Origin of the sequence: Rhodococcoides trifolii (assembly GCF_014635345.1) — a bacterium.
GTDB classification, from domain to species: domain Bacteria; phylum Actinomycetota; class Actinomycetes; order Mycobacteriales; family Mycobacteriaceae; genus Rhodococcoides; species Rhodococcoides trifolii.
Map to the genome: position 1 here is coordinate 1,246,947 of NZ_BMCU01000001.1, position 55,229 is coordinate 1,302,175.

Genomic DNA, 55,229 nt, shown 5'->3' on the forward strand with positions numbered 1-55,229 from the left:
CAGATAGATCCCGAGAGCAGTCGCGTTGTCCGCTCGGCACCGAGTCCGTTTTTGGCGTTCACACCTTCAACGTACTGGTCAGGAGCTTTGACTGCCCCTAAGCCCACGGACCCAGAGGAGGAAGCGGCAGGTTCGGCGAGCAACCGGCTGACTACAGTTCGATTGATTTTGCACGTATGAGCCAGGAAGCCCTGGACGAGCTCGGTGAACGACTGTTCATGTGTTCAGAAACTTCAAGGACTCGACCCAGTTGCAGATGGTCACCAAGGAGCCGAGAACATCAGGTCCGGTCGTGCCGGTTGGGGAACCAGGCTCGCTCCCCAGGCCTTGTCAATGGCCGAGTCGTTGGCCCCAGCTGGTGGCCAGGTGAAATTCCCCACCCGTATTGATGTTTGTGGTGATCAAGGATCGCGAGAACTTCCGCCACGGGTACAAGTCCGAGACGGTGTCGACGACCTGCGGGCAGATCGAGTGGCAGATCCCTGAGCTGCGGCCTGGTCGTGCTTCCCGAGCCTTGCTCAAACGTCGCCAGCGTATCGACCCAGCGTATACCTGGTGATCTTGGAGGCGGACGGACGCACTATGCGTTTCTTCAACCACCGCGTCGCCTGTTCCCCCCATAATGGGACAAACTTGCGGCCCACTAGACGCTGGCTCTTTTGCGCCTGCAATCACTTTGGGGGCCTGCCTTCGGCAAGTGGGTGAAGATCCACGCCGCGGGACTGGGCTTTGTGGAACAGTAGGGTATGCCGCCGCCTGCTGCGTGCCTGAAGAATGGGAGTACTAGAAATGTTCTCGTCCAACCCGACCGCATTTCAGATAGCGCAGGAACCTGAGGAATATTTGGGACGAGAGATAGCCATAGATTGGTACACCGCTGGAGTACTCTCTAGTGTCGAAACGGTCGAGACCTACGGTCCTCCGCAAATTCGGCTCGTGCTGCGAGATGCATCTTCTGGCCGGTCCGTCGACTTTGAGCTCGACTTGAACCAGGCGGTGAGAGTTCGCGACTAGTTCTCCTGCGCAGACCGATTCTCGTCAAGTCAGATCTCGCCGCCCGAGATGCTTCGAGCATCGGCACCCGACCTAAGGCTGCGGGGTTTCCGGTGACGAAGACGCTGGAGTCGTTCGACGTGGACGCGTCCTCAATACAGCCGGAGGTGTTGCCTACTTGGCCACCTTGGAACTGGTTTGGACACAATCGGATCTGGCGATGATCGGACCGGGCGGAACCGGGACATCGCACACCCTCATAGGCCTCGGGGTCGCCGCGGTCCAAGCCGGGCATAAGATTCGCAAATTCACCGCCGTCGATTTCGTCGAAACCATGTAGCGGGGGCCCGTCGACAGCACCGTGCTGAGGTCATCGAATGGCTGCTGCGGGGCGATCTGATCGTCGACGAGATGGTTTCGCGCCGTTCGACGACACTGGAACTAAACTGCTGTTTCGCCTCGTCGCCGACGCTTTATAACGATGCTCAGTAGCGGGGGCGCCGACATGGCCATTGACAGCGGGCGTCCTCTCGACCTAGTAGAGGTAACCCTCTGAGGATCGTGTCGTCACGGCCATGCAAGTTTCTGAGGCGCATTCGAACACGCGGTGCGAACGTTCCCGTCGATCCACAACCCCTAGAGCATGCCTGTTGATACCAGCTCAGCAGGGTTTGGTGCCATCACAACAGAAGTTGATTGCACGCTGTGTACGACCTGTCCGATGCAGTGTTTCTCGACGGAGCGTTCCGCTCCCCGCGGTTCACTCTAGATTCCACGGACCTGCAGCAGATTAAGATCTTCCGAGTTGCGTTCGACAGGTGCACGCCAATCTCGTTGGTACAAAAGGGCTCAGCACCAGGGGAATCGAGAGTTACCAGTCGAGCCTTAATTCCGTCGATGCGGCTCGCTCGAGTCCCAATTTGTCCTGATCGGAGTCCAGCGCGGCGCCAAGGTGCGCACCAATGGCGCGCAGTCGCGTCTTAGCTTCTCGCGCATCACGTCGTCATCGAGTTACTTCACGCTAGCCGCGTTGTCTACTGCCTTCTCGGCATTTAACCGAAACCAATAAGTCAGGTAAGGCTTTAGCGAGTAGATCAGTCACCACCATGGGCCGGTCATATAAATGAGCACCTGCATTTTGTGGAGCCATTCCATTCTTGGATTGAGCAGAATACGGACTATTTATTTGCCGTTGGTGGGCCTACTTGAGTTGCGCTCACTTCCGATATAAAACGAGTTAATGCTGGGTTCGGTAGTTCACGTCGGATTGTGTCAGTGAGTGTGCTGCGGTGTGCGTCAATAGTGGACAATTGTTCGTGGACGACAAGTAGATCAACGTGGTGTTGGGTACCCAGGTTGTCGTTCGCGACCCGGATCGACTGCGCAAGGACTTCGCAGTCGGCAACTATCTGGGCGACGAGGCCACTGACTGCATGGTTATCAACAATTACCACTGCGCGTGTAGAAGCAACAGATGCCTGGCGGACAGCTCTGTCAAATGGACCTTCTTCCTCGCTCAGCCGTTCCTGATCAATCAGTTCGAGCTGGAACTCGCTGATTCGGTTCTTGTACTGATCGGCTTGTAAGTAGAGGTCCGACACCGTCTGCCACATCATAAGCAGGGCGTCGATCTGCTGCGTTCGGTGTTCGGCGAGCAATTGGGTCTTAACGTGCCGTTCTGCATCCCTACGGGCGAAGTGTGAGGCTGTTAGAGCAACAGAAACTGCTAACAGCGACCCGATTCCGCCGACCCACCCGCCGGCGGCGGCTAGCTGTGACGAGGTGTAGCTTGCCCATAGGACGACATGGTTCAGCATCGCGATGAACACGATAACGAGTAACACGGCAACGACAAGGGCAATGGTGGTGCTCGCTCTGGTCCAGAACTTCGTGTTGGTCCAGAACTCCGTGGTTCTCTCTGACCGAGTGTCGTTCTGATCTGTTGTCACCTGAGCATTCAATCAGCCCGGCCGTAGTCATCCAATCCATGACGCCATCAGCACACTAGTGACCATCACGACTGGACCTTCGCAGCGCAGCCCAACAGCAGCTCTCAAGTCCGACAAAGCCGTGACATCAAGGGTCGAGTAGGGAAGAGGAACTCCCCCCACTTGGGTTGAATCTGTCGGCTCCGGTTAAAAAACGAGCATGTAGTCCGGTCGAAGAGTGAGCACTCATCTGGACGGTTGAGTATTGATCATTGTGGAGGACTGGGCGTTGATTCGTCGGTTGCATGGCTCGGAGGGGATCTCGCAGGCGGAGATCGCTCGCCGGTAGGGGCTCTCGCGCGACACGGTGGCGAAGGCGGTGAAGTCGTTGCGGCCGCTGCAGTACGAGCGCGCGCGGCCGACGGAGTCGCCGGCGTGGTCGCGGGTGGAACCGTCGGTGCGGGCGTTGTTGGCGGCGTATCCACGGTCTATGAGGTTTGTTGGCTCGGTGTCGACGGGGACTGATTGTGGTACCGGCCACCGACTACGCGGCGGCGATCGGTGTCGCTCCACCGATGATGTCGGTGCAGGCGTAGCGGTCCACCGCTGTCGCGATGGTCATGCGGTGCAGCTCGACCACACCGTCCTGCGACAACCGGCTGCCCGTGTAACCACCGGCCATGACGAACGCCACGGGGATGCCGGCGTGGCGGCAAGCGTCGAACACCAGCTGTTCGCGCAACGCAATCAGCGGGTGGGTGATGCCGTCGAGACCACCGATGTCGCACTTCTCGAACGGATCCATCCCTGCGTTGTAAAGGACCAGGTCGACGTCGTTGTTGGCGATCGCGTCGGACAGTTCGGTGGCGCAGGTGGGCAGGTAATCGGCGGCATCGTCGACCATCACCGACCCTTCGTGCCGGTCGAAACTGTCGACGGACACGTCGACGTGGATCACTGACGTGTTGCCACCGATGATGTCGGCGGTTCCGCCGCCGTTGTGGGCGTCGAAGTCCACGATCATCACGTTGCGAGCAGCGCCGGTGGCAAGGACATCGAGAGCGGCGACGGCCAACCCGTTGAACGTGCAGAAGCCGGCTCCGTTGTCGCGGCTTGCGTGGTGCAACCCGGATGACAGTGAGCCGGCGACACCGTCGGACAGAGCGGCGTACGCAGCGTCGATGGCGCCACCGTTGGATGACGCGACCATCGGATAAAGGTCATGGGACCATTGGAACCCGTTGCCCTCAGCGAGCAATCGGTCGTTGCCGTTCTGAACGGCCTGAATGTAAGTCGTCGAGTGTGCAGGGTTCAGTTGCTCGAATGACACGGGTCTCGGCGACACGATCTCGACACTGGCGATGAGGCGCTCGGTGAGCGAATCGGCGATCCACCCGGCCTTACGGGTGGTGTCGAATGCGTGGGTCGCTCCGACGTATTGGGGGGAGTAGAAAACCTTCATAGGTGTACCTCATTCTTAAACTGCCCCGAGCTCGGTTGCGTGCCGGGGCTGAGTAACTTAGACCGCGTGTGCGGTCCTGTTGATTTTTCGAACTCGATCGGGGTGAGCTGACAGATCAGAGCGGCTCGGGTCAGTGCGCTTCACCCAGCGACTCGGACAACGCGACGAGTCGAGCCCGAATGGCGTCAACGCCGTCCTTATCGAGGTCGACCCGGCCGTCCAGTGATTCCAGCGCGGACGAGAAAATCGGGACCAGTGGCGCGTACTTCTTGCTCAGCTTCTCGCGCTTGGCGTCATCGTCCAAATACTGAACGCTGCCGGCGTTGTCGACGAAGTCCGCGTACTTGACCAGGAACACTTTGGGATCGCTGATCACGGTTTCAACATGACCGGCGTAAGCGTCGTTCCTCTCGGATCTCGACAAAGTGGAGTCTGTCGGTGTATTCGTCACCGACGCAACGAGTCTTGCTGTCTCGTCGGAGAAATGTTCTGCAATCAGTCGGAGTGCGACGTCGGTATTAGTCGTTTCCACGCCGGACAAGATCGATACGATCTGCTCCGGCTGATCCTCCACGGTATCGTGCAGTGCCGTCGCACTGAGCACGTCGGTGTCGGCGCACCCCAGCCGGATGAGCCGCAGCACGTTGCGCAGCGGATGCACGATGTACGGGTCGACCGGATAGCCGTCTCGACCGATCCGAGTCTGAGAGAGGTGCGCGGCGGTCGCCAGTTCGAGGGAGGCGCGAAGCTGTACCTCGTCGACGCGTGTGGAGTCGACTTCGTGCAGAATCGCGAATACCAATGCGCCGGAGTCCATGTGCTTCAATTTCGTCGCACGGAAGCTGTCGGCAAGGAGCTGAGTTGTCAAGTGTGATCCAGTCTGTTGTGTCGGTCGGTCGTGGTTCAGAGGGAGCGCGGCAGCTCGTCCGCAAATCGGTAGTTGCAACCGAGATCGTCGGATGTCGTCATACCTGTGTTGTCACGGAACCAAGTGATGCAGGTGTTCGCGATCAGTCGGGTGTCTCGAGTGAACAGGTAGCCGTCGGTGCAGTCGTCGAAATGGTCGTCGTGGTGCCAGGTGTCCAGTTCGAGCCCGTCGGCGGAGTGGTCCGCGAGCATGAGGTAGCCGAGCACTTCGCGTGAACGCCTCACCATGAAGACGCCGTCGTCGAGCACTTGGATCTGTGCGCACACCACGGGTGCGCCTTCCTCCTCTTCGGCTGGTCCGTAATCGCTGGGGCCGAGTTCGATGACAAGCCCGACCGGTTTCCCGTGCATCGATTCGACCAGCCAGGCAGCCATGCCGTCCCAGGGATCGATCTCGAGTCGCGTGTCTGCGTTGCGGAGAGCGACGAGGTGACTGGCGTTCTCTATCCGGGCAGTCCAGGCGGGGACTTCCGATCCGTCTCCGACGATGTTGGCCGTCCCGCTTTCGTCGACCCAGACGCTGTCGAGGAAGAACGGGCGCGTGAGGGTGTGTCCGTCGACCGTGGTGATGTCGGCGCTCCACCCGCTGAGGTCGACATACGGATCGGTGACCACCACGTATCGGTCCACGTCGTTCGACACCAATTGCCAGTCAGGGATCTGCGCGTCGTCGGTTGTCCCAGAATGCGCTGTCGCGATTGATGTCTCGGCGCGATAGATGTCCGCGCGGAGCGATCGGATGCGGGTGATCGACCATGCCTTGCTGACGAAGTGCGCCGCCTTGGCGATCGACTGTGCTCCGTGCTCGGCGGGTCCGCGGGTCTCGACGATCAACTGGGGGCGCTTCGTCGCGGACTGACTCAGCCGTGCGTCTTCCCGGTGGTAGAAGCATCTCAGGAGTGGTCGCGTAGTGCGGCGCTTACCGGACGGTGTCCGCGCCGGCTCGACCTCGATGACAACAGTGGACTGGGCGGCCGGTTCGATCTGGTGGCACCATTCGGGCAGCTCGAAGAGTTCGTCGGCGTCGTGGTCCAGGAACGGTTCCGCGAGCCAGAGGTCCGACCGGCAGATCTCGATGCCGACGATCGCAAATGCGCCTTTCGTGGACCTGACCGTCTCCATGGCGGTCCGCCCGGACTCCCACCAGCCGCTGTGCATCGACTCGAACACGATGCGGGCATTGCCCAGAGGCGACCGGTCGAGGTGGGGGAGATGCGGACCGACCGCATCCAGGAGTGCGGTGCGCTGGCCGTGGGACAGCGTCGACAACCGCTGGTCCACCTCGATGGCGACCGTGAAGCCGGGGTCCCCGGCGGGGATGCCATCGAGTCCGTAAGGGGTTGGTTGCATAGTGCTCTTCTCTGTGGTGTGCGGAGGAAGTGCCGCGGATGTCGGCGAGGAGGTGTCCGTCGTGAGGACCACCTGTACTCGTAGTTGTACACGGGGGTACCGACAATTTCGGTCGGCTGTAGGCGTCAGGAAAGCAGGTCGGTGGAGGTCAACCACGAGACATCGAGACGGAGCGACACGATGTCCTGAGGCGCCCGCCAGACGGGTGACCCGACGGGCTGGCTGGCGTACAGGCCGCGGGCAGATGTACGTACCCGGTCGAACTGGCTGGGCCACTCGATGCGCGCGGCGAGTTCGTCGAGCACGGCACGTCCGCGGTCCAGGGCACGGTCGACGTGGGCGCGGTCAGGGAGTAGTTGAGACTTGCTCGTGTTGCACCGTGGGCAGGCCAGCACGAGATTGGTCAGTCCGTCGATACCAACCCTCGACCAGGGGAGCACGTGGTCGACATGCGCGGCCGGCCCTAGGCGGGTGGCGCAGTAGAAGCACCGATCACCGAATGCCTCCGTCAAGACTTCGCGGGGACGTTGCAGCGCGACCCGGTCCGAGCCGAACAGGTGCCCTTCGAGATCCGGAACCGTCTCGGACAGATACGAATTCATTCTCCGGACGTCGTCGACCCACGCGATCAGAAGCGCAGGCTTGAGGAGCGCGGACAGTCGAGCGAGGGCGAAGCAGACTCCGGGAAACAGGACGATGCAGTTGCCGTGATCTTGGATAGTTCGGGCGCTGGCCTTGTCGCTGAGCCAACTGTCGTCGAACAGGAACGCGGCCGTTGCCGAGCGGCCGGGGACGCGCTGCAGACGGAACAGCGGTTGTTGCGCCAGCACGAGCTTCACAGTCGCAACCGTGCGTCGGTAGGCGTCGGGATCCCGCCGTGCGGCGATGTCCAGCGGTATCTCTCGACCGTGAGACCGTGTCGACGATGCCAAGTCGCGGACCGCGTCGGGGATTTTGGCCACCTTGTTCGAGGACTGTCGGAGGTAGTGACCATCGAAGTCGCGAACCTGCCTCCAGTAGAGCGCGATGACCCGTGCTGAGAGGTCGTCGAGATCGACTGACACTTCGGCGTCGTGGTCTTCCGGAACGTGCTCGACGCAGAACTCCAGAAGCGCGACGAGGACGGCGAGCTTGTACGTGGCCACTCTCGCACCGGTCTCCAGAACCGCAACCAGGTGCTGGCCGAGGGTCAAGGGATCCGATGGCGGTGTGGGCGACACTCCTGCAAACTACTACGCATGGGCAAGCTTGTACGGGACTTGATCCCCGACATCATCTCGGCTTCGGGACGCGTCCCCTCGACGAGGATCCTGGATGCTGAAGAATATCGAAACGCGTTGTTCAACAAACTCTTCGAGGAGGGTCGAGAGCTCCGCGATGCTGCTGACGACGACAAAGCCGAGGAGCTTGCCGACGTCTATGAGGTCGTCAGGGCGCTGGCCACCGATCTTGGTATCACGATGACGAAATTGGACGAGGTGGCATCAGAGAAGCGGGGGAGTCGAGGTGGGTTCGGCGGGAGGGTGTGGCTGGACTGACGCACGTAAGCCGTTCTGAGACAGACGAATGGGTTAGTCGGAGAACGGCTTGCTATAGTGAGGTTGTCATCCAGTCGGATGCAAGCCCCTCCTTCGAATCTTCAGGAGACGTGTGCCCACAAAGAAAATTCTGTACCTAGATCTAGACAACACCATAGTCAACTTTCAGTCCGGTATCGACCGCCTCAGCCCCGCCGACATCGTCGGTTTCGAGAACGACCTCGACGAAGTACCTCACATCTTCTCTCTGATGGATCCGCTCCCCGGCGCCCTCGACGCATATGCCGTTCTCGCCGAGAAGTTCGACACCTACATCCTCTCGACCGCGCCGTGGAAGAACGCTCAAGCGTGGCACGACAAGGTCAAGTGGGTTCAGAAACACCTCGGTCACGAGTCGGGCAGTGCTGCGTACAAGCGGTTGATCCTCTCTCATCACAAGAACCTCAATCGCGGGAACTTTCTCGTCGACGATCGAGGTGCCAATGGCGCGAACAGATTTGAAGGTGAGTGGCTGCAGTTTGGCATCGCCCCCTTCGAGAACTGGGACAAGGTCACCGAGTACTTGTTGCCGCGGGCTTGATCGGACAGAACGTGAACGACATCTCCGATTCCTTGTCGGCAATCGAGCAGGCAATAAGCTCGTCTGATCCGGCAGACCTTGAGGTCGCTGCAGTTTCTGCGAAATGGCTGGACGACCAGATCACTGAGTCGAAGTCGGACCCCGCGCAAATGGCGTTGTGGACGTCGTCCACGGTCGTCGACGGGAACGCCGAGTTCCCATTGCTGAATCGACGCGTGTTCACCTGGCTTCATCGTGGTCTGCCGGACGCCTACGGATTTCCGATCGGGCACGCAGGGCTGATGCACACCTACGGCTATTTGCTGTCCCCAGTTGTCACCGCGTACGGGCTCAAGCGGGAGAGGTGGCTGACCGCTGACCTCGCGGAGGCGTTCGGACTGAAAGCATCTTTCTTCTATCCCACCGCATCGGCGGCCCCACTCATGGAACGTGTCGCGCACGTTGCGTTGCCAACTCTGACTGATCCGTTGGCGACCAGCGGGACGGTCCTCGCGCTCGACGAAGTCGTGGACGAAAGCCGGAAGATGCGAACTGTGTTCGTGTCGAACGCAGGCAGGAATGCGACCGCCGCCGTCTATGGATCGGTCACCGACGGCGTTGTGCAACTAGTGTCGGCGTTTCCGGTCAAGGGATTCTCGGCCGAGTATGTAGTGGAACGGCTTGCTGGGCCGACGCGCTACCGGTACAACTATTCTCCGCCCGGCGCTTTGCCAGGCAGCGAGTTCGACGGCGAGCTCGACATTCTGATCTGCGCTCGGTAACGGCGCTGCCGACCTCGTCGCAGTGTCGGTGGTATCCCGACCAATCGACGTCACGACTCGTCTCGAACCACTTGGTATGGAATCCGAACACAAGAGCTTCTTCGTACTGTGGAACGGCAGCGAAGATGGGTTGGCGGACGAGGCCCGCGACCTATGGATCGAGACCACCGCACGTGGCGATCTGTATCCGGACGATTGGAGCTTCGGCCAGGGGTTCGGTGACCCTCGTTCGGGTGACACCGTCTACCTCCTGCAAACGGGCAAAGTGAAGGGTGTCATTGCGAGTGGCACCCTGACGTCGGACGGGACATGGTCCGGTGGGCATTGGTCTGGATCCGGGACTGCTCATTACGTGTCTGTTGACTGGGACGTCATGCTCGACGACGAACAACGGCTGCCTACCGAAGTGCTGGTCGAGGGACTCCCTGAGTTCAAGTTCCCGGTCTATGGATCTGGACGGAGGATCCATGAGCCGTCGGCGTCGGCCCTTGCCACCATGTGGGACGAACACCTTGCAGACCTCGCTGAAGCCCGCGGCAACCCCTGGCTCGGCGGTCGCTCGTTCGGGTCCAACCGGTCGTCGGGCCCGATCCCGTTACAGCGCAACCATGTACGGACGTACAACGTCGGCGGATTCGCTTCCTACGAGGCCGTGCGTGAGGAAGCCGCGTTGGTCGACGAGTTCGTCGAGCAGCTCAGAGCCGACGGATCCGACGTGACCGGCTACCGCATGCAACCGACTACTGGCTCCCGACCTCTCTTCGCGGACGCATTCGATAAAACGCGCAACGTGCTCTACGAGGCGAAGGCCTCGGCGTCTCGTGAAGCAGTGAGGATGGCCCTGGGCCAGTTGCTCGACTACAGGCGATGGTTCAAGACCGAGCCGGCGCTGGCCATTTTGCTTCCGGAACCCCCGGCGCTCGACCTCGTTGAACTGATGGCCCAGCACAGCATCAGCTGCGTCGCCAAGAACCTCGACGGTACGTTCAGCGAGGTCTCGCCCACTCCGGTCTCCGATGCAGACGCGCTCCTGGTGGCGTGCCGCAGGTTGGGAGACCCGGACCTCTGGATTCGACCGGATCGGTATCCAAACAGTCTGGCATTGACGATAATTGACTCAATCCAGTCGACGGGGTCCCACTATTCGAGCGTGCTCAACGTCGTGAAGCGCTATCGGTCCGAGCGCGGCGATCTGGCGAATACCGACGGCACGAGCGAACTACTTGCGTCGTTCGAGCGGCACGGAGGCGCCGACGGGTGGGCCTCCGAGGTCGGCAATCGAAAGCCGGCATCCACCCGGCAGGGGGCATCTCTAAAGGCGGCTGTCATCGAGCGTGTCGCGACGGCATTACACGATAGCGGAGTGCGGACAGCCCAAGACCTTCGTGAGGTGGGTGCGCTGGATCCTACAAACAATAATCGCAGAGCTGCAATCAAGAAGCTCTGGACCTCGGTCGAAGCTCAATCATCTGGCATCACTTGGGAATACGCGCTGACTTTGGTCGGGGTACCGGGAGTAAAGGCCGACAGAATGGTCATTCGGTTCGTCGCGGAGGCGACCGGGCGGAACGACCTCACCCCTGAATCAACCGCCCGACTCGTGCGGGAAGCGGCGGAGCGGATGGGAGTCAACCCGACGGATCTCGACCACGTGATCTGGAGGTCGGCGTCGGGTCGGCGGGTGCAGGTGGACCAGACGCCTGCGTGAGGGCGCTCATGTCGATAAGCGTGGCGGTGATCGTCGACCCACACACCCTTGACGAACCCGCCGGTTGGCCTCGACCCAGCCCTTTCGTGATCAGAACGCTGCTCGCGTACCCCCGATCTTGTGGTGAGATCGACATGTGGACCACGGCGAGCGAACAAAGAGCAAGAGCACGGCAGCGTGGATGCTGGCCCCGACGTTGGTCGCGTTCGCGTTAGCCGGATGTGGGACGACCGACGGAAATCCGACCGCCGCCGTGGCGACGGTCGCTCCATCCACCGAACAAGCACCGGTGACCGAGCAATCAGTTCCCATCGGCGGGACGCAGGAAGTTGTCGACGGGAGAGTGACCACCCGCGTCACCGTCGACAGCTTGGTTCCCGCTCGGGCGTCGCAGTACGGATTGTCTACATCCGGTCAGCTGCAGCAGGTCACGGTGATTCTCGAAGGCGTCGCGGGCACAACGAATGTCAACCCTCTGTATTTCAGCGCTAGGGCCGCCGACGGCACGTCCTACGACCCCGAACTGGGTGCAGTTGATGGGCAACTAACCACGGGCACCGTGACCGCTGGCGATCTGCTGAAGGGTGTCGTCGCGTTCGACGTGACGGGCCCACCAATTGCCTCCATTCGCTACAACGATGCCCTGGGTGACGAATTGGCAAAATGGACCGGGCGATCCGATGGCGTTCTCGCCCCTTCAGCCCCGACCACTACGGTGCCGAGTGCACCACCTGCCGTGCAGGCGACGGGCGATCTGGGGATAGCGTCCACCCCGATTTCGGTCCCCGCATGTGACGGCACGGGCATCGTCGTGCTCTATTCGGCGGTTGACCCGAATTCGTATGAGCAGGAAGTCGCTGCGCAGCTCCAGGCAAATCCGGGCGCTCAGTACCTACGTACCGACAATTCATGCCCGTCACTCCGACAAGCCACCGCGGAGGGGAACGCGATCTACGCCGTATACCAAGCGGTCGGCCCGTCCGAGTCTCAGGTGTGCGCCGCAGTGACGTCGGCCGGGGGTGGGGCGTATGGAAAGTGGCTCGACACGACAACGGATCCCAGCTACATCATTCCGTGCTGAGCTGGTGTCTGAACGAATGCGTTGAGTTCCACAGAAACCGAATATCGCGCAACAGTTCGCATGCGATGCAGTGACCCTTGAATTGTTCTGCAGGGTACGAGGCGCTAAGGCTTGTCCTGCTTGCTAAAAAATCGTCAGCTGTGGTTCGACTTCCGTGTGGACCACGACCTCGCCCCAGTCACCGACCAGTCGATAGCTGTTCCTTGATTGTGCGAACGTGTCGATGTTGCCAAGGTCGTCGAGCCCGTCGGCGTCGGTCGAGCGCACCGTGCTCCTGCGGATCCACTCGACCCCCGACGGGCTCAGGAAATTTAAACTGGCTGCGGCATAACAATATTGCTCACCACGCCGTGGTGGACGATACGCCGGGTGTGATGGCGTGAGGACGGCATCGAGATCGAACACGAGGTTGCCATCGCCCTCGCGGATCGCGGTGACGTAGCTGTCTTCGAGATACACCCCGGCCAGTCCGGGCAAACTCGTGTAGTCGGTCGTCATGGCATATCCCACTCTATCGGTGTGTGGTTGTCGGGGCTCCGGCGTGAGACGGGATTCCCGAACGGGTCGGTTCGTTGACCGAGGCGTCGCGAATCTCGACATGCGGGTCGGCGCTGCCCGGTGCTCGATCGGAGCCGCGTTTGATCGTCACTCGGACCACGCCGTTCTCGTCCACGAATTTGATGGGGTCGCCAGGGGATTGCATTCGCGTCCAACCTTCCCCGCGGGCAAGGTTCTCCAGCTCGGATGCCCTCGGTGCAACGCCGTTCTCGAACAACTCGGACAGTTGCCGACGCGGTGCTGTCGGGCGAATTCGGTCGACGACGTTGCGTCCGAGGGATTTCAATCGCTCCAGAGTGAGCCTGAGACTACGAAGATCGTCCGTGACTTTGACGCCTCGCTCGATGGTCTTCGCGGCTCGCCACGCCGCGACGGCCTCGGCGACAATGCGGGCAAACTTGGTAATCGTGTGTGCAGACTGGGCTGCGCCTACAGCAGCCGCGGCGCCGAACGTGATGAAGGAGGCGGCCACCGTGATGGCGGCTGTGACACCGAGTTCAACGGCAAGGTCGTTCAAGATACGGCTCATAGCGCCGCGAAACTCTTCGACGTTTCGTCGGTACTCGCCGCACGAGTCCGCCAACTCAGTGCTGGCCATGCGGATCGCGTCGACGCTCGTGGCAAGTTCTTCCAGGTCGTCCAAGATGAGGTCGACTTCAGGCGAAATGGTGTCGCCGAACGAACTGACAGCGGCGATCAGGTCGGCAGTGGCGTCACATAGTTCGGAACTGTCACCTACCTGGAGCCAGGCCTCTGCGGCATTCGCGAGCTTGTTCGTGTCCGAGTCGGGGACGGCCTCGCCAATCTGGGCGACGAGCCCCAGCGTTCCGTCGACAAGCCCGTTGCCGGGACCGCCCGCCGACGGCGGCAGGGGCGAGTCGCACCCAGGAGTCGGCGCTGGGTCGGGCACCATTGACAGCTGAGTAGAGTTGCCCAGCGTCGAATCTGACTCGGCTGCAGCATGATTGAATCCGGCGGTTCTGAGAAGGCCGGCGTAGTTCTCGAGTGCCTTGACGACGTCTTTCGCGGTGGCCGTGATTCCGATTGCGCGTTGGTCGTAGGACGCGGCCCACGCTGCCTCGCCGTCGTCGGAACCCGCCATTCCGCCGCAAACGACAAGGTTTCTGCTCACGGAACCGAAAACTGTGAAGACTGCGACGGCCGCGTCGTTGCAGCTGCTGGCGGCGTCATAGTAGGTCTGAGGGTCGACGTCGAGCTCCGTCACGACACCCACCTGTCGGCATACCTATGCATGTGCTGCCTCCTCACCAACTTGGACGCGTGAAGGCACGGGGCGGTTCCCGTCGATTCCTGCCGGTCAGGTGGGTGACTGGGCTGGGGTTCGTAACAGCCGTCGAGCAGTCGTCGATGTGACCTGCAACAGTCGATCTAGGTACGGAGGCAGCAAGTGCACGTCCTTCGCCGCGTTGCCCCGAAGTTACTGCTCGTTCCGGCGGTCCTCATGCTGGTTGTTGGCTGCGGCGACCGATCCGACACAGTAAGCGCCAGTGCGACGTCCACGACGACTGCACCGGCCACTTCGACAACCACCACAACTACGCAGCTGCCAGTGACGACCACCGAATTGCCGCCTGCTCCCGTCGCGGTCGAACCTGAAATCGATTGCAGCCAGCCAATGGCCGCGCCGACGGACCAGTTCGGTGCGCCCATGTCGAACGGGACGGGTGCCTGCGCCACCGTCGTCGCGTGCGCCGATATCAGCGAGAACTACGAATTCGGGACAACGCATATGTCCGACGGCACGCTGATGTACACGGCTGACTGCAACGACTACAACCAGCAACAGAAGGCCGACCAGCAGGCCCAAGCGCCGGTCGATCCAGGTACCACGGCCGACCGGGGCTACACGTGCACGGACGCGGGATGCGTGTATCCGGACGGGTCATTCGTGCCGGGGTATCAACGCTGCGGCGTGGCGTGTGGCGAGCCCCCGACGTCGGGTGACGTTCAGGGTGGTTGGGTCGACTGCCTGAACACCGGGGCGACGATCGAGGAGTGTCGGGAGAACGGGCCGACGGGGTAGACGCCGTTGAGGCGTATTCCACGCCTGTGTATGCGTCGACATTGGACGGCCACGAATGGCAGGACCAATTGCCGGAAAGGGATTACGATCCCCTCGAAGCCGCGACGCGGCAGCGTCGGCCGTCCGAGGAGCAGTGGTGGCGTGACTTCGGTGTTCGCACAGCGCGCCAGCTACCAACGGCAAGGCATCCGTTTCCTGGGCGGCCCGCTGCCATTGTTGTCGGAACGGAAGGTGTCTGGAGCCTTCGACCAGAAACTGGCCCGCGACCATCTGTTCCTCGGCGACGGTCGTTCGGACTTCGTCGGCACCTGGCGCGGCAGCCGGGTGCAGCTGTACGCGGTCTCGCGCCGGGCCATCGACGCGATCGTGAATCCGAAGATTTCGGGACCGCACATCGACCGCGACACGGCGGCGCGCTACTCGTTCGGTCAGTTGAGTCCGGAGGCGATCACCTTCGCACCGGCGAGCCAGCCGCAGTTTCGAGAGCGCAAGAGGAACCTGATCGTCGCGACCAGTGCCGGCTATGCCGCGGCACCCACGTTGCACGCCATTGATCGACAGTTTGCCGCTACCCGCGGACTGGCCACCCTCGACGTGCGTCCCTCCGTCACCGTCTGCGTGCGTGATGCTGTGGCAGAGGCGATCTGGGGTGACGCGGCCTCTGCGCCTGTCAGATACATCGACAGCGAAGGCTGCGAACAGACACTGCCGTTCGCCGAGGCAATGTACGACAACTTTCTCAGGCTGAGGAAGTACGCGAACACGTACGCGATGCGAGTCGAGCCGAGACTGCAGCGGTTCGCCGTCACTCGGGAGCAGCGCTGGATGCGGTCCAACACGCGCCTCCTGCAGCAGCACATGTCGATGGTGCGTCCCGACAACACCATTGCCGGCCACATCAGGCGGCTGCATGGGATTTCGGGTTTCTCGCCAGACGTCGTCCGGGACGACACCGCGACATCGTTCATCGCCGCGGTCGACACCACGCGCACCGCCATTCTCGCAACCCTGAAACATCTGCTCGACCCGGCGAATGTGAGCTGGAAGGAGCAGGTCGCGGCGGTGAGTCCCGAGTCTGTCGGCGACTCCATGGTCATGCGTGCCTGCGTCCTGGAGGCGATGCGCGTCGACACCCCGGGGTCCGTGTTCAACGGGCGGGTGACCGAAGACTTCACCGTGACACTCGGGAACTCACGGTTCGACCTTCACCGAAACACGCTCGTGATGCCGAACATTCATGCGCTTCATGCTTCGTACGGACCGACCTTCGACCCCGGCCGTCTGCTGAGGGCGCACGCATCGGAGTTGGTGATTCCGTTCGGGAAGGGGCCGCGGTCGTGCCCCGGAAAGTCGTTCGCGACGTCGATGATCGCGATCTACGTCAACGCCTTCCTACGTGCGTACCCGAACGCACAGTTGGATCAGTCGCAGCCGGACAACGGGTTTCCCATCCACACCTCGTCGGAACACGGTCTCTACGTTTCTTTGCACTAGTCTTCCAGCGCGCCGGACGCCTACTGTGTGAACGCGACAGCGTGGCGACCATAGGAGAACTCATGGATTTCGGACAGGTCTTCCGCACCGCGGCGAACGGGGCTAACAAGGTCATGCTCCCGCTTCTCCGGAACAGTCCGCTGGCGGGTGTGCTCAACAAATCGATGGCCGAGGTCACCTATACAGGCCGCAAGTCGGGCAAGCAGATCACACTGGTCGTCAGCTACAAGCGATCCGGAGACACCGTGCGCATCGCAGTCGTTGCTCCGGACGCGAAGAGCTGGTGGCGCAACTTCCTCGGCGACGGCGCACCGATGACGTTGATGTTCGACGGAAAGCCGCACGAAGCCCACGCGATCGCGACGCGCAGCGACAAGGGTGCAGTTCGGGTCGAGGCGAAGCTGCTGACGTAGATCGTCAGGCGGGACCCAAGCGGACGGAGTCGTCGACAAGCAGTCTGCCTTGCACGTCGACCAGTGTCAGCGAACGATTCTCGGTATCGACGCGTCCGCCCTTGGTGACGTATCTGAGGCGGGCGACGACCGTCGACGCATCCCGCGGCGTCACGGACAAAACCTCGACCGACCGAATCGTCGACCAGAACTGCTCGAAGTTCGCCTTGCCCGTCTTGTTCGCATACCGCTGGTCGAACGTTGCCCAGGCCTGCTCGGTGGACCCGGGCAGAAAGCCGTAGAGATTGCGAACCACCTGCTCCGGTGACGGCATCGGCGGGGGAGGAGACGTGGTGGTGGTGACGGTGGTGGTGGTCGTCGTGGTCGTCGGCGGTGCTGTTGTGACCGATGTCTGCGGCGCAGCGATCGGGGCCGCGGTATCGCGATGCGTCACCACGAATGCGAGCGCACCCACCAGGACCGCCACAACACCGAGAGCAACCAGCAACAACACCTGAGCTCGGGTGGGGCGGAAACCGTCCATACCCAGAGCCTATTACCCGGTCAAGTTTCCGGCGGTCGTCCGGTTTTATTAGACCTACGTCGTGCGTGGCAACTCGTCCGCGAACTCGAACGAACACCCGAGCTGATCCAGGGCGTCCTCCCCGCCGTTGTCCCGCAGCCACGCGGCGCACGCACTGGCTACCAAGTGTCGGTCCCGGCTGAAGAGGTAGCCGTCGGTGCAGTCGTCGAACAGCCCGTCGTGATGCCACAGATCGAGGTCGAGGCCGGCGACGGAATGGTCGACGAAGCGCAGCTGTCGCAGAATCCGACGTGAGCGGCGCACCAGGAACACACCATCCTCGAGCACGTGAATCTGCGCGTTGACGAGTTCGAAGTCCTCGATCTCCTCGTCGGGGATGTCGGTGTTGGGTCCGAGGTCGATGATCATGCCGGGTCGCGAGTCGGTCATGGACTCGACCAGCCAGGCGGCCAATCCGTCCCACGGTTCCACCGGAAGTATTTGTCCGCCAGCTGTTTCGAAGCCGTCGAGGAGTGCGGCGGCTTCGATGGTCGCGGTCCACGCGGTGCGCGTCGCCAGTTCGATGTAGCGGAAATCGGCGTCGTTCTGCACAAATGGGGAGGAGTCCGCGGTCCCGTCGATGTGGTTGTAGTGGATGGACCAGCCGGTGAGGTCGGCGTGCGGGTCCGTGATCACGACGTACCAGGTGCACAGGTCGTCGAACGCGAACTGCCAGGACGGTATGGCGTGAGGTTCCATGGTCCTGTTCTACCGTCACACCAGAGGCCGGGCGCAGGGAGCCTGCGATGGAAGCCTCGCCGGTGGCGGGGGCGGGATCTTTGGTTCGTGCGCATCGCAGAACGTGGCGATAGGTGGAGAACGCCCGGTGCCTGCCTTTCGAGAGCCGACTGTCTATTCGATAGCCCTGCAGGGCTATCGAGTTTGGAATTGGCTCTCGAAGAGGGGAGCCGGGGACCTCGGTGCGCTCTAGGAGTGTCAGAACGCCGTAAGTCATCAAATGGTACAAATAGTCTATGGATGACTACGACCCGGCGTTTGAGGATGAATGGAGTGAGGGGTATGACCGCCCTCCGGGCGAGTACACACCACCTGTCGGGGTCATGCGGGTAAACGGATCAACTTCGTTGCACAACGTGATTGGGTTCAGCAACCAGGACTTCTTGGGTTCGTTGCCCCTCGGGACCTCAATCGACGTGGAATGGGTACCTGAGCCGGGAAACCCGGCAGACGCAAACGCAGTCGCGCTTGATATTCAGGGTGTTCGTGTTGGTTATCTCCGCGCAGGGATGGCCCGTGATATGCATAGTCAAGTAGTGGAGGCAAACCGCCAAGGTTTTCGGGTAATATCTTCAGGTCGGCTATACCGAGAACAAAATGACTATATTTTCGGCGGCTCTGACATGCCGGGAGATTCCGATGTCGATCTCGACGAGTCGTCCTATTCTGCGCTAATTCTTGACCTTCAGGGCAGTTGGCCTGAGCACTTATCGGCATGGCTCTCGCTGTCCGATGAAGTTCGCGGCTCTGAGTACTTCGAGACAGAATGGTACGTACTCGACTACCAGTCTAAATATCAGGACGAGCTGTCGGCGCTGTTAGGAGACGCTGACTTCGTAGTTCTTTCAGGCGATCTAAGCCTCGGAACAACTGTCAGGGGAATGTCGGTCGATGTCTATACAGGTGGAATTTATGTCGGTTCTATTTGGCCTCGGAAGCGTTACGGCAACGAAAGGCTAATAGCGTCCGTCCGTTCGGGATCTGCTGTCGGACTAGTTCATGTGAAGCGCTGGAGCGACAACGTGGCCGCACAGGTCAGCGTGTCTAGCGAGTCCGACCGGGGATTCCTCTGGCTCGATCAGCGACTGCGTGCACTTGAAGAGCAGAGGAGATCGTGGGACAGGTATGAGGAGGCAAATAAATTCAAGGGTGAATCTTTTGATGTCTGGGGGCTGCGCATCCTTGAGCTAAAGAATTCCGGACATTACGCTGAGGCTTTGCAGATGCTGATTCCAGTGATGAACGCGGAATTTCAAGCCAACGAGATTATAGATCGAGATACGTCCAGCGAGTTCACGATGCAAGCGGCGATAATGTATCGGAAGTTAAAGGACTATGACAACGAAGTGCGAGTCTTGGAGAGGTTTTTCGAATCGCGTCGAGACTGGGATGGACCTGTTGCGCTGGTCAAGCGGTATAAGCGTGCGTGTACTCTCGCGCGGTCTCGTAAGACCTGATCTGGCTCGAATTCGCTTAGTCCCCGAGGCGAGCTCAGAGGCAGTGCCCGCATTTCAGCGAACCGAATAGGTGTCGGACCACGCGTGACACCCATTTGGGACGAGTCTTGCGATTTCTAAACACCGCATCGGTTCCATGCGCTGCTCACGCCTCAGTCGCCCTCCCCGCCAAGAACTCCTCCGGGTCAATCAAATCCTTCTGTCCCACAATCGAACCCAGGTCCGCGATCCGCTCCACCCCCGTGAGCACCATCTCCTCCTCGACCGTCCCCTCGGCGTACCCGTAGTAGCAGGTCGAGCTGGTGTGATTGTGGTCCTTGTCGATCCGGTTGGCCCGACCCTCGATCTGCCGGATGTCGATCGGCGTCCACCGTGGGTCGTGGATCAGGGTGACACGCGGCGCCAGGGTCGAGGTCGTGCCTTCCGGCAGCAGTAACTCGTTGGTGTGCAGGTTGATCGCGCTCGTGGTGGTGGAGACGATCACCGTCGCGTCGCCCGTCTGGAACCGTCGGATCTCGGCTTCCTGCTCCGGACTGCTCATGCTTCCGTCGACCACTGCCACGGCGAGGCCGTCGTCGCGCAGGGTCTGGGCGAGAGCGGCGACGGACTCGCGGTAGAACATCGACACGAACACCTGATTGGTGGCCTTGACCCACGCCCGCACCTGATCGGCCGAGGCCTCGATGCGCAGGTACGAGCACTTCTGCCGGAAGCGCAGCGTGGCGGACCGCAGACTCGGATTCTTCTGCAGCACCCGGTTCTTGTAGACCGGCAGGCCGACTTCCTTGCGGTAGTCGAGCCACGCGGAGTTGTACAGCCGCTTCTGCGCCGCGGTCAGCTCCTGGCCGAGCGGCTCGCGCGGGGTCGGCGGTGAGGGACGCGAAATCGACCACGGCACACCACCTCCTGACAGCCATCCGTGTACTGCTGCGATGTCGCGGGCTCGTTCGGCGGCGTCAGGCTGCCACCGCCACGTCTTGAGACCCGATGTCGCGGCGCCGGCCTTGATCGCAAAGCCGGACTTTTCCAGGAAGTGTGCCCACTTGACCGTGAGGGCGTAGCCGAGGGAGTCGTCGTCGCCGATGATCTCGGTACCGCGGGACTGCTCGATCGCCCGCGCCATGTACGCGAAGTGCAGCGGCTGATAGCCCGGTGTCGCCGACATCCACACCACCGCCCGCGCCGCCTCCTGATAGCGCCACAGGATTTGCGACTGCTGGGATTCGATGTTCATCAGCGCGTGGCACTCGTCGGCGATGACCACGTCGATGTCGAAGCGCAGCTCACCGAGTGTGATGGTCCGCTTGTTCTGCGTCCGTTTGCGTTTGCCCAGATCGGTGTCCTCGGGAACGGTCAGCAGCTTCTTCGTCGACTGGTAGGTGACGAGGAGCCAGCGCTTGCGATCCGGCGGTTCGATGTCCGCCTCGCTGTCGGCGATAGTTCGGCGCCATCCCGGCAGCGCACCCTTCGGGGCCACCACCAGCACGGTCCCGATCTCGGCAGCGGCCATCTGCCGCACCGCCTCACAGACGGCGAGGGTCTTGCCTAGGCCCGTCGAATCCATCTGCGCGAAATAGGGGAAGCCGTTGTCCAGGGCAGCGAGGTGGCGTCGAACGGATTCGAGTTGGGTCTCGCGCGGCTGCATCGACCGCTCTCTCGTTTCTTCGTCGCGCCACGTCTCGTTCGCGTCGTCCTCGAGCCAGCGCTGCAGGCTATAGGGCATCGACTCGTAGGGCTGCAGATACTCCGGCAGTTCGGTTCCGTAGTACGCGAACACTCGCGGGCCGGGGTACCAGCGCGCCCCGGCCGCGCCGGCCGCCGACCGGTCTTCGAACGGGACGTCGAGCACCCACACGCGCTCGCCGGGGTCGGGAACGCGGAGGTCGGGGGCAGCGGTCTTGGTGGTTCTACGCGGTGCCCGCTTCTTCGTGGCGCCCTTGAACTTGCGGGCAGCGCTGCTCTGACCGGCTCGGACGGTGCGGGTGGTGGGCGTTCGTTTACGCGGAGGCATCGGGGATGAACTTACCGAGGTCCGTTCCCGTGTTCGCCAACCCTCCGATTCAACATGACTATGCGGACTAGTCTGACTAGTCTTATTATTGACTGATGAAGTCGGTAACCAGTACTGAAGCCAAGGCCAAGCTCAATGCCCTCCTGGCACAGGTTGAGAAGACTGGTGTTCCGGTGACCATCACGACCCACGGCCGGGCGGTGGCAGTGCTGTCGCCGATAACACGGCGACCTCGAACCTTCGGCCAGCTCAGGTCGCTACAGATACCGGATTGGTTCGACGAGCCGCTGTCAGAAATCGAGCTGTCGGCGTGGGAGGGTCAGGAGTGACGGCGGTTCTGCTCGATACGAGCGCCCTCCTGTGGCTGGTGGCGGAACCAGAGCGCGTTCGGCCGTCGGTCTTGGATCTGTTGGAGGACCCTGACACCGAACTTGCCGTTTCCGCGATATCGGCATGGGAGATCGCCATCAAGAGCAGGAACGGCCGCGTGAACGCTGGACCACTGCTCCAAGGATGGGACGAACTTCTTGCGAGCATGAATGTCACCGACCTTGCCATCGATTCCGCCGATTCGATTGCGGCAGGCGGAATGACATGGAATCACAAGGATCCATTCGACAGGATGATTGTCGCTCAGGCCGCGCGCAGAGGACTTACCGTGGCGACCAGCGACCGAATCATCATCGAGGCTGAGCTCACGCCAGTGCTCGATACTCGACGGTCTGGATAGCAGATGTCGAGAGCCGCTGTAGTCGAGTCTCTTCGTCACTCCCGGAAGTAGGACCCGCTCGCCAAGTCGTCGAGCAATGCCGGCCCGGATGGATTCCAGCCCAACATCTTCTGGGTGATGGTGCTGGACGAGGACAGGTCCATCGCGAAGAAACTGCCGATGAATCCGAAGTGTTCCTGCGCCTGCTCGGACGGAATCGATGCGGTGGGCAAGCCCAGACCGCGGCCGATGGCATCCGCGATGTCCTTGGTCGGCACGCTCTCTTCGCCGACGGCATGCAACCGCGCACCCGCGGGTGCCGTCTCGAGCCCCAGTCGAATCATCGTCGCGGCGTCGGAGCGGTGCACGGCCGCCCAGCCGGTGGATCCGTCACCGACGTAGCCGGACACGCCCTTCGCTCGCGCCGCGGCCACGATGTACGCAATGAAGCCGTGGTCGCCGTCGCCGTGGGTGGTCGGCGAGAACCGTAAGGCAATCGATTTCACGCCCTTCTCCACGTAGTCGAACGCAAGGTTCTCCGCACCGCCGCGAGGTGCGTCGGGTCCGCTGAACGGCGACGGGTCGTCCTCTGTGCTCGGCCGCCCCTGCGCCAGTCCCGCGACACCGGACGCGAAGAGGAACGGTCGGTCCGAGCCGGCCAGCACGTCGCAGATCGTCTGTACCGCAGCGCGTTCGGCGCGATTGGACTCCGCCGGGTTCGCCCAGTCGTGCTTGTTCGCGAGGTGGATCACCGCGTCGGCACCGGTCGATCCCATACGCAAGCTGTCGAGGTCATCGAGATCACCACGAATCACGCTGGCGCCTTTGGCTTTCAAGGTCTCGGCGGAGGCGTCGGATCGGGCGAGCCCGGTGACGTCGTAGCCGGCGGCCAGCAAGGTGTCGACGGTGGCCGAGCCGATCCAGCCCGATGCTCCGGTGACGAAAACGCTCATGGTGGGTGCTCCTCGGTAGTCATGTCAGTGTCTGACATCAAGGTACGCCTGACGACAGCGTCTGTCATCACTAAGATGGTGAGCATGGTCCGATGGAAGCCCGGCGCAGCCGATCGCCTACGCAGCGCTGCCCTGGAGCTGTTCCACGAGCGGGGGTTCGAGCAGACGACGGCCGCCGACATCGCCGAGGCTGCCGGCGTCACCGAGCGCACGTTTTTCCGTCACTACTCCGACAAACGCGAAGTGCTGTTCGGCGGGCAGGACTCGCTGCGGCAGTTGTTCGTCGACGGAGTGGCTGGGGCGCCGGCGGAGTGGTCGGCTGCCGCGATCGTGGAGCACGTGGTCCAGTCGATCGAGTCCTACTTCGACGCAGACCATCGGTCGAGTTCGCGCGTGCGCCAGGCCGTCATCGACGCGAATCCTGGCCTGCAGGAGCGCGAACTGCTGAAGATGGCCTCGCTGGCCAGGGCGACCGCAGTAGCGTTTGGTGAGCGCGGCGTTCCCGAGCCGCAGGCAACCCTCGCAGCGGAGTCCGGAGTGACAGTGTTCGGAGTTGCATACCGGCAGTGGATCGCCGACGAGGAAGAGAGCTCGTTCGCCGCCATCGTTGGTGAGGTCTTCGGCGAATTGCGGGCGGTGACGAAGGGGTAGTTTTCGAGAGCCTCCCGTCGGATCGAGAGCCCTGCAGGGCTATCGAATGTACGAACGGCTCTCGAGTAGAGCGAAGCCGTCGCGCAGTATGCGGCGCAACCGCTCCGGATGTGTCAGGTCCGACCACACCCAGCGCACCACGTGCAGACCGAGTGCCCTCAGGCGATCTTCCCGAAGCTTCTCCTTCACTAGGGAGCTGCGATTGCCGTACTTGCTCAACCCGTCGAACTCGCCGACCATGTCCTCCCAGTCGAAGTCCGTCCGGCCGATGGCACCACGCCGGTCCATGAAAGCATGCTGTAGTCGCGGAGCGGGTACCTCGGGCCATCGCGTCATCAGCGCCCGACTCCACGATTCGCCGATGCTCTCGGTCAGCGGACTCGCGAAATCGACTGCACGCCTGACCATTGCGAGACCGTGACGTCGGCCCAGTCTCTCGAGCGGTTCGACGAAGTCCGCACCCAGGCGCAGCGCCGACTCCACCGCGCACACTGCTTGATCGAACGTTCCCCGGCATGCGATGTCGAGCGCCGTCCGCGCCGGCGTCGTCACCGGAATGGAATCCACGACCGTGCAATCCTCTGGGGCCAGGGGGAACCGATAGAACTTGCGCCGCGAGGACGTCGTTCCGCCTCCGCGCCCGTCTGCGCTTTCGTGAATGCGCGAACGGTCGGGCCGCAGCAATGCGAGACCGTGCAACGCCGCGGCTGACTCGTGGCTCAGCACACCGCTGATGCCTGCGTCGGCGAAGGCGCGCACCGTGACCGCGTACTGCTCGTGCGCCGCCAACGCGTCCCAGTCGCTGCGGATGACCGTGCAGCCGCGCAGGATCGAGGCGCGTTCGCCTCGCATGCGGGCGGTCCGAAGCTGCTGATCGGTGATCCCGGCAGCGAGCGCAGCGCGACGTGTGAGGTAGTCCACGAGATGGAGTGTGCAGGCAGCGGCTTGTCCGCTCGGCTCGCTGTGTCCAGTTATCCACAGGCGATCAGGCCGTTTCGAGATCGCTCTGCGAGTTGGAGAGCCCTGCAGGGCTATCGAATGTACGAACGGCTCTCGAAAAGCTTTGCCATGCGAATGCGGTGGACGAGCGGGATGACGTACTCACCGCACTCGACGCGTTCGCGGAGAGGTGCGTCGGGCTGCGCAGTGAGATTCGCGGAGCCCGAGACGGGCCTCAGTAGTCGCCCGACGACTGACCGGTGACCCCACTACCGATCCGAGTGAGGTGTACCCGGCGGGAGAGCCTGATGACCGGCCGAAGCATCAGCTCGATGCTGCCGATGAGAAACATCCGCGTTCCAGCGGTGGTGGTCGACTCGCTGAAGAACAAGATGCTGCCGATGATGAACCACACGGCGACGAGGATGTCGTTGCAGATGCTGACCACCTCCCACCGTTGCCGGATCACCAGTTCTTCTCGGCCGATGGTGAAGGTGAGGGGGTTACTCATGCACGATTCCTCCGGTTATGGGCGAGCAGGGACGGTTCGAGCCGATTGTCCATCGCTGACTGCTCACAAACCTCCGAGGGCTGGTAGCAGGGAAAGTCGGTGGACGACCGGCTCGAACTCGGGCACAGTGTCGATCTATGCGTGACTTCAGGTTCGGGGTAAATCTGCTGGGCGTCGAGGGTGACTTCCGCGACCAGGTACGAGCGGTCGAGGCGTCCGGCGCCGACGTGCTGCTCGTTCCGGATCATCTCGGGCTGATCGCGCCGTTCCCCGCCCTCGTCGCGGCCGGTCAAGTGGCGCAACGCATTCAGCTGGGAACCTTCGTGCTCAACGCCGGGTTCTATTCGCCCGCATTGCTCGAACGTGACGCCGGCACCACGAATCGGCTCACGGGAGGCAGGCTGGAGCTCGGGTTGGGGGCGGGCTACGTCGCCGACGAATTCGAGGCGGCAGGCATCGCGTTCCCGTCGGCGGGAAAGCGGGTCGCACATCTGACGGACGTCGTGCAGCACGTGAAGACGAACGCGCCCGACCTGCCGATCATGGTGGCAGGCGTCGGCAACAAAGTGCTGACCCTGGCTGCGCAACACGCAGATATCGTGGCGTTCTCCAACATCCCGAATATCGACACGCTCGCGGAACGCGTGGAATTCGTGAAAGAGGCTGCGGGAGAGCGCATCGATGATCTCGAGCTCAACCTGATCATCTTCGAGCTCGCCATCGATCGTGAGCCGAACCTGAGCACACTGCGTCAGATGCAGCCGGACGCAACGGACGAGCAACTCATGGAATCGATGAACATGATTTCTGGGCCACTCGACGACGTCGTCGCCACACTGACGATGCTTCGGGAACGGTTCGGCGTCACGTATTTCACGGTGATCGAGCCGGATGAGACGGCACTGGCCGACCTGGCCCGCCTCATCACTGCTCTGCGCTCAGAGAGCACCAGCTGAGCCGACGGAATCCTGCACGGCAGCTTCGTACACGATCTCCAACCCATCCTCCTCGTCCCACTGCTCGCCCACCTCGACGAACCCGAAGGTCGCGATCAGGGCGAGCGAGGGCGTGTTGTCGGGGCTGATGGTGGCGCGCACGGTGTGCACGTCCGGGTGGCGCTGCCCGACGCTCAGCAGCGTCTCCACGGACCGTCGTGCGTATCCGCGCCGACGAAATTCGGGATCCACTCGGTACCCGATTTCCACCATGCCCGCCTCGTCGGGAGCGCCGTGGAAGCCGGCCACGCCAACCGGCAGAGCTACCTCGGGGTCGACGATCAACCGCGTGACCCATGCGGCGTCGGCTGGAGTGTGCATGATCTGCCTGCTCCTCAACCGCCAAAGACCACGGCATTCCGTCCCCGCGAGGTAAGGCGACACACGTGAATCCCGATTGCCCGCGGCCAGCGTGTGTATTACGTCTGCCGGGACGACGTCCAGGTGGAGTCCGGAGGGGTGGTGCCAGGGTGCTCTGAACATCGTCACGACTGTGTCAGATGGAGATCCTCCCGATGGAGTCGAGGGCGATGTCCCAGAATTTCGCTACGTCGAGACCTGTTGCCACTCGATGCCGACCGCCGACCGTCTGCGGCCGAAGGTCGACCACCGTGCGGCCGAGTGTGAACTCACCCTCGGTCTCGACACTGATCGGCGCCGAGCGGATCGTGAACACGGACGGGTCGATCAAATAGACCACCGGACACAGATCATGCACCGGTGGCGCGTCGAAGCCTTGGTGGTCTGCGTAGGTCGAGCCGAAGAACTCGAGCAGCTCGTCCGCGAAAGCTGCTACAGGACTGCCTATGTCGATCAATCGTCGCCGAATTTCTGTGGTGGCCAGCGCGAGGTGAGTCACCTCGAGCCCGAACATCGTCACCGTCCACGGCGCAGCGAAAACCTCCTGCGCAGCGTCGGGATCGACCAGGATGTTGAATTCTGCGGACGCCGTGACGTTGCCCTGCTCGATGGCGCCGCCCATGATGGCGACCGATGCGCGCTCTGCGATGGCAGGCTCGAGCCGCAACGCCAGCGCCAGGTTGGTCAGCGGCGCGGTGGCAACCACGGTGACCGAACCTGCGGGCCGACTCATCACCTCGTCGACGATGACCGCAGCTGCAGTTCTGTCGTCGAGCGTCATCGTATTCACGGGCAACGGGGGACCGTCGAGGCCGCTCTCGCCATGGATGTCGGGCGCCGGGCGGTGGGCGCGACGCAACGGGCCGTCGGCGCCTCGCGCGACGATGACATCGGTCATCCCCGCCAGACTGCAGACGGCAAGTGCGTTGGCGGTGACCTTGTCGACCGTCTGATTCCCGCAAACAGTGGTGACGGCGACCAGGTCGATCTCGGGGCTGCCGTGGGCGACGAACAAGGCGATCGCGTCGTCGTGTCCGGGATCGCAATCGAGGATGATCGAGCGCGGCATCGCGGCTGGAGCGGGGCGGGATGCGTTCACCTCACCCACCGACGATCGCCCTGATGATCACGTAGAACAGCGACGGTCCGAGCAGGCAACCGATTCCGGTGTAAAACGTTGCGGTCATCGCGCCGTAGGGAACGAGGCGCTTGTCGGTGGCGGCCAACCCGCCGGCGACTCCCGACGTGGTGCCCATCAGTCCGCCGTAGGCCATTGCCGATTTCGCGTTGTTCAGGCCGATCAAGCGCGCGATGAACGGGGTACCGATCATCACGACAACCGACTTGACCAGACCGGCGGCGACGGACAGCGCAATCACTTCCGAGCTCGCACCCACGGCCGTTCCTGTCACCGGTCCGACGATGTACGTGGCAGCGCCGGCGCCGATGGTCACCAACGATTCAGCGTCCCGGTAGCCGAATGCCGCGGCGATGGCTGCGCCGACGACGAAAGATACCGTCACGCCCAGGATGATGGACAGCACACCGGTGGCGCCGGAACGCTTGATCTCCTTGAGGTCGACGCCGAAGGCCGTGGACACGATGGCGAAGTCGCGCAGCATCGACCCGCCCAGCAGAGCGAGACCGGACAGCACTGCGAAATCGGCAACTCCTTTCTCTCCGCCGGTGACCGTGCCGCCCCAATAGGCCAGTGCCAGGCCGAAAATGATCGCAATTGCGGATCCGTGCAATCTGCCGCGGGTCAGCGTCTTGGACAGGAATCCGGCGAGCAGCGTCAGCGCACCGACCACGACGAAGGCCACCAACAGATCGTTCTTCTCGAAGACCGAGCTGAGCAGTTCCATATCAGGCTTCCTGCTTCTCTTGCTCGGTCAGCGGAGGCAACGGCTCGGACGGTGTGCCGATCTTGGCCAGCACGGGAACCAGAGCGGCACCGGCAACCAAAGCTCCGAGGCCGGCGAGGATTGCCATCGGTCCGCCGCTGACGGCCGCCGCGACGTTCTGAATCGACGCCATGGCGATGACGATCGGGATGTACATCGCGCTCCAGAACAAGATTCCCTGTTCACTTGCTTTGGGGAAGTGGCCCTTCCGGCGCAACCATTCGACGGCGAAGATCAACATGATCATCGCGAAGCCGACTCCGCCAACATTGGCGTCGATGCCGAGCAGGGCGCCGAGGACTTCACCGACAATCGTGCCGGCCAGCATGCACAGCGCAAGCGCCGCAACTCCATAGAGAACCATCATGTACTCCTATGTCTCAGAGGTGAACAGATCGGCGTACTGCTTGCGCAGTTCGGCCTTTTGGACTTTGCCCATGACGTTGCGGGGCAGCGCCTCCACGACACGCACCGCTCGGGGATGTTTGAACCGGGCGAGATCGCCGGTGATGTGATTCATCAGTTCGCTGTCCCGTGGGCTCTCTCCGGGATTCGGAACCACAAGCGCAACAATGGTTTCACCGAAATCCGGATGCGGCACGCCGATGACGGCGGATTCGAGCACCTTGGGGTGGCTGTCGATGAGCTCTTCGATCTCGATGGGGTAGATGTTGTATCCCCCCGAAATCACCATGTCCTTGTCACGACCGACGATGCACAGGTAGCCGTCCTCGTCGAACATGCCCAGATCCCCGGTGATGAAGAAGCCGTCGGAGCGAAACTCCGAGGCCGTCTTCTCGGGCATCTGCCAGTAACCCGCGAAGACGTTGGGGCCGCGTACCTCAATGCTGCCGACCTCGCCGTCCGGCAACGGTTTTGCAGAGTTACGGTCGACGACACGAATCTCCGTGCCCGGCAGGGCCTTGCCGACGGTTCCGGGTTTGCGGGGTCCGCCCTCGTACGGGTTCGTGCTGTTCATTCCCGTTTCGGTCATGCCGTAGCGCTCGAGAATGGAGTGGCCGGTGCGGGCCGAAAAGGCCTTGTGGTCGCTGGCGAGCAGCGGCGCGGACCCCGAGACGAACAGGCGCATCGACGCGCACAGTTCGGGTGTGACCTTCTCGCTATTCGCGAGCCGGGTGTAGAAGGTGGGCACGCCCATCAGGACGGTGGAGCGGGGGAGGAGATCGATGATGGCGTCGGCGTCGAACTTGGGCAGGAAGTGCATCGAGGCGCCGGCCGCGAGTGTCATGTTGGCGGCGACGAACAGTCCGTGGACGTGAAAGATCGGAAGCGCGTGGATCAACCGGTCCTCGGACGTGAACTGCCACGCGTCGATCAAGGCCTCGCAGTTGGCGGCGAGATTGCCGTGCGTGAGCACCGCTCCTTTGGAACGCCCGGTGGTTCCGGAGGTGTAGAGGATGGCGGCAGGATCGGTGGAGGCGGCGTCGAAAACCTGGTCGTCTCGTTCGGTGCCGCTCAGCAGCGATCCGTCGCCCGAGTCCCCGAGGGTTTCCAGTACGAGGCTGTCCTTGTACTCGGCGTAGTCGCTCACCCGATCAGGCGCGCAGACCAAGACGCGCGGCCCCGCGTCGCCGATGAAGTACCGCATTTCCGAACCGGTGTAGGCAGTGTTCAGCGGCAGGAAGACGCCGCCGACCTGCAGCGTCGCCAGGTACAGCGCGATGGCCTCGGGAGATTTCGACACCTGCATCGCGACGCGGTCTCCCGGCGTCACGCCGTCGGCCCGCAGCCGTGCAGCGATCTGCTGCACCAGGTCGGCGGTGTCGCGGTAGCCGAGTGTGCGGCCATCGGGCAGCTCGAAGAGTGGAGCGTCCGGTCGCCGCCGCACCTGAACGTCGAATAGTCGGAAGATGGTGGTGTCGTGAGTCATCAGCGGTGTTCCTTCTCTGCGGGGACGTGTGTCGGCGAGCGATTTCAGGGGACCGTCGACGGCGACCGTGCGCCGCCGCACGAAATCCTCGTGCCTACGTTCGAGTTGGTCGGGCTCGTAGAGGTAATTGACCATGGCCCCGTACGACTGCTGCCAGGCCTTGTCCGAAGGGTTCGCCGGCCAGTTCAGCCGCCACGCAGTCGCACCATTTCCGAGGTGGAAGCGGGCAACGGGATCGATCGGTCGGCCGTCGGCGAGTCGTTCGACGGTCAGATATTTCAGCAGGGCGGGGAACAAGCGGTCGCTCACGCCCGTGTCTAACTCGGCGGCAAGCTCCGCGTCACCGGTCTGCGGATCTTCGAGCCATCGTCGAAATCCGGGAATCGGTGACAGCGTGACGAACTGATGTAGGTGCGGCAGTTGACTTTTCACCTGCTCGATGACCTGCTTGATCAGCGAGCTGCCGAACGACACACCCGCCAGACCATCGAGAGCGTTGTTGATCGAGTAGAGCGCGGCGGTGTCTGCGCTCGAAGGATCAAGGGCTGCAGCAGGTTCCAGTAGTGGACCGATGCGATCGGGCACACCCTGCACCAATGCGACCTCGACGAAGATCAACGGCACGTCACCCGTCGCCGGATGAAAGAACGCGAAGACGCGGCGATCCTCGGGCTCGATTCGACGACGAAGTTCTTCTTCGGTCGTCATCGGGTGGACCGATTCGTAATGCAGTAAGTGCCGGTGCAGTTCGATCGGTGAGTCCCAGGTGACCTCGGTCATCTGCAGGAATCCGCGGTTGAACCAGGACTTCAGGAGATGGTGGAAGTCGTGGTCGAGCGCGCGCAGACCGGGGTTGGTGCGCATCATTCGGCGGAGATCGGACCGCATCTCGACCAGTGCCAGTGTGGCGCCGGGCGCGTGGTTGATGCGGCGGAGCAACTGCTGGCGAGCCGGCTCGACGGCGTCGAAAAGCTCGATGGCCTGGGCGCTCGCATCCGTGTCGGCGCCGCGGACGTCCTCCCAGCGATGGAAGGCGGCCCAAACTCGGTCGGCATCGACGTCGTATGCGGTGGTGACGTGCTGAAAGAAGCGCAGCTTGTCGGCATCGTCGAGCCCCGCGTAGTCGGCCAGTGCCTCGGTGGCAACCGTGCGAATCGACGCCTCACCGACATCGCTCACCAATATTTCGCATGCAGCGAGCAGCGCGTTCAGTGATCGGCCCTGTTCGGATCCCATGCCACGTCCTTCGACGGTCGTATATTTCGATGACGGTGATATATATAACAGGGACGTTAGCGGATAAATGTGAGCTGCACCACCCCCAATATCGGTTAATCTGTGCCGCAGGAGGTGGCCATGATTCGAGTCCCCGAATCTCAGCGGGTGCGCGATGCGCTGGAGAACGCCGTCCTCGACGGCCACTACCGGCCGGGTGAACGCCTCGATCCGACGCAACTCGAAAAAGAGTTCGGCTGCTCACGCACGCCCATCCGCGAGGCGCTGCAGGCGCTCGAGCGGTCGGGTCTGGTGCAAATTCGTCCCAAGCAGGGCACGTACGTCACCGAACTCGGTATCTCGGAAGTGGCCGAGCGATTCGAGGTGATGGCCGAGCTGGAGGGCATGGCTGCGCGACTTGCGGCGGGTCGTATCGAACGCGACGCGCTTGCGGAACTCGAAGTGGCACTACAGGAATGCGAGCAGCACGCGATCAGCGGCGACGCGGATGCGTACTACTACGCGAACGCGCGCTTCCACGGCATCATCAACGATTCGTGTGGCAACGACTACCTGCGTCAACAGGCATTTGCGTTGAAGCGGGTACTGCAGCCCTACCGACGACTGCAGTTGCGCGTACCCGACAGGATGCGGAGGTCGATGGCAGAACACCGGGTCATTGCCGACGCGATCGCCCGCGGAGACGCGGCTGCCGCCGAGACCGCGGCACGCGACCACGTATTGGTTCAGGTGAAGGAGTTCAGCAACCTGGTGCGGACCTGGCGCCAGTTGTCGGCGAGCTGACTCACAGATCCTCGATATCGATCAACCCGTCCTGCAACGCCCGGCACAACAACGACGCCTTCGTCGACGCGGACCGCCCGCAGTACTCGTACTTGTCCCGGATTCGCGCGATGTGCGTACTGAGCGTCGAGGGCGCAATGAACAACCGTCGAGCGGCCTCGTTCTTCGAGTCACACAGCAACCATTCCCGCAGCACAGCGACCTCGCGAGGGCTCAGAGCAGGCTGTTCGAACGGCGGCGAAAGCGGGGGAGCGGTCACCCTCGGAACGCTACTGAGGGCGGCAATGAACGGACAGACGCGACTTTTCGTGACACCAGTTCGGGGGTCACGGTTAAGTGCTGAAAGTATCGACTCCGTTCGCGTCGATGCTGATTCGCCTCGACAGGGAATCCTCGACATAGACGGACGCCACCGTCTCGCGGCCGGGCGGAAGAATCCGCACTCGCACCGCGCCGGACTCAGCCGACGTCAAGACCGTCGCCACCTGCGACCGCACGCGGTCGACCACCGTGGGGTCCGCCTCGTCCAGGCCGCCGTCGTCGATCATGATCACCTCCACACCGCGCCGACGCGCATGCAGCGCAGCCTCGTCGACCAGCGGCGTCGACAGAGCCGGCGCGCGTAGATGATCCCGTAGGTGAGCTTCCAAGAGCTCACACGAGATGCGTTCGTGGACGGTGAGGGGAACGTCGCTGGCAATGCGGGTGAGGAGCGGCCGGGCCAAGCGGTCGAGGCGGTTACGCTGCTCGGTGCGTTCGGCCACGGCTGACGCCAAGGCGGATTGTTCTTCGATCTGCCGTTCCGACCGGGTGCGCAAGGTGAACACTGCCTTTGCTGTGGGCCGAAGGGTGAAGGACAGGATGGTCGCCATCGCCAAGGGGGTGGCGTCGATGACCACCTTGGCGGCCTCGCCGACGAATGTGCTTCCTGTCCACGCCCCCCATGCGCCGTAGATCGCGATCATCGCAAACAGGCTGAGCCACGGCGGAACTCGTCGGCCGCGCACACACATGAAACACAGGACGGTGGTCGACGCCCCGTGCGTCCAGCCCTGCAGGGGCGTGGCCATCGGGACGGGGAGCACCCACAACACCAGTACCGACGCGACGGGACCGATCGACGAAAGTGCGAGAGTTGTGCTGCGCGGCAACGGATCACCGGGCGCAGCGATCAAGGCGATCACCCCGGCGGAGATGAGTGCCACGGCGGCGACGATCGGCCAGACGGAGCTCACGCCGTGAAGATTGCCGAACGCCGACACCGAGATCGCGGCGATGTACACGACGACAACCACCTTGGCCGCCTGGGTGTGCATCCCCAGAAGGGTTCGTACGTCCTGCTCCGGCGTCACCGTCCGGCCGTCCAGGAGACGCTGACTCGGGTGCCGTGATCGGGGCGGGAGACGACGGAGGACGAGCCGCCGGGAAGCTGGCGCAACCGTCCGTGAATGCTCACGGCAATTCCCAGCCGGTGCGGAGGAACGCCCGCCGGATCGAAACCCACGCCGTCGTCGGCGATCTCGATCCGAAGTGACGGACCGTCCGCCAGGTGGACGCGGACAGATCGCGTTGCCGCCGGAGCGGCGTGAACAACGCTGTTGCGCAGCGCTTCCGACGTCGCCGACGCCAGGGTCCGGACGACCCCCGCGGGGAACACAGCATCCGGCACATGGGTGTCGACGTCGACGCGCAGGCCGGGGTCGACGGCGGCCACGACGGCCTGGATCACCGCGACGCTCTGCGCTGCTCCAAGCTGCTGATCGTCGTCGGCCCCAGACTGGAGGTCGTCGATGGCATCGAGGGTTCGGGCGGCCTGCTTCGCCAGCTCCGCCGAGCTCCCCTCCCGAGCGGCGGCCAGCAGCGTCGACATCACACTGTCGTGGGTCAGCTCGTCGAAACGGCGGCGTTCGTCTGCGCGGGCGCGCACGGCACCGGTCTGTGCGGCGTCGGCGAAGGCTTGATTGCGGGTGCGGTCCAGCACGCCGGCCGTGCGGATGGCCATGATTCCGGCGGCGACGGGGACGATGCAGAACGCGAAGGAGAACGCGATCTCGGGGAAGAGGGCGCCGTTGTGATCCGGTGCCCGGACTTCGTGATTGATGGCCGCGGCACCGATCACCACGACACCGAGGGTGAGGAACGCCCATTTCGGTCGCCACGCTGCCGCCGCCGCGAGTCCGGGCAGACCGATGAACTGCGAGAACCACATGCCCTTGTCGTTCTCGATCAACCCACCGTTCCACCCGACAGGCCACAGTGCCAGCGAGACACCGCATCCGATGACGGAACAACCAGCGAGGAAGCGCAACTGCGCCTCGGACGACCGCCATCCCAGCACTCCCATGGCGATGCCAGGACCGAAGAAGGCCGGTAGCGCAACCACATTCCACCAGGGAGCCGTCACCGCGAACGCGCGGTGGATGTCGGGCGCCAGCATGCCGAGGTAGAAGAGGTAACCGATCCCGAGAAAGATGGAGAACTGCTGCGTGATGCGGAGCGCAGCAGAGGAATCGACGTGGTCGAGGGGAGCAATCTGCAGAGGCTCCTCCATCCGACCATGAGAGCACGAGCCCCGACGAGCTGTCTGTCCTACGTTCGAATGACCGTGCGTGCGAGGATGCGGAGATGGAGTCGATGCGCATCGCCGTCGGGCAACCGCTGGTCGGGACGGATCTGACGGCGTCGGTCAGCGCACACGCGGCGCTCGTACTCGCGGCACGAGCCGACGTGATGGTCTTCCCCGAGATGTCGCTGACCGGTTACCGCCTCGACGCCGATCCAGTGAACCTCGACAGATTGAACGAGCTCGTTCTCGCCTGCAGAGCGGTCGTGACGTGCGCGTTGGTGGGAGCTCCGATCGTGCACAACGGACAGCGAGCCATCGCAGTACTGAGAGTCGACTCGGACGGTGTCAGCGTCGCCTACCGAAAGTCGTTCCTCGCCGAGGACGAGAAGGCGCACTTCGAGGCCGGCCCCGGTGCCACGGCCATCGAGATCGACGGGTGGCGATTCGGCTTGGGCGTCTGCAAGGACACCGGAGTCGACGAACACATCGATGCCACAGCAGCTCTGGACGTCGACGTCTATGCGTGTGGCGTGGTCCATCATCGGTCGGAACTCGCGGAGCAACGTCGCCGAGCAACCGACATCGCCTCTCGCTGCGACGCGTACGTCGCTATGGCCAGTTTCGCGGGACCGACCGGCGGAGGGTACGACCGGACCGCGGGCACCTCGTTGATCGTGTCGCCGTACGGCGAGACACTGGCGCAGGCAAGCGAACTCGCCGGCGACTACACCGCGGTCACGATACATCAGTCCTTGTAGTACACCAGCTGGTGTCCGGTGGCGAGGAGAGTGCCTGCGGTACTCCATAATTCGGCTGTCTGGTCGTGGTACCCGCGATGAAACCGTCGTGCGTGGGCGGTGGCCAGGAGAAAATCATCACCCTGAGCGGCGAGGTCCTCGGCGGTCGCGAAGAAGTGGACGGTCAGCGAGATCGTCCCGGCGGACAGGTACTTTCCGCGTCGCTGGAAGACGCGGGGGTAGAACGTGTCACTCAACGACGTCAGCGACGCGAAGTCCAGCGGACGCGGCGGCCTGTCCCTGATCCACACCTGACCAACGGAATCAACGGCTTCGGTCTCCGTGAGTGCACCTGCCAGATACCGCATCTCGTAGTTCGCGGCCCACGCGATCATCGTCGGGAAGTCGATCGGGTCGATACCGTCGGGTCCTGGAACGTCCGGTCGCACGGCCTCGTCGGAATCCCAGGTATCGCGGCGGGTGCCGAACACGGCGGTGGCCGTCGTCGCGATCGTTCCGTTCTGGTGCAATTCGAGGTACCAGTGCTGGTTGCTGCGATTGGTACGCACTGCGCGCGTGGAGATCTCGAAGTCGCCCTCGGCGATGGGGCCGGCGAAGTTCACCGTGACGGTCAACGGGTCGCCGTGACGATCCGGATGCAACTCCACCGCGCGAACGAGCAGTGCGGCGGTCAGTCCGCCGAACGGCCCGACCATGTTGTTGAACGGTGCGGAGGTTCGCCCGCGATACTTGCCGTCTCCCAGGCTTTCCAGCGCGAGAGCGTCGTCGAAGTTGTGGGTCATTTCTTCTTCGTCCCCGGCAGGAAACCGGCGTCGATCACGGCCTTCACGTACGGCCGAACGCTGGTGATGAGCTCGTCCGCGTCGGGCACGTCGTTCCACACGGCCGAGGCCATGATGTCGGTGCGGTCCTCGATGTGCTGATCGAGGGTGACGCCGTCGGCGGTCAAGGCTTCTGCGCCGTCGGTAATACTCAGCAGCCCGCGCGTCGCCAATCGGTCTGCGGCAGAGGCCCATTCGTCGTCGGACCACTCCCGTGTCAACTGGGTGATGCGCTTACCGAGTCCGCCGCGGCGGACCGCGGGATCGAGGTGCTTGGCCTCGTGGAACACGTTGGCCTCGGTCGGGTCGAGTTGGGCGTCGACGAGTGCGGCCAGGTGGCCGTCACCGCGCCACTCCCGCAGCACCGCAATGGAATGCCAGAGTTTCAGGTGGGGTGCGTCCGGGCGTTCCGAGGAATGCCATGCGGCGGCCAGTGGCCGACCCGCGAAGGATGCGGTGTCGCCGATGTCGCGCAGCCGGTCTGCCACCTCCACGAGGTGAGGTTCGTCGACGAGGGGGCCGAGCGCGTCGCCGAGGACGTGATCGAGCGCAGCCCAGCGGCGGTCTGCGATGGTGTCGAGACCGGCTTCGAGTGCTTTGGGCCAGGAGCGTTCGACCAGCTTGTGGTTGAAGTTGAAGAACGCCGCAGCCACGACGCTGGGGCTGCACGCACCCATCGGTGCCGCCCGCGAGCCGACGTACCAGGCGTGTCCGTCGAGTCCGGTGTCCGTCCCCGCCTGCGTGAGGTCGGGGTTGAAGTACGCGGTGATGTGGTACCGCTCGAACGTCTTATAGGCAGCGCGTGCGAGCTCCGGCGAGGTGGTCATGAGTACTGAACGTACCCATGACCATTCCGGGGTCAGCTGACGGTCAGGTACGGCGTCCACGCGGTGAAGGAATGTCCCATGGATGTGCAGGTCAGGGAATTGTTGAAGCCGACCTGGCAGTTGGCTCCGCCGTAGGTGATCGATCCTTCGAGTTGCTTGCTGCCGCCGTGGCCGCGCGGTCCGCCGATGCCGAACGTCGGGTGGGCGGGAAACCACGGGACGTCGATCGCGATGTCGTAGACCTTGGGGGAGGTCGGGATCTGGGTGAGGAACAGGCCGTCCGGGATGTCGCAGGCCACGACGCCGTTGGGGGTCATGGAGCAATTGAGAGCGCCGGACGAGAAGTAGACGGTGTTGCCCTGTAGATAGGCGTCGGGCGCGACTACCGGGGTGGTGGGGTAAGAGCCGTTACGGAGCCTTTCGAATCAGCTCGAGCCGAACTGTTCCGTCGATGACATCGAGAGAACATCGTTGAATCCATGACTACCAGCACTATTCGCACGTCCGTCGTTCCGTTCGTCCTCGACGCCAGAGGAACCGGTGTCGCGCAGCATCTCTCCGCCGAGGGCGACGCGGGACACGAGTTCGACACCGACGCCTACCCTGCGTTCGGCGGCAAGGACGAGGCGCCGAGCCCGCTGTTCTACGCACTCGGGGCGTTGACGTCGTGCAACCAGGTGACGGCCGCCCTCGTGGCCAAGGACCTTGGAATTACCCTCGGCGAGTTCATCTTTCGAATTCAGGGCGATCTCGACACCGCGGTTCTGGTGAACGGCGACGAGGGCAACTCCAACTTCGACAAGGTTGCGGTGGCGGCGACGGTGCAGACCGATGCGGACCAGGCGACGTTCGAGACGTTCGTGTCCGAGGTCGAGCGCCGGTGCCCGGTGACGCAGCTGTTCGTACGCAGCGGGCTCGAGTTCGTCAACGAGTGGACCAACGCGGAGCTCACCCGATAACGCTGGTACCCGCAACCAGCGCCTTCGCGATGATGGTCCGCATGATGTCGTTCGTGCCTTCGGCAATCGCCATGAGCGGGGCGTCGCGGTAGAGGCGCTCGACGACGAACTCGGTCGAGTAGCCGTATCCACCGTGGATCCGCATCGCCTCCAGGCTTGCGGTGATGGCGGCCTCGGACGCGAAGTACTTCGCCATCCCCGCCTCGACGTCGACGCGCTTGCCCGAATCAGCCTGCGCCGCTGCCCAATATGTCATCAGGCGCGCTGCCTGCAGCTGCGTGGCCATGTCCGCGATCTTGAGCTGAATGGCCTGAAACTCGGCGATGGGTTGGCCGAATGCAGTCCGCTGCCTCGCGTACTCGAGCGCAGCGTCGTAGGCGGCTTGCGCAATGCCCACGCTGCGGCCCGCAATGTTCAGGCGCCCGATCACGAGTCCCGAGAGTGCGTGCTGCAGGCCGTGTCCCTCGTCGCCGCCCAGGACTGCGTCGGCGGGGACCCGCACGTTGTCGAACGTGATCTCGCAGGACTCGGTGCCCTTGTAGCCGAGCTTGCCCATGTCGCTTCGAACATCGAAACCGTCTGCGGTGGTGTCGATCAGCAGCACGGACATGCCCTTGTGTGCGGGCGTGGTGGTCCCGGTTTTGACCAGCGTAGGAAGCACATTCGCGTGCCGGGCATTGGTGATCCACGTCTTCGCACCGTTGACGACGTAGTGGTCACCGTCGCGCCGGGCGGTGGTGGCGATGCCCTGCAGGTCGGTGCCCGCGCCGGGTTCGGTGAGAGCGATGCCGGTGCGCCACTCACCTGTTGCCAGCTTCGGGAGGTAGGTCGTCTTCTGCTCGTCGGTCCCGTGTGTGGAAATCATCCAGCACGACAGATTGTGGCTGCCGAGAATGCCGGCGATGCCCATCCACCCGCGCGCGAGTTCCTCGTAGACCAGCGTGAAGGACACCATGTCCAGGTCGAGACCGCCGTACAACTCGGGCGTCGTGATTCCGAACAGGCCCATGGCCTTCATGTGGTCGACGATCTCGGTGGGATAGCGGTCCGTCTTCTCCCACTCGTTGGCGACGGGGACGATCTCCTTTTCGACAAAGGTGCGCAGCGCTTTACGAAAGGCGAGCTGCTCTTCGTCGTAGGTGAAGTCCATAGGATCCTCGTCTCGTCATCTTCGTCGAGGATACGACCGGGACGCTCGGCAGGACATGCTTCTCAGAAGAGCCGCGCCACCTGAGCGGACAGTTGGAAACCGAAACCGCCGTCGTTCGTACACGTCATACCGTCCTCGCGAGAGACGCAGGTGTACGTGTTCATCGAGATGGACTCGTTGTACTGCAACACTTTCGGTGTTTGTGAATAGAACACGCCCTGATTGAAGCATGCCGGTTCGATGGTCGACTGCTTCATGAAATAGCCCTTGGTGAGCTGGTCGACGGTGAACGTCGGGTTGGTGCAGCTTGCACCGGGAGGCACCGGAGCGTCGGCGGCTTGGCAGCCGGACCCGTATTCGAGGGACGAGATCCTGCACGCGATGTTGCCTGACGGTGAGGTCCAGGAGATGCCGTTCCCGTCGTCGAAGGTGGCCGGGTCGACGGCGGTGATCGGTGCATCGGGCGCAGACGCGGTCTCGGTGACGGTCTCGGTCGCCGGCGCAGCTGAACTGGTCCTGGTCAGGGTGGGGAGAGAGCTCGTCGGGGCCGGTTGACCTGCTGTCGACGTACTTACCGCATCGGGCGGAGTATCGGCCTGCCCGCCGCACGCGGTCAACGTGAGGGCGAGGGCAGCGGTGGCAGTCAGAGCGAGCGTGCGAAACATGGGGCCTCCTACGTCGGCTGTCAGGAGGTATATCCGTCGGCCATGCGGCGTCGTTAGCCGGTCGAACGTAACGATTCGGGGTCGGAGATGGTCGAAAGTTGTACGTCCGGAACGGATTCGCGAAAGCCGACACATCCCACCCCACCACACGAAAATCCGGCGCCGAGCGGTTCGGAGAACGAACCGCTCGACGCCGGATTGTGGTGGTGTCAGGCCGCCAGTCGGCCCTGAGCGCTGGCGACTGCGTTGGAGCGAAGCGTGTCGACCGCTGCCTTCTTGCCGTCCTTGTACGAGTACATCCACGAGCCGGAGATGAAGACGTCGGCTCCGGCGGAGGAGGCTCCCTTGATGGTGGCGTCGGTGATTCCGCCGTCGACCTCGATCTCGATGGGGAATCCGGACTCGTCGATCATCGTGCGCAAGCGCGCGACTTTCGGCTCGACCGACGGGATGTAGGCCTGGCCCCCGAACCCCGGGTTGACGGTCATCGCGAGGATGAGGTCGGTCTCGCTGAGCACGTGCTCGACCGTCTCCACCGGCGTGTGCGGGTTGATCGCGACGCCGCTGCGGGCGCCGAGATCGCGGATGTTCGCGAGGGTGCGGTGCAGGTGGGTGCAGGCCTCGGCGTGCACGATGATCACCTCGCACCCCGCGTCGATGTACCGCTTCACCAGCTTGTCCGGCTCGACGACCATGAGGTGCGCTTCGAATCCGACACTGCTGTGCGGCTTGCACGCCGCAATGATGTCGGGTCCGAGCGTGAGGTTGGGGACGAAGACGCCGTCCATGACGTCCCACTGGATGCGGTCGACGCCGGCCTCGCACAGCTCGCGGACTTCGTCACCGAGACGGGCGAAGTCGGCGGGCAGCACGGAGGGCACGATCAAGGGTTGCTGTGACGTGGTCATTTGCTGACTGTCCTTTCTGGAACGTGTCCCGATCTCGCGAACTCGTTCATGATGTCGATGCGTCGCTGGTGGCGCCCGTCCTTCGTCCACTCCGAAGTGAGGAACGCGTTCACCACCGCGAGGGTCTCGCTGAGGGTGTGCATGCGCGCGCCGACGCCGATCAGCCGAGCGTTGTTGTGCTGGCGTGCCAGCCGCGCGGTGTCGATGTTCCACGCGAGGGCGCACCGCACTCCGTCGACGAGGTTCGCCGCCATCTGCTCGCCGTTGCCGCTTCCGCCGACCACGACACCGAGGCTGCCCTCGTCGGCCAGCACTCGTTGCGCAGTGTCGATACAGAACGCGGGGTAGTCGTCGTCAGGATCGAAACTGTGTGCGCCGCAATCGATCACCTGGTAACCCTTGATCTTCAGATCTTGGGCGATGGCGTTCTTGCGTTCGAAGCCGGCGTGGTCTGCTCCCAGGTACACGCGCATGTCAGTGAGCCGACGTCGCGGTACGAAGCTGCTCCGTGGTGGCGTCCAGGAGCTCGTTCCAGGCGACCTCGAACTTGTCGACGCCTTCCTTCTCGAGGACCGCGAACACGTCGTCGAGATCGATGCCGACGGCGGAGAGCTTGTCGAAGACCTGCTGCGACTCCACGGCGGTGCCGGACACGGTGTCACCCTCGAGCGTGCCGTGATCGGCGAATGCGTCGAGCGTCTTCTCGGGCATCGTGTTCACGGTGTTTCGGGCGACGAGCTGCGTCACGTACAGGGTGTCGGGGTAGTCCGGGTTCTTGACGCCCGTCGAGGCCCACAGTGGACGCTGGGGACGCGCACCGTCGTGGAGCAGCTGCTGATACCGGGGCGCCAGCTCGAAGATCTTCTCGTACGCCGCGTATGCGAGGCGGGCGTTGGCGAGTGCTGCCTTGCCGCGCAGCTCCAAGGCCTCCGGGGTACCGATCTTGTCGAGCCGCGCGTCGATTTCGGTGTCGACGCGGGAGACGAAGAACGACGCCACCGATTCGATCTTCGACAGATCGTGGCCGGCCGCCTTCGCAGCCTCGATCCCGTCGAGGTAGGCATCCATCACCAGTTCGTAGCGTTCCACCGAGAAGATCAACGTCACGTTGACGCTGATGCCCTCACCGATCACCTTGGCGATGGCCGGAATTCCGGCTTCGGTGGCGGGGATCTTGATGAACAAGTTGGGACGGTCGACGATCTTCCACAGTTCGATGCCCTGTGCGACGGTTTTGTCGGCGTCGTGCGCGAGGCGCGGGTCGACCTCGATGGAAACTCGGCCGTCGACGCCGTTGCTCGCCTCGAACTGCGGGGCGAGGACGTCGCACGCGGCGCGCACGTCGTCGGTGGTCACGGTGCGGATGGTGTCCGTTGCGTCGGCCCCACGCTCGGCGAGTTCGCGGACCTGCGCGTCGTAGACGTCGCCCTTGCTGAGAGCGGCCTGGAAGATGGACGGGTTGGTGGTGACACCGACGATGCTCTTGGTCGCGACGAGTTCGGCGAGATTGCCGGATTCGATGCGGTCACGGGAGAGATCGTCGAGCCACACGGACACGCCTGCGGCGGCGAGCTTTTCGAGATTGGCGTTCTGAGTCATGTTCTATCCCTTCGAATTTTCGAGTGAGCGCTTCGCGGCGGCCGTGACGGCCTCGGCCGTGATGCCGAACTCGCGGAAAAGTGTTTCTGCACTGGCGGATGCGCCGAAGTGCTCGAGCGAGACCGCTTCACCGGTGTCGCCCAGCAGGCGGTACCAGGAGATGGCGAGGCCGGCTTCGACCGACACCCTTGCCTTGACCGCGGGCGGGATCACCGAGTCGCGGTAGCTCTTGTCCTGTGCTTCGAACCAGTCGAGGCACGGAATGGACACGACCCGAGTCGGCACACCGTCGGCCTCGAGCGTCTCGCGGGCGGCAACGGCGAGCTGCAGTTCCGAACCCGTGCCGATCAGCACGACCTCCGGGGTGCCCGTCGACGCCTCGGCGAGGACGTATCCGCCGCGTGCGACGCCGTCCTGTGCCTTGTCGGCGGTGCCCTCGAGGATCGGAATGTCCTGACGGGTCAGGGCAAGTGCGACCGGTCCCGTGGTGTGCTCGATCGCGGCGCGCCATGCCTGCGAGGTCTCGTTCGCGTCACCCGGTCGGATGACGGCGACGTTGGGAATGTTGCGCAGCGAGGCGATGTGCTCGATCGGCTGGTGGGTGGGGCCGTCCTCGCCGAGACCGATCGAGTCGTGGGTCCACACGTAGATGGCGGGGGTGTTCATGATGGCCGCGAGCCGCACCGCCGGGCGCATGTAGTCGCTGAACACGAGGAAGGTGCCGCCGTAGGGACGGGTGGGTCCGTGCAGCGCGATGCCGTTCAGGATCGACCCCATCGCGTGCTCACGGATGCCGAAGTGCAGGTTCCGTCCGTACGGGTTGGCGCTCCAGTCCTTGGTGGAGATGGTCGCCGGTCCGAAGGAATCAGCTCCGTCGATGACCGTGTTGTTGCTGCCCGCGAGATCGGCGGAGCCGCCCCACAATTCGGGCAGCGTCGCTGCGATCGCGTTGAGTGCGGCTCCCGACGCCTTACGAGTGGCGACGGCTTTCGACCCGACCTCGTAGGTGGGGAGACCGTCGGCCCAGCCGCTGGGAAGCGTGTGGCTCTGCAGGCGCTCGAAGAGTGCGAAGCCTTCCGGTGCGCGGGTGGCCCAGGCGTCCATCTCGCCCTGCCACTCGGACCGGCTGGTGATGCCGCGGTCGCCGATCTGCCGCGCGTGTGCCAGCACGTCGGGGTCGACGTCGAAGCTCTTCTCGGGGTCGAAGCCGAGAGCCTTTTTCACACCCGCGACCTCGTCCGCTCCCAGGGCGGCACCGTGCACGCCGCCGGTGTTCATCTTGGTCGGCGCGGGGTAGCCGATGACGGTGCGAAGCACGATGATCGAGGGCCGGTCGAGTTCTGCTTTCGCGGCCTCGGCGGCGGACAGGATGGCGTCGATGCTCTCGCCGTCCTCGACGACCTGAACGTGCCACCCGTACGCGGCGTAGCGGGCCGACACGTCTTCGCTCAGGGCGATAGCGGTGTCGTCTTCGATGGAGATCTTGTTGTCGTCGTAGAAGACGATCAGGTTGCCCAACTGCTGCAGGCCGGCGATCGAGGATGCCTCGGAGGTGACGCCTTCTTCGATGTCGCCGTCCGAGGCGATCACGTAGATGTGGTGGTCGAACGGGCTCTGGCCGGGTGCGGGCTCGGGGTCGAACAGTCCTCGCTCGCGGCGGGCGGCCATTGCCATGCCGACGGCGGACGAGAGGCCTTGGCCCAGCGGTCCGGTGGTCATCTCGACGCCGCGGGTGTGCCCCACCTCGGGGTGTCCCGGGGTCAGAGAGCCCCACTGGCGCAACGACTTCAGGTCGTCGAGCTCGAGTCCGTACCCGGAGAGGTACAGCTGGATGTAGAGCGTGAGGGACGAATGTCCGCACGAGAGAACGAAACGGTCGCGGCCGACCCAGTCGGGATCGGACGGGTCGTGGCGCATGATCCGCTGAAAGAGGCTGTACGCCAGGGGCGCCAGGCTCATCGCGGTTCCGGGATGGCCGTTACCCGCCTTCTCCACGGCGTCCGCGGCGAGCACGCGTGCGGTGTCGACTGCCTTGGTGTCCAGTTCGGACCACGCCGCTGCGGAGTCCGTTCGAGTTGCGCTCAGAGTCATGATGAGTTGTCGCTTTCTGATTGTAGAGATGGAAAGAAGAGAAGTTCTCAGACCGTCGCGACTCGTTGTGCGAGTCGAGTTCGGTTCTGATCAGGCCGATTCCGTAGGTCGGAGACCGCCTTCATGGCTTGCGAGTGACTGAGGCGGGATGCGAATCGCGCGAACAGTGCTGCCGAGATGACCGGTGCCGACACACCGTGTGTGATGGCCTCGTCCACGCTCCACATGCCTTCACCCGGGTGCTCGACGTAGCCCGACGTCGTGACGGGGTCGAGGTTCCCGGACAGGGCGTGCACCAGCAGGTCGAGCAACCACGACTGTGCCGCAGTATCTTTGGACCAGGCGCGCATCACGGCGGGGATGTCCATGATCAGGTCGTCGGCCGGCAGGGTCCGGTTCTGCTGGAGGTAGGTCGGTATGGACCCGCACTCGACGGCGCCGTCTCCTGCCATCAGTGCGTAGCCGACGTGTCGTTCCCACACTCGATCCGAGAAGCCACACTCCAGAAGGCGAATACCGCCCCGCGCCAGAACATCTGCGCCCTCGGTACCCGCGGAATTGCCGCCGTCGACGACGAGGTCTCCGGGCGACAGGAGGCGGGACAGGTCGTCGATCACCCGACGGGTCGATGGGCCGGCGGGCATCAGTACCCACACTGCTCGCGGGCTGGGCAACGCCTCGACCAGTGTGGCGAGGGAATCGGCTGCATACGGGTACCCCAACGTCTCGAGTCCGCGTTCGCGGAGCCGACTGCGGGTGCTACGGGCCATTTTTCCCGGGTACACCAGTCCTAGTTCGATAGTCACGTTGCCCGCCTTCGTCTTTGGAGTCGGACGCTTTCGTAGAGTGCGTCGGGTTCCATTTCTACGGCGGTTCGGGAACACCCACACCTGACCGGACGGCGAGCAGGTACTGGCCGCCCGGACTGGTGCGCCCGTGAATGTGATCCACGACACTGATGCGTGTGAAGGACCTGGTCGACACGACTGAGATGTACTTGCGGACGATCTACGACCTGGAGGAAGAGGGCCTGGTCCCGCTCCGTGTACGTATTGCCGAACGGCTCGATCAGAGCGGACCGACGGTGAGTCAGACAGTCGGGCGGATGGAGCGCGACGGGCTCGTCCAGGTGGCCGGCGACCGCCACCTCGAGCTCACGGAGAAGGGCCGCGCGCTGGCCGTGTCGGTGATGCGCAAACACCGCCTGGCCGAACGGCTTCTGGTCGACGTGATCGGCCTCGACTGGGGCGAGGTACATGCGGAGGCATGCCGGTGGGAGCACGTCATGAGTGAGGAAGTCGAGCTGCGGCTGGTGCAGATACTCGACAACCCGACCACGTCGCCGTACGGGAACCCCATTCCCGGACTCGCTCTACTCGGGATCAACCGCCCGGTGGAGCCACCGGAGACGCTGGTGAGGCTCACCGACCTGCCACTCGGGGAGGCGGTACCGGTTGTCGTGCGCCGCCTTGCAGAACACCTGCAGTCCTTTCCGGAGATCATCGGAGAACTGCGCGATGCGGGCGTCGTACCCGACGCCCACGTGATCGCCCTCCGGACGGTCTACTCGGTTGTCGTCACGGTGCCCGGCCACAGCAGTTTCGATATTCCCGAGGAGTTGGCGCACACCGTTCAGGTGCGCACGGCCCACTAGGTCGCTGCGTCGCCGGAGACGATTCCGGCGCGGATTCCGATTGCCGCTGCTTCGCCGCGGTTGGCTACTCCGAGCTTCTTCAGTACGCCGGCAACGTGAAACTTGATGGTGCTCTGGCTGATTCCGAGCTCCTCGGCGATCGCTAGGTTGCGCTTGCCGACCGCGAGGTGCCCGAGCACTTCGAGTTCGCGGGGGTTGAGGGTGTTCAGAAGATGCTCGTCGGGTCGAGCTGCGGGTGGATCCAGAGGGATGATCAGCTCCACCCGGCTTCCCCATCCCGGAATCGATTCGACCTCGATGTCGCCGCGCAAGGTCTGGAGTCGACCGGACAGTTGGCGCATCAGGGCGTTCCTGTCCACCGTGCCCGGACCTGCGTCTCGGATCTCGATCAGCACGTTGTCGCCCCCGCAGTCCCATGCGACTCTCAGTCGCGTCAGTTCTGTCTGCGCGTCGAACGCCAGCACGATGGCGCGGACCATTGCCCGCGCCGCGTGCGCAACCTCGCCGGGCAGCGGGCGACCGTCTGCTGGGGGGTCGACGAAATCGACCACGACGTCCCGGTGTCTGAGCAACGGCCGCAGCTGGCCTTGCAGCTTGGCGAAGGCGGTCGTCACCGCTTCCTCGGAATGAACGCGATCCTCGGCGCCGGCCGAACGCAGGGTGATCAGTGCGTTCGACGCGGTCTCGCTGGCGGTGATGCGTGCGCGGCGATCGTCGAGATCGTTGGACCGCAGAGTCTGCAGCATGGAGGACAGGGTTGCCTCGTGTACCTCCGTCAATTCGGCGATGGTGCGGGCGCGCTCGCTCGACGCCGCGCGTGACTCGGCCAGATAGTCGGGGCTTGCCTGGGCAACCTGGTGCTGGATCGCGGTGGCCACGATTCCGAACACGGCGGCCAGGTCGGCCAGGTCGGGATCGCTCGACGACGCGCGCGGAACGACCACGAGCAAGGTGTCGTCGGGGTCGCGTACGGCCCAGATCCGGCGCTGCGAACCGGCGAGTAACAAGACGTCGTCGCGCGCACCGCCGGGGGTGATCGAGCGCTTGATCTCGTCGAGTTCGTCGATGGTCACCCGGTCGACGATGTCGCGGTTGCCGGCCACTTTCCTTGGCCGGCCGGTGCATTCGCGAGTGAAGATGACCAGGGCGTCGTGCGACTTGGGCCCCAGGAATCGGGAGAGGCGCGCTGCGATGTCGGGAAGTGGACCCCGCATGACTTTGCGCATCTCCACCCAGTCGACCTTGACACGAGACGGTGTTTCGACGCTGACCATCCGTTCATGTTATCCACATCACACCACTAGCCAAGCGGTTAGCTCGGACCCGCCGTGCGACGGGGTGTGTACCCGGTCGGGATTCAGCACTCTTGAGGTCAGACCAGAACCGATCTCAACGAGGAGGATCATGACAACCACGGTCGAGAAAACAGACTCCGGATTCAGCGACAGCCGTAAGACCGTCCTGGACGAGACCGGCAATCTTCTCAATTCCGTCGACGCAGACCAGTGGAACCGCGCAGGCGCAGTCGTCCTCGGTGCACGGTCGGTGTTCGTGATCGGCAACGGGCGCAGTGGCCTCGCCATTCAGATGGCGGCGATGCGACTGATGCATCTCGGCCTCCCCACGCACGTCGCCGGTGAAGTCACCGCCCCCGCCATCGACTCGGGCGATGTTCTGATCGCCGTGTCGGGATCGGGCACCACCGCTTCGGTGGTCGGTGCAGCCGAGACCGCGAAGAAGGTCGGTGCTTCGGTCATCGCGGTCACCACGAACTGGGAGTCCAAGCTCGCCCAGCTCGGCGACGCCGTCCTCATCCTTCCTGCGGCAGACAAGCAGGATCACAGCGGTTCCGTCACCAAGCAGTACGCAGGCAGCCTGTTCGAACAGTCGGTGCTGCTTGCCTTCGACGCATTGTTCGAGGCGCTCCGGAGCAACAGCGACCAGACGCCCGAAGAACTGTGGAAGCGCCACGCCAATATTGGCTGACCCGACCGAAATACCAACACAACCAACACAATTAGGAGAAATTCAATGACGAAGCTTCAGGTTGCAGTAGACCTTCTCACCACCGCAGACGCGCTCGCGTTGCTGCACAAAGTTGCACCGCACGTCGACATCATCGAGCTCGGTACCCCGTTGATCAAGAGTGCCGGCCTCAGCGCCATCAGCGCCATCAAGGCGGCGCACCCGGACAAGGAGGTCTTCGCCGACCTCAAGACCGCCGACGCCGGATTCCTCGAGGCGGACATCGCCTTCTCCGCCGGAGCCGACCTGGTCACCGTTCTCGGTGTTGCCGGTGACGCCACCATCAAGGGTGCCGTCGAAGCAGGCGTGAAGCACGGCAAGAAGGTTGTCTGCGACCTGATCGGCGTCGAGAACCGTGTCGAGCGGGCCCGCGAGGTGTCCAAGCTCGGTGTCGCGTTCGTCGAGATCCACGCCGGACTCGACGAGCAGGCACAGCCCGGCTACTCGATCCAGGCACTTCTCGACGACGGCCGCGAAGCCGGTGTTCCGTTCTCGGTCGCCGGTGGCGTGAAGGTCGACACCATCAAGGCAGTCCAGGAAGCCGGCGCCGATGTCGCCGTCGCCGGTGGCGCAATCTACAGCGCCGAGGATCCGGGCGCAGCTGCGAAGGCGCTCAAGGACGCACTGGCCGCGTAAGGCCGTACTCCACGAGGGTCCCCGAACGCACCAGTGTTCGGGGACCTTCGTCGTAACACCCCCACAGATCGACTCAGCAGAGAGGCCTCCCCCCATGCCCGCTACACCAAGCACCCGTCACGACGTCGCCGTTCTCGGGGAGGCCCTCGTCGACATCCTCGTCACCGCCGACGGCACGCGCCGCGAACGCGTCGGCGGTCGGCCCACCACCGTTGCGCGCGGCCTCGGCCGCCTCGGTACGGCGACCACCCTGATCACCATGTTCGGAGACGACCCGCACGGGCGCGCCATCGATCACGAACTCGCCCGCTGCGGCGTTCGTGTCGTTCAGGCCGGCGACCGTACTGTCGGTACGTCCACGACCATGACACGCGTCGAGCGGCCCGGTGAGGAGATCGTCGACCTGCGTTGGCAGCCCACGGGTTTCGACGTGCCGACCGTCGACCACCTGCACGTCGGCTCGCTCGCCGTCGTGCGGGGGTCGGGAGCCGAGGACGTGGCACGACTGGTCGCGTCTCGGGACGCCGACACGACCGCCAGCTACGACGTCGGTGTTCGCCGCGCGGCCATGGGTCCCTGGCAGACGATGACCGATCGCGTCGACGACATGATCTCCCACAGCAACATCGTCAAGCTGAGCGATGCGGACCTGGCGTGGTTACGGCCCACCGACGGCCACGGTGACGCCGTGCGCTGGTTGATGTCGCGCGGGCCCGAGATCCTCGTTCTCACCCACGGCGGCTCTGGGGCAACGGGATTCACTCGTCACGGGTCGGTGCGCATGCAGAGCAAGCGTCTGCCGGGTGCGGACGTGGTCGACTGGGAAGATGCGTTCATGGCGGGGTTGCTGCACACGATGACCGAACGCGAACTCCTCGGTCGTCGAAGCGACCCGCAGCGGCGCCTCCGGTCGATCGCGCTGAACGATCTCGAAACGATTCTCTTCGACGCAAATCGTTGTGCGGCACGGGCGATCGCGTCGGTCGGCGTAGAGTTCACCGACAGCGAAGTTCTCGCCATCACGGGCTGACACCGACGAAAGGTGGGCCAGGTCATGTCTCACCTGTTCGACGTTCTCTGGCCGGTACTTCTCGGTGTCGCCGCCGGGCTGCTGCTCCTGTGGGGTTCGCTGCTGATCGTGTTGTGGCGGACCAAGACCGACCAGGCTCACCTACGCGACGCCTTGCGGTTGTTGCCCGACGTGGTTCGCCTGCTCAGACGATTGGCTGCGGACCCGAACCGCCGCCGCGGAGTGCGTCTTCGACTCGTTCTGTTGCTGATGTATCTGGCCATGCCCATCGATATCGTCCCCGACTTCATTCCGGTGCTCGGGTACGCCGACGACGCGATCGTCGTCGCGCTCGTCCTACGGTCGGTGGCACGCAGATCGGGGTCGCGGGCCATCGACGAGCATTGGCCGGGCACGGTCGAGGGACTCGATACGATACGCCGATTCGCCGGGCTACCGAGGTAGCCCGGCGAACCGGTGTGTGCTGTTGTTCAGATGTGTATGTTGCAGGCGCAGTACATGTTCCGGCATGTGAAGCAGGCCGGCATTCCGCTGCACCGGGCACACGAGCAGGTGACCGGCTCCGTGTGTCGAGCAGTGGTGGCCGGGGTGTACGGCTCCCCGCACTGAAAGCACGGGGGCCGCTGCTCCGTCACGGCGTCGGGGGCCGTCATCCGGTTGCGACCATCACGCCCGCCAGGACGAGGATCACCACGCCGCCGAACAGGTCGGTGCGGATCGGAACCTTGGCGGCCGCAAAGCGGCCGATCGTCAAGCCCGCCAGGGACATGGCGAAGGTGATGACTCCGGCCACCACGCCCACCAGCACGGCAGAGTAGCCGAGCGCGCCGAGAGCTGCTCCGCCGAACAGGTTGTCCAAGCTCAATGGAATGGGCAGGCCCAGGATCACCCAGGGGTTGTCGAGGTCGCCTGCTTTCTCCGTCCGAATGGAGTGCACGATCAGGTAGACGGCGTAGGCCGCGAGCAGACCTGCCGCAACGAGCTCGGCAGTCTCACCCAGTTCGTCTCCGACGAATCCGCCGACCCACACGCCGATCATGGGCGCCACGGCGTCGAAAACTGCGAACACGGTTGCGCACTGGAAGATTCGAGTCCACGGGGGCTTGGTCGTACCCAAGCCTATGGAGGACTGAAAGTTGTCCAGGCTCAGGACGAATGCGACAGCGACCAGTGACAGAAAAGCAGCCATTTACTTGACCTCTAGTGTGAGTGGGGACCGAATCCGGCTTGGATTCGGCCGTGGAATCATCGGTGCGTTGTGGGGCCGCGTCGGATCGTTGGCTGCGGTGACCGCGGCCTCGACCAGTCCGTGGTCCGGAGAGAGATGGCAGACCGGGTCGGTCCGCGCTGCGTCACCGGTGAGTGCCAGTGCCTGGCAACGACATCCACCGAAGTCTATCTCGCGGCGGTCGCAGCTGCGGCACGGGTCCGGCATCCAGTCCTGGCCCCGGAACTGCTGGAACAGTGGCGACGACTCCCAGATCCAGCCCAGCGAGTTCTCCCGCACGTTGGCGTGGGGAATGCCGACCGAATCCGCGACGTCGTGTGCCGTAGGGCAGGGGAGTGCGTCCCCGTTGGGGATCACGGTGAACTGGCGACGAGCCCAGCCGTCCATGCAGGGCTTGGGAAACTTGCTGTAATAATCGGGGATCACGTAAATGATCTCCATGCGGTCCCCGAACTTCGCCTGTGCGTCGCGCACGGCAATCTCGGCGCGGTCCAGTTGGTCTCGTGTCGGCAGCAACTCGGTCCGGTTCTTTCCGGCCCATCCGTAGTACTGCGTGTTCGCCAGTTCGATGCGGTTGGCGTCCATCGCGGCCGCCATCTCGAGGATCTTGTCCATCCGGTCGATGTTCTGCGCGTGCAGCACGACGTTCAGGGTCAGTGGCCAGCCCATCTTCTTCACCAGGTCTACCGCCACGTGCTTGCGCTCGAACGACGTGGTGCCGGCAATCCGGTCGGACAGCGCCTGCTCGTCTGCCTGGATGCTGACCTGGATGTGGTCGAGGCCCGCATCGCGCAGTTCTTCGGCGCGGCGGGGTGAGAACCCGAGGCCGCTGGTGATCAGGTTGGTGTAGAGGCCCAGATTGCTTGCGTGCTGGACCAATTCGACGATGTCACGCCGTTGCAGTGGTTCGCCGCCCGAGAAGTGGAGTTGGAGCACACCCAATTCGGCAGCCTCGGTGATGACCCGTTGCCACTCCTCGGTCGTCAACTCGTTGCGGAAGTTGTCCATCTCGACCGGGTTGGAGCAGTAGGGGCAGTGCAGCGGGCAGGCGTAGGTCAGCTCTGCAAGAAGTGCGAAAGGCTTGTCCGGGACATGTTCAACCATGGTGAACCTCCATGCAGCGTTTGGGAATGAGATCGGCGAGGAAGCGGTGGACGTCGTCGTCGGCAACCTGCTCGTAGCGGTTCGACAATTCGCGCTGAATCTCTGCGACGGTTCGGTGTCCGTCACACAGTTCCACGATTGCCGCACCGGTGCCGTTGAGGACCCACACGGTCTCCGGCGAGAGCAGCACGTGCTGCTCCCGCGCGGCGTCGTACTTCAGCCGGACGTGCGGTGCAAGACGCGGACGATCGACGTCGTCAGCGATGTCCATACGCCAGATCGATCGCGTCCAGCATGCTCCACAGCACGTCGCACTTGAAGGACAGCGCCGACATGGCCGCATCCTGTGTTTCTTTGGTGGTGCAGTACTTTCGCACGATCTCGAGACCGTGATCGGAATCGCGGGGCGCCTGCACGATGCGCGTGCGGAAGTACGTGAGTTCTTTCGGGTCGATCCATGTGTAGTGGCGCTCGAAGGCGGCCAGCCGGTCCGTCATCAGATCGGGTGCGAACAGTTCGGTCAACGACGACGCCACCGACTCGACCCACGGCTTGGTCCGAGTGAAGTTGACGTACGCGTCCACGGCAAAACGCACGCCCGGCAACAGATGCCGCGCGTCCTCGACTTCGTCCCTGCTCAGATCGACTGCTTCGGCGAGGCGTAGCCACGCTTCGATTCCGCCGGTGCCTTCGGTGGTGCCGTCGTGGTCGACGATGCGCTGAACCCAGCGGCGACGGACTTCGCGGTCCGGGCAGGCGCTGAGGATGGCGCCGTCCTTCTTGGGAATGTTCAGCTGGTAGTAGAAACGATTGGCAACCCAGCCCCGAATCTCCTCGCGCGTCGACTCACCGTTGTTCATCCGAAGATGGAAGGGATGCTGGTGGTGATACCCCTTGACGTGGGTGCGGAGGGCTTCCTCGAGTTCGTCTGGCGAAAGTGCTGCCGTGGTCATCGTTCCTCAGATCTCTAGTTCGAGACCGTCCACGGCGACTTCCATGCCGTGTCGGTCGAGGTGCGCCCGCTCGGGTGAATCGTCGAGCAGGATCGGGTTCGAGTTGTTGATATGGATATAGACCTTACGGTCGATCGGGAGCTGCGAGAGCGTTTCAAGACTTCCGCCGGGCCCGGTGATCGGAACGTGCCCCATGCTGCGCGACGTCTTCGACGCCAGACCCAGGCTGGGCATTTCGTCGTCGTGCCAACAGGTTCCGTCGATCAGCAGGGCGGATGTTCCCGCGAGCTGCTCGACGATCTCGGAAGTCAGCGTCTGCACGCACGGTAGGTAGACCAGGCTGCGGCCGCTACGGGTGTCGGTGAGGCGGTATCCCACGACTCGACCGTACGCCGCAGCACCCGGGAATCGCATCGACTTCTCCGTCGGAACGTCGAATGCGCTGTACGACAATCCGTCACCGAGGCTCACCTCGGCACCGGGCACGACTTCTTGCCATTTCACCGGGCAGTACGCCTCGAGGGTACGGAGCACCGAGGTGCCGGTCGTCAGCGTCTCGTGTACCGAATCCGTTGCGTGCACTTCGATTCCGCGACCTTCGCGCATCAGCAGCAGTCCGATGGTGTGGTCGAGTTCGGCGTCGGTGAGCAGAACGGCTTCGAGTCGCGACACTCGTCCTTCGTCGGGGTGCAGGTCTGGGAACGACTCGATCTGGGACTGGATGTCCGGTGAGGCGTTGAGGAGGAACCATCGCTCGCGGTCGGCGCTCACCGCAATCGACGACTGGCTACGAGCGATGCTCGGCCGCGATCCGGACCGCACCGCGCGGCAGGACGGGCACGTGCAATTCCACTGCGGAAAACCGCCGCCCGCCGCAGATCCCAACACTCGTACCCACACAGCTGAACCTTCCCTTGAAACCCCGAAGGGGCGCTGGGCCTTTCGGCCCAGCGCCCGTCAAGCACGAGTTACTTCGCTCCACCCATGACGGCCACGTATGCCGTCACCTCGGCGGAAACTCGGATCTCGGTGACCGAGGGGGACGTCCACTTGGTCAGAACCTTGTCAGTGGTGTTGCGTTCCATCGTGTTTCTCTCTTTCTGTGTTTTTTCTTCGAACAACCTGCGTGGTGCAGGCTGCGTTGCGATCAGCTGCTCTGCAGGAACGAATCCGGTAGAGCAAAGGCAATCAACGCACTGCCGTGGCCTGCGCCGAGCAGTCCGGGGATGATGCCTTCCAGCCAACCGCCCCAGCCGACCGGTACGACGACGAACTGCTTGCCGTCGACGCTGTAGGTCGAGCAGCTGCTGTGATGGCCACTGCCACACTGGAACTGCCACAACTTCTCGCCGGTCTGGGCGTGGAGGGCGACGAACTCGCCGGTCGGCGTACCCGCGAACACGAGGTCACCTGCGGTGGCGAGCACCGACGCGGCCATCGGGTAGTCGAGGCGCCAGCGCCACTTCTCTTCGCCGTGGCTGTCGAACGCGCTGACCGATCCGGCCATGTCGTCGATGTCGACCTGAACGCCGGCGCTCCAGTAGGGCATGCCCTCCTTGAACTCGCGGCGACGACGGGTCGCGGTAGCGCCCACGTCGGCGACCGGGACGTAGAACAGATCTTCCTTCGGGCTGTACGCGGCGTGCGTCCATTCCTTGGCGCCGGCGGGGCCGGGGTAGAAGTGGACGGGCTCGCCTTCCTTGTCCGGGTACTTACGA

62 protein-coding genes and 2 pseudogenes (2 of these 64 cut by a window edge) are annotated in these 55,229 nt (G+C 63.5%); 24 read left to right on the top strand and 40 right to left on the bottom strand.

Translation table 11 applies throughout. The features are described 5' to 3' along the window. A protein-coding gene (locus IEW02_RS05800; protein WP_188543686.1) for a phospholipase D family protein crosses the window boundary here: on the bottom strand, positions 1-62 show its 5' portion. The gene continues 1,012 nt to the left of window position 1, outside the view; 62 of the gene's 1,074 nt are visible here — the first part of the coding sequence; its start codon is at positions 60-62; its stop codon lies beyond the left edge, outside the window. Positions 63-388: 326 nt separating this feature from the next. On the opposite strand from IEW02_RS05800, the gene IEW02_RS25460 reads away from it, so the two are divergent. Both IEW02_RS25460 and IEW02_RS25525 read left to right on the top strand, forming a co-directional pair. Beyond that, positions 389-559, top strand: a complete 171-nt coding sequence (locus IEW02_RS25460) for a transposase (protein WP_371829908.1) — start codon at positions 389-391, stop codon at positions 557-559. A 475-nt stretch (positions 560-1,034) separates the two neighbouring features. Further along, positions 1,035-1,466, top strand: a pseudogene (locus IEW02_RS25525) (ATP-binding protein); the annotation flags it as partial. Positions 1,467-2,171: 705 nt separating this feature from the next. Here IEW02_RS25525 and IEW02_RS05815 read toward each other — a convergent pair. Beyond that, positions 2,172-2,942, bottom strand: coding sequence for a hypothetical protein (locus IEW02_RS05815; RefSeq protein WP_188543688.1), 771 nt, complete (start codon positions 2,940-2,942; stop codon positions 2,172-2,174). 253 nt (positions 2,943-3,195) lie between these two features. On the opposite strand from IEW02_RS05815, the pseudogene IEW02_RS25055 reads away from it, so the two are divergent. Continuing rightward, positions 3,196-3,408 (top strand): annotated as a pseudogene (locus tag IEW02_RS25055) (MarR family transcriptional regulator); the annotation flags it as partial. 57 nt (positions 3,409-3,465) lie between these two features. Here IEW02_RS25055 and IEW02_RS05820 read toward each other — a convergent pair. From IEW02_RS05820 to IEW02_RS05835, 4 genes are all read right to left on the bottom strand, one after another. Next, positions 3,466-4,383 (bottom strand): arginase family protein, encoded by a 918-nt coding sequence (locus IEW02_RS05820; protein WP_188543689.1) that lies wholly within the window; start codon positions 4,381-4,383, stop codon positions 3,466-3,468. 130 nt (positions 4,384-4,513) lie between these two features. Next, positions 4,514-5,251 carry an HD domain-containing protein gene (locus IEW02_RS05825; protein ID WP_188543690.1) on the bottom strand — a complete coding sequence of 246 codons (738 nt, stop codon included), beginning with the start codon at positions 5,249-5,251 and terminating at the stop codon, positions 4,514-4,516. 35 nt (positions 5,252-5,286) lie between these two features. After that, entirely contained in the window at positions 5,287-5,685 is a 399-nt protein-coding gene (locus IEW02_RS05830; RefSeq protein WP_188544037.1) for a hypothetical protein, read from the bottom strand. 1,100 nt (positions 5,686-6,785) lie between these two features. Next, entirely contained in the window at positions 6,786-7,880 is a 1,095-nt protein-coding gene (locus tag IEW02_RS05835) for an HNH endonuclease (protein ID WP_188543691.1), read from the bottom strand. Between the two features lie 18 nt (positions 7,881-7,898). Here IEW02_RS05835 and IEW02_RS05840 point away from each other — a divergent pair, with 18 nt between their 5' ends. The 5 genes from IEW02_RS05840 (at position 7,899) to IEW02_RS05860 (ending at position 12,328) form a co-directional block, all read left to right on the top strand. Next, positions 7,899-8,198 (top strand): nucleoside triphosphate pyrophosphohydrolase, encoded by a 300-nt coding sequence (locus IEW02_RS05840; RefSeq protein WP_188543692.1) that lies wholly within the window; start codon positions 7,899-7,901, stop codon positions 8,196-8,198. A 112-nt stretch (positions 8,199-8,310) separates the two neighbouring features. Next, positions 8,311-8,778, top strand: coding sequence for a 5' nucleotidase, NT5C type (locus tag IEW02_RS05845; RefSeq protein ID WP_188543693.1), 468 nt, complete (start codon positions 8,311-8,313; stop codon positions 8,776-8,778). Between the two features lie 11 nt (positions 8,779-8,789). Continuing rightward, the gene (locus tag IEW02_RS05850) at positions 8,790-9,539 is read left to right on the top strand and encodes a hypothetical protein (protein WP_188543694.1); all 750 of its coding nucleotides are present in this window, start codon (positions 8,790-8,792) and stop codon (positions 9,537-9,539) included. Between the two features lie 76 nt (positions 9,540-9,615). Continuing rightward, on the top strand, positions 9,616-11,247 hold the full coding sequence (locus IEW02_RS25060; protein WP_229745792.1) for a DUF8548 family protein: 1,632 nt from the start codon (positions 9,616-9,618) through the stop codon (positions 11,245-11,247). 289 nt (positions 11,248-11,536) lie between these two features. Then, positions 11,537-12,328, top strand: a complete 792-nt coding sequence (locus IEW02_RS05860) for a DUF1942 domain-containing protein (RefSeq protein ID WP_188543695.1) — start codon at positions 11,537-11,539, stop codon at positions 12,326-12,328. A gap of 123 nt (positions 12,329-12,451) precedes the next feature. Here the strand turns inward: IEW02_RS05860 and IEW02_RS05865 are convergent, their stop codons facing one another. Further along, positions 12,452-12,826 carry a hypothetical protein gene (locus IEW02_RS05865; RefSeq protein ID WP_188543696.1) on the bottom strand — a complete coding sequence of 125 codons (375 nt, stop codon included), beginning with the start codon at positions 12,824-12,826 and terminating at the stop codon, positions 12,452-12,454. A 13-nt stretch (positions 12,827-12,839) separates the two neighbouring features. After that, positions 12,840-14,111 (bottom strand): hypothetical protein, encoded by a 1,272-nt coding sequence (locus tag IEW02_RS05870; protein ID WP_188543697.1) that lies wholly within the window; start codon positions 14,109-14,111, stop codon positions 12,840-12,842. Between the two features lie 345 nt (positions 14,112-14,456). Between IEW02_RS05870 and IEW02_RS05875 the strand changes: the two genes are divergently transcribed. From IEW02_RS05875 to IEW02_RS05885, 3 genes are all read left to right on the top strand, one after another. Next, positions 14,457-14,930, top strand: a complete 474-nt coding sequence (locus IEW02_RS05875; protein WP_188543698.1) for a hypothetical protein — start codon at positions 14,457-14,459, stop codon at positions 14,928-14,930. Positions 14,931-15,071: 141 nt separating this feature from the next. Next, entirely contained in the window at positions 15,072-16,424 is a 1,353-nt protein-coding gene (locus tag IEW02_RS05880; protein WP_188543699.1) for a cytochrome P450, read from the top strand. 62 nt (positions 16,425-16,486) lie between these two features. After that, positions 16,487-16,837 carry a hypothetical protein gene (locus tag IEW02_RS05885; RefSeq protein WP_188543700.1) on the top strand — a complete coding sequence of 117 codons (351 nt, stop codon included), beginning with the start codon at positions 16,487-16,489 and terminating at the stop codon, positions 16,835-16,837. 4 nt (positions 16,838-16,841) lie between these two features. Here IEW02_RS05885 and IEW02_RS05890 read toward each other — a convergent pair whose 3' ends face one another. Beyond that, positions 16,842-17,360, bottom strand: coding sequence for a hypothetical protein (locus IEW02_RS05890; RefSeq protein WP_188543701.1), 519 nt, complete (start codon positions 17,358-17,360; stop codon positions 16,842-16,844). Between the two features lie 54 nt (positions 17,361-17,414). Beyond that, positions 17,415-18,098: a hypothetical protein gene (locus IEW02_RS25420; protein ID WP_308933156.1), complete on the bottom strand. Its 684-nt coding sequence runs from the start codon at positions 18,096-18,098 to the stop codon at positions 17,415-17,417. A gap of 275 nt (positions 18,099-18,373) precedes the next feature. On the opposite strand from IEW02_RS25420, the gene IEW02_RS05900 reads away from it, so the two are divergent. Continuing rightward, on the top strand, positions 18,374-19,594 hold the full coding sequence (locus IEW02_RS05900) for a hypothetical protein (RefSeq protein WP_188543702.1): 1,221 nt from the start codon (positions 18,374-18,376) through the stop codon (positions 19,592-19,594). Positions 19,595-19,739: 145 nt separating this feature from the next. Here the strand turns inward: IEW02_RS05900 and IEW02_RS05905 are convergent, their stop codons facing one another. Beyond that, entirely contained in the window at positions 19,740-21,605 is a 1,866-nt protein-coding gene (locus IEW02_RS05905; protein WP_188543703.1) for a DEAD/DEAH box helicase family protein, read from the bottom strand. 95 nt (positions 21,606-21,700) lie between these two features. On the opposite strand from IEW02_RS05905, the gene IEW02_RS05910 reads away from it, so the two are divergent. Both IEW02_RS05910 and IEW02_RS05915 read left to right on the top strand, forming a co-directional pair. Beyond that, positions 21,701-21,934: a type II toxin-antitoxin system Phd/YefM family antitoxin gene (locus tag IEW02_RS05910; protein ID WP_188543704.1), complete on the top strand. Its 234-nt coding sequence runs from the start codon at positions 21,701-21,703 to the stop codon at positions 21,932-21,934. Further along, positions 21,931-22,335, top strand: a complete 405-nt coding sequence (locus IEW02_RS05915; protein ID WP_188543705.1) for a type II toxin-antitoxin system VapC family toxin — start codon at positions 21,931-21,933, stop codon at positions 22,333-22,335. Before IEW02_RS05910 ends, IEW02_RS05915 begins: the two co-directional genes overlap by 4 nt. A gap of 35 nt (positions 22,336-22,370) precedes the next feature. On the opposite strand, the gene IEW02_RS05920 is transcribed toward IEW02_RS05915, so the two are convergent. After that, complete coding sequence (locus tag IEW02_RS05920; protein WP_188543706.1) at positions 22,371-23,267, bottom strand: SDR family oxidoreductase; 897 nt, start codon at positions 23,265-23,267, stop codon at positions 22,371-22,373. A gap of 84 nt (positions 23,268-23,351) precedes the next feature. Here IEW02_RS05920 and IEW02_RS05925 point away from each other — a divergent pair, with 84 nt between their 5' ends. Next, positions 23,352-23,918: a TetR family transcriptional regulator gene (locus IEW02_RS05925; protein WP_188543707.1), complete on the top strand. Its 567-nt coding sequence runs from the start codon at positions 23,352-23,354 to the stop codon at positions 23,916-23,918. Between the two features lie 39 nt (positions 23,919-23,957). Here IEW02_RS05925 and IEW02_RS05930 read toward each other — a convergent pair whose 3' ends face one another. Then, complete coding sequence (locus tag IEW02_RS05930; RefSeq protein WP_188543708.1) at positions 23,958-24,839, bottom strand: type IV toxin-antitoxin system AbiEi family antitoxin; 882 nt, start codon at positions 24,837-24,839, stop codon at positions 23,958-23,960. 253 nt (positions 24,840-25,092) lie between these two features. After that, positions 25,093-25,368, bottom strand: a complete 276-nt coding sequence (locus IEW02_RS05935; protein ID WP_188543709.1) for a YrhK family protein — start codon at positions 25,366-25,368, stop codon at positions 25,093-25,095. Between the two features lie 137 nt (positions 25,369-25,505). On the opposite strand from IEW02_RS05935, the gene IEW02_RS05940 reads away from it, so the two are divergent. Next, on the top strand, positions 25,506-26,324 hold the full coding sequence (locus tag IEW02_RS05940; RefSeq protein WP_188543710.1) for a TIGR03621 family F420-dependent LLM class oxidoreductase: 819 nt from the start codon (positions 25,506-25,508) through the stop codon (positions 26,322-26,324). On the opposite strand, the gene IEW02_RS05945 is transcribed toward IEW02_RS05940, so the two are convergent. The 5 genes from IEW02_RS05945 to IEW02_RS05965 form a co-directional block, all read right to left on the bottom strand. Next, a complete protein-coding gene (locus IEW02_RS05945; protein ID WP_229745793.1) occupies positions 26,307-26,684 on the bottom strand; it encodes a GNAT family N-acetyltransferase in 378 nt (125 codons plus the stop codon). The two genes, IEW02_RS05940 and IEW02_RS05945, sit on opposite strands and share 18 nt — an antisense overlap. 175 nt (positions 26,685-26,859) lie before the next feature. Further along, the gene (locus IEW02_RS05950) at positions 26,860-27,822 is read right to left on the bottom strand and encodes a nucleoside hydrolase (protein WP_229745794.1); all 963 of its coding nucleotides are present in this window, start codon (positions 27,820-27,822) and stop codon (positions 26,860-26,862) included. Between the two features lies 1 nt (position 27,823). Continuing rightward, entirely contained in the window at positions 27,824-28,588 is a 765-nt protein-coding gene (gene madM, locus IEW02_RS05955) for a malonate transporter subunit MadM (protein ID WP_188543712.1), read from the bottom strand. A 1-nt stretch (position 28,589) separates the two neighbouring features. Then, positions 28,590-28,994: a malonate transporter subunit MadL gene (gene madL / locus IEW02_RS05960; protein ID WP_229745795.1), complete on the bottom strand. Its 405-nt coding sequence runs from the start codon at positions 28,992-28,994 to the stop codon at positions 28,590-28,592. 6 nt (positions 28,995-29,000) lie between these two features. Then, positions 29,001-31,754, bottom strand: coding sequence for an AMP-binding protein (locus IEW02_RS05965; RefSeq protein ID WP_188543713.1), 2,754 nt, complete (start codon positions 31,752-31,754; stop codon positions 29,001-29,003). A 120-nt stretch (positions 31,755-31,874) separates the two neighbouring features. Here IEW02_RS05965 and IEW02_RS05970 point away from each other — a divergent pair, with 120 nt between their 5' ends. After that, on the top strand, positions 31,875-32,537 hold the full coding sequence (locus tag IEW02_RS05970; RefSeq protein ID WP_188543714.1) for a GntR family transcriptional regulator: 663 nt from the start codon (positions 31,875-31,877) through the stop codon (positions 32,535-32,537). 1 nt (position 32,538) lies between these two features. Here IEW02_RS05970 and IEW02_RS25065 read toward each other — a convergent pair whose 3' ends face one another. From IEW02_RS25065 to IEW02_RS05985, 3 genes are all read right to left on the bottom strand, one after another. Continuing rightward, positions 32,539-32,796, bottom strand: coding sequence for a response regulator transcription factor (locus IEW02_RS25065; RefSeq protein ID WP_229745796.1), 258 nt, complete (start codon positions 32,794-32,796; stop codon positions 32,539-32,541). A gap of 73 nt (positions 32,797-32,869) precedes the next feature. After that, complete coding sequence (locus IEW02_RS05980) at positions 32,870-33,853, bottom strand: DUF8320 family protein (protein WP_188543716.1); 984 nt, start codon at positions 33,851-33,853, stop codon at positions 32,870-32,872. 32 nt (positions 33,854-33,885) lie between these two features. Continuing rightward, complete coding sequence (locus tag IEW02_RS05985) at positions 33,886-35,088, bottom strand: sensor histidine kinase (protein WP_188543717.1); 1,203 nt, start codon at positions 35,086-35,088, stop codon at positions 33,886-33,888. A 74-nt stretch (positions 35,089-35,162) separates the two neighbouring features. On the opposite strand from IEW02_RS05985, the gene IEW02_RS05990 reads away from it, so the two are divergent. After that, positions 35,163-35,861, top strand: a complete 699-nt coding sequence (locus IEW02_RS05990) for a carbon-nitrogen hydrolase family protein (RefSeq protein WP_188543718.1) — start codon at positions 35,163-35,165, stop codon at positions 35,859-35,861. Here the strand turns inward: IEW02_RS05990 and IEW02_RS05995 are convergent. From IEW02_RS05995 to IEW02_RS06005, 3 genes are read right to left on the bottom strand one after another with little or no spacing between them, the layout of a single operon-like run. Further along, positions 35,849-36,643, bottom strand: coding sequence for an acyl-CoA thioesterase (locus IEW02_RS05995; protein ID WP_188543719.1), 795 nt, complete (start codon positions 36,641-36,643; stop codon positions 35,849-35,851). The two genes, IEW02_RS05990 and IEW02_RS05995, sit on opposite strands and share 13 nt — an antisense overlap. Next, a complete protein-coding gene (locus tag IEW02_RS06000; RefSeq protein ID WP_188543720.1) occupies positions 36,640-37,509 on the bottom strand; it encodes an SCO6745 family protein in 870 nt (289 codons plus the stop codon). The genes IEW02_RS05995 and IEW02_RS06000 overlap by 4 nt, the downstream gene beginning before the upstream one ends. Positions 37,510-37,541: 32 nt before the next feature. Beyond that, the gene (locus IEW02_RS06005; RefSeq protein WP_188543721.1) at positions 37,542-37,826 is read right to left on the bottom strand and encodes a hypothetical protein; all 285 of its coding nucleotides are present in this window, start codon (positions 37,824-37,826) and stop codon (positions 37,542-37,544) included. Positions 37,827-37,988: 162 nt separating this feature from the next. Between IEW02_RS06005 and IEW02_RS06010 the strand changes: the two genes are divergently transcribed. Beyond that, the gene (locus IEW02_RS06010) at positions 37,989-38,468 is read left to right on the top strand and encodes an OsmC family protein (protein WP_188543722.1); all 480 of its coding nucleotides are present in this window, start codon (positions 37,989-37,991) and stop codon (positions 38,466-38,468) included. Here the strand turns inward: IEW02_RS06010 and IEW02_RS06015 are convergent. From IEW02_RS06015 to IEW02_RS06045, 7 genes are all read right to left on the bottom strand, one after another. Continuing rightward, on the bottom strand, positions 38,458-39,618 hold the full coding sequence (locus IEW02_RS06015; protein ID WP_188543723.1) for an acyl-CoA dehydrogenase family protein: 1,161 nt from the start codon (positions 39,616-39,618) through the stop codon (positions 38,458-38,460). The two genes, IEW02_RS06010 and IEW02_RS06015, sit on opposite strands and share 11 nt — an antisense overlap. Positions 39,619-39,680: 62 nt before the next feature. Beyond that, a complete protein-coding gene (locus IEW02_RS06020; protein ID WP_188543724.1) occupies positions 39,681-40,283 on the bottom strand; it encodes a hypothetical protein in 603 nt (200 codons plus the stop codon). A gap of 209 nt (positions 40,284-40,492) precedes the next feature. Continuing rightward, a complete protein-coding gene (gene rpe, locus IEW02_RS06025) occupies positions 40,493-41,191 on the bottom strand; it encodes a ribulose-phosphate 3-epimerase (protein ID WP_188543725.1) in 699 nt (232 codons plus the stop codon). Continuing rightward, positions 41,188-41,664 (bottom strand): ribose-5-phosphate isomerase, encoded by a 477-nt coding sequence (locus IEW02_RS06030; protein ID WP_188543726.1) that lies wholly within the window; start codon positions 41,662-41,664, stop codon positions 41,188-41,190. Before IEW02_RS06030 ends, rpe begins: the two co-directional genes overlap by 4 nt. 1 nt (position 41,665) lies before the next feature. Continuing rightward, positions 41,666-42,790, bottom strand: a complete 1,125-nt coding sequence (gene tal, locus IEW02_RS06035) for a transaldolase (RefSeq protein WP_188543727.1) — start codon at positions 42,788-42,790, stop codon at positions 41,666-41,668. Positions 42,791-42,793: 3 nt separating this feature from the next. Continuing rightward, a complete protein-coding gene (gene tkt, locus IEW02_RS06040; protein ID WP_188543728.1) occupies positions 42,794-44,881 on the bottom strand; it encodes a transketolase in 2,088 nt (695 codons plus the stop codon). 47 nt (positions 44,882-44,928) lie between these two features. After that, a complete protein-coding gene (locus IEW02_RS06045) occupies positions 44,929-45,681 on the bottom strand; it encodes an NAD(P)-binding domain-containing protein (protein WP_188544047.1) in 753 nt (250 codons plus the stop codon). Between the two features lie 164 nt (positions 45,682-45,845). On the opposite strand from IEW02_RS06045, the gene IEW02_RS06050 reads away from it, so the two are divergent. Further along, a complete protein-coding gene (locus IEW02_RS06050) occupies positions 45,846-46,535 on the top strand; it encodes an iron-dependent transcriptional repressor DtxR (RefSeq protein ID WP_188543729.1) in 690 nt (229 codons plus the stop codon). Here IEW02_RS06050 and IEW02_RS06055 read toward each other — a convergent pair. Then, positions 46,532-47,761, bottom strand: a complete 1,230-nt coding sequence (locus IEW02_RS06055) for a helix-turn-helix transcriptional regulator (RefSeq protein ID WP_188544049.1) — start codon at positions 47,759-47,761, stop codon at positions 46,532-46,534. The genes IEW02_RS06050 and IEW02_RS06055 overlap by 4 nt on opposite strands. Before the next feature lie 178 nt (positions 47,762-47,939). On the opposite strand from IEW02_RS06055, the gene hxlB reads away from it, so the two are divergent. The 4 genes from hxlB to IEW02_RS06075 all read left to right on the top strand — a co-directional run bounded on the left by hxlB (position 47,940) and on the right by IEW02_RS06075 (position 50,670). Then, entirely contained in the window at positions 47,940-48,521 is a 582-nt protein-coding gene (gene hxlB, locus IEW02_RS06060; protein ID WP_188543730.1) for a 6-phospho-3-hexuloisomerase, read from the top strand. 45 nt (positions 48,522-48,566) lie between these two features. Then, positions 48,567-49,196, top strand: a complete 630-nt coding sequence (hxlA, locus tag IEW02_RS06065; RefSeq protein ID WP_188543731.1) for a 3-hexulose-6-phosphate synthase — start codon at positions 48,567-48,569, stop codon at positions 49,194-49,196. 94 nt (positions 49,197-49,290) lie between these two features. Further along, entirely contained in the window at positions 49,291-50,226 is a 936-nt protein-coding gene (locus IEW02_RS06070) for a carbohydrate kinase family protein (protein WP_188543732.1), read from the top strand. A 24-nt stretch (positions 50,227-50,250) separates the two neighbouring features. Further along, positions 50,251-50,670, top strand: a complete 420-nt coding sequence (locus IEW02_RS06075; protein WP_188543733.1) for a YkvA family protein — start codon at positions 50,251-50,253, stop codon at positions 50,668-50,670. Positions 50,671-50,875: 205 nt separating this feature from the next. Here the strand turns inward: IEW02_RS06075 and IEW02_RS06080 are convergent, their stop codons facing one another. The 7 genes from IEW02_RS06080 to IEW02_RS06110 form a co-directional block, all read right to left on the bottom strand. After that, positions 50,876-51,415, bottom strand: coding sequence for a manganese efflux pump MntP (locus IEW02_RS06080; protein ID WP_188543734.1), 540 nt, complete (start codon positions 51,413-51,415; stop codon positions 50,876-50,878). Next, complete coding sequence (gene pqqE, locus IEW02_RS06085; RefSeq protein WP_188543735.1) at positions 51,416-52,558, bottom strand: pyrroloquinoline quinone biosynthesis protein PqqE; 1,143 nt, start codon at positions 52,556-52,558, stop codon at positions 51,416-51,418. Beyond that, on the bottom strand, positions 52,551-52,829 hold the full coding sequence (gene pqqD, locus IEW02_RS06090) for a pyrroloquinoline quinone biosynthesis peptide chaperone PqqD (RefSeq protein WP_188543736.1): 279 nt from the start codon (positions 52,827-52,829) through the stop codon (positions 52,551-52,553). Before pqqD ends, pqqE begins: the two co-directional genes overlap by 8 nt. Further along, positions 52,816-53,511, bottom strand: a complete 696-nt coding sequence (gene pqqC, locus IEW02_RS06095; protein WP_188543737.1) for a pyrroloquinoline-quinone synthase PqqC — start codon at positions 53,509-53,511, stop codon at positions 52,816-52,818. The genes pqqD and pqqC overlap by 14 nt, the downstream gene beginning before the upstream one ends. A 6-nt stretch (positions 53,512-53,517) precedes the next feature. Continuing rightward, positions 53,518-54,411: a pyrroloquinoline quinone biosynthesis protein PqqB gene (gene pqqB / locus IEW02_RS06100; RefSeq protein ID WP_188543738.1), complete on the bottom strand. Its 894-nt coding sequence runs from the start codon at positions 54,409-54,411 to the stop codon at positions 53,518-53,520. Positions 54,412-54,479: 68 nt separating this feature from the next. Beyond that, positions 54,480-54,596, bottom strand: a complete 117-nt coding sequence (pqqA, locus tag IEW02_RS06105) for a pyrroloquinoline quinone precursor peptide PqqA (protein ID WP_188543739.1) — start codon at positions 54,594-54,596, stop codon at positions 54,480-54,482. Positions 54,597-54,658: 62 nt separating this feature from the next. After that, positions 54,659-55,229, bottom strand: partial view of a PQQ-dependent dehydrogenase, methanol/ethanol family gene (locus IEW02_RS06110; protein WP_188543740.1) — the end only. 1,133 nt of this gene lie beyond the right edge of the window; the window shows 571 of its 1,704 coding nt (coding positions 1,134-1,704); its start codon lies beyond the right edge, outside the window — the gene reads right to left on this strand; it ends in the stop codon at positions 54,659-54,661.

Bases quoted from the DNA above. Each gene is read 5' to 3' on its own strand.
- IEW02_RS06030 (WP_188543726.1), bottom strand. From the start codon at position 41,664: ATGCGCGTGTACCTGGGAGCAGACCACGCCGGCTTCGAACGCAAGAAC.
- hxlA (WP_188543731.1), top strand. From the start codon at position 48,567: ATGACGAAGCTTCAGGTTGCAGTAGACCTTCTCACCACCGCAGACGCG.
- IEW02_RS05920 (WP_188543706.1), bottom strand. From the start codon at position 23,267: ATGAGCGTTTTCGTCACCGGAGCATCGGGCTGGATCGGCTCGGCCACC.
- IEW02_RS05985 (WP_188543717.1), bottom strand. From the start codon at position 35,088: ATGGAGGAGCCTCTGCAGATTGCTCCCCTCGACCACGTCGATTCCTCT.
- IEW02_RS05965 (WP_188543713.1), bottom strand. From the start codon at position 31,754: ATGGGATCCGAACAGGGCCGATCACTGAACGCGCTGCTCGCTGCATGC.
- tkt (WP_188543728.1), bottom strand. From the start codon at position 44,881: ATGACTCTGAGCGCAACTCGAACGGACTCCGCAGCGGCGTGGTCCGAA.
- IEW02_RS06000 (WP_188543720.1), bottom strand. From the start codon at position 37,509: ATGACCACCTCGCCGGAGCTCGCACGCGCTGCCTATAAGACGTTCGAG.
- IEW02_RS05925 (WP_188543707.1), top strand. From the start codon at position 23,352: ATGGTCCGATGGAAGCCCGGCGCAGCCGATCGCCTACGCAGCGCTGCC.
- rpe (WP_188543725.1), bottom strand. From the start codon at position 41,191: ATGACCACGTCACAGCAACCCTTGATCGTGCCCTCCGTGCTGCCCGCC.
- IEW02_RS05885 (WP_188543700.1), top strand. From the start codon at position 16,487: ATGGATTTCGGACAGGTCTTCCGCACCGCGGCGAACGGGGCTAACAAG.
- IEW02_RS05995 (WP_188543719.1), bottom strand. From the start codon at position 36,643: ATGACCCACAACTTCGACGACGCTCTCGCGCTGGAAAGCCTGGGAGAC.
- pqqD (WP_188543736.1), bottom strand. From the start codon at position 52,829: ATGGACATCGCTGACGACGTCGATCGTCCGCGTCTTGCACCGCACGTC.
- IEW02_RS06020 (WP_188543724.1), bottom strand. From the start codon at position 40,283: ATGTTTCGCACGCTCGCTCTGACTGCCACCGCTGCCCTCGCCCTCACG.
- IEW02_RS05935 (WP_188543709.1), bottom strand. From the start codon at position 25,368: ATGAGTAACCCCCTCACCTTCACCATCGGCCGAGAAGAACTGGTGATC.
- IEW02_RS06010 (WP_188543722.1), top strand. From the start codon at position 37,989: ATGACTACCAGCACTATTCGCACGTCCGTCGTTCCGTTCGTCCTCGAC.
- IEW02_RS05840 (WP_188543692.1), top strand. From the start codon at position 7,899: ATGGGCAAGCTTGTACGGGACTTGATCCCCGACATCATCTCGGCTTCG.
- IEW02_RS05900 (WP_188543702.1), top strand. From the start codon at position 18,374: ATGGATGACTACGACCCGGCGTTTGAGGATGAATGGAGTGAGGGGTAT.
- IEW02_RS25420 (WP_308933156.1), bottom strand. From the start codon at position 18,098: ATGGAACCTCACGCCATACCGTCCTGGCAGTTCGCGTTCGACGACCTG.
- IEW02_RS06080 (WP_188543734.1), bottom strand. From the start codon at position 51,415: ATGGCTGCTTTTCTGTCACTGGTCGCTGTCGCATTCGTCCTGAGCCTG.
- pqqA (WP_188543739.1), bottom strand. From the start codon at position 54,596: ATGGAACGCAACACCACTGACAAGGTTCTGACCAAGTGGACGTCCCCC.
- madM (WP_188543712.1), bottom strand. From the start codon at position 28,588: ATGGAACTGCTCAGCTCGGTCTTCGAGAAGAACGATCTGTTGGTGGCC.
- hxlB (WP_188543730.1), top strand. From the start codon at position 47,940: ATGACAACCACGGTCGAGAAAACAGACTCCGGATTCAGCGACAGCCGT.
- IEW02_RS05830 (WP_188544037.1), bottom strand. From the start codon at position 5,685: ATGGCTGCCTGGCTGGTCGAATCGATGCACGGGAAACCGGTCGGGCTT.
- IEW02_RS05890 (WP_188543701.1), bottom strand. From the start codon at position 17,360: ATGGACGGTTTCCGCCCCACCCGAGCTCAGGTGTTGTTGCTGGTTGCT.
- IEW02_RS06005 (WP_188543721.1), bottom strand. From the start codon at position 37,826: ATGACCCCCAACGGCGTCGTGGCCTGCGACATCCCGGACGGCCTGTTC.
- IEW02_RS05970 (WP_188543714.1), top strand. From the start codon at position 31,875: ATGATTCGAGTCCCCGAATCTCAGCGGGTGCGCGATGCGCTGGAGAAC.
- IEW02_RS05865 (WP_188543696.1), bottom strand. From the start codon at position 12,826: ATGACGACCGACTACACGAGTTTGCCCGGACTGGCCGGGGTGTATCTC.
- IEW02_RS05940 (WP_188543710.1), top strand. From the start codon at position 25,506: ATGCGTGACTTCAGGTTCGGGGTAAATCTGCTGGGCGTCGAGGGTGAC.
- IEW02_RS25060 (WP_229745792.1), top strand. From the start codon at position 9,616: ATGGAATCCGAACACAAGAGCTTCTTCGTACTGTGGAACGGCAGCGAA.
- IEW02_RS25460 (WP_371829908.1), top strand. From the start codon at position 389: ATGTTTGTGGTGATCAAGGATCGCGAGAACTTCCGCCACGGGTACAAG.
- IEW02_RS06075 (WP_188543733.1), top strand. From the start codon at position 50,251: ATGTCTCACCTGTTCGACGTTCTCTGGCCGGTACTTCTCGGTGTCGCC.
- IEW02_RS05945 (WP_229745793.1), bottom strand. From the start codon at position 26,684: ATGCACACTCCAGCCGACGCCGCATGGGTCACGCGGTTGATCGTCGAC.
- IEW02_RS06015 (WP_188543723.1), bottom strand. From the start codon at position 39,618: ATGGACTTCACCTACGACGAAGAGCAGCTCGCCTTTCGTAAAGCGCTG.
- IEW02_RS05910 (WP_188543704.1), top strand. From the start codon at position 21,701: ATGAAGTCGGTAACCAGTACTGAAGCCAAGGCCAAGCTCAATGCCCTC.
- IEW02_RS06070 (WP_188543732.1), top strand. From the start codon at position 49,291: ATGCCCGCTACACCAAGCACCCGTCACGACGTCGCCGTTCTCGGGGAG.
- IEW02_RS05990 (WP_188543718.1), top strand. From the start codon at position 35,163: ATGGAGTCGATGCGCATCGCCGTCGGGCAACCGCTGGTCGGGACGGAT.
- pqqE (WP_188543735.1), bottom strand. From the start codon at position 52,558: ATGGTTGAACATGTCCCGGACAAGCCTTTCGCACTTCTTGCAGAGCTG.
- pqqC (WP_188543737.1), bottom strand. From the start codon at position 53,511: ATGACCACGGCAGCACTTTCGCCAGACGAACTCGAGGAAGCCCTCCGC.
- IEW02_RS05980 (WP_188543716.1), bottom strand. From the start codon at position 33,853: ATGCACACCCAGGCGGCCAAGGTGGTTGTCGTCGTGTACATCGCCGCG.
- madL (WP_229745795.1), bottom strand. From the start codon at position 28,994: ATGATGGTTCTCTATGGAGTTGCGGCGCTTGCGCTGTGCATGCTGGCC.
- IEW02_RS05905 (WP_188543703.1), bottom strand. From the start codon at position 21,605: ATGCCTCCGCGTAAACGAACGCCCACCACCCGCACCGTCCGAGCCGGT.
- IEW02_RS06055 (WP_188544049.1), bottom strand. From the start codon at position 47,761: ATGCGCAAAGTCATGCGGGGTCCACTTCCCGACATCGCAGCGCGCCTC.
- tal (WP_188543727.1), bottom strand. From the start codon at position 42,790: ATGACTCAGAACGCCAATCTCGAAAAGCTCGCCGCCGCAGGCGTGTCC.
- IEW02_RS05820 (WP_188543689.1), bottom strand. From the start codon at position 4,383: ATGAAGGTTTTCTACTCCCCCCAATACGTCGGAGCGACCCACGCATTC.